Source organism: Cupriavidus sp. 86D6, assembly GCF_057815095.1.
The window spans coordinates 1-55,199 of sequence record NZ_JBYPSB010000009.1; the positions used below are offsets into that span (position 1 = coordinate 1).

53 protein-coding genes and 1 riboswitch (1 of these 54 running past the window's edge) are annotated in these 55,199 nt (G+C 65.7%); of the genes, 25 read left to right on the plus strand and 28 right to left on the minus strand.

Going from position 1 to position 55,199, the window contains the following annotated elements:
- Both AC3G88_RS19525 and AC3G88_RS19530 read left to right on the plus strand, forming a co-directional pair.
- Window positions 1-194, plus strand: a 194-nt coding sequence (locus AC3G88_RS19525) for a hypothetical protein (protein WP_488893789.1), incomplete at its 5' end; no start/stop codon positions are given.
- Window positions 195-197: 3 nt separating this feature from the next.
- Window positions 198-1,454, plus strand: coding sequence for an SEL1-like repeat protein (locus AC3G88_RS19530; protein ID WP_488893790.1), 1,257 nt, complete (start codon window positions 198-200; stop codon window positions 1,452-1,454).
- A gap of 98 nt (window positions 1,455-1,552) precedes the next feature.
- Here the strand turns inward: AC3G88_RS19530 and AC3G88_RS19535 are convergent, their stop codons facing one another.
- The 4 genes from AC3G88_RS19535 to AC3G88_RS19550 form a co-directional block, all read right to left on the minus strand.
- Window positions 1,553-2,908 carry a GntP family permease gene (locus tag AC3G88_RS19535; protein WP_488773327.1) on the minus strand — a complete coding sequence of 452 codons (1,356 nt, stop codon included), beginning with the start codon at window positions 2,906-2,908 and terminating at the stop codon, window positions 1,553-1,555.
- A 157-nt stretch (window positions 2,909-3,065) separates the two neighbouring features.
- Window positions 3,066-3,458, minus strand: coding sequence for a RidA family protein (locus tag AC3G88_RS19540; protein ID WP_153947994.1), 393 nt, complete (start codon window positions 3,456-3,458; stop codon window positions 3,066-3,068).
- Between the two features lie 67 nt (window positions 3,459-3,525).
- Window positions 3,526-4,989 carry an N-acyl-D-amino-acid deacylase family protein gene (locus AC3G88_RS19545; RefSeq protein ID WP_488773326.1) on the minus strand — a complete coding sequence of 488 codons (1,464 nt, stop codon included), beginning with the start codon at window positions 4,987-4,989 and terminating at the stop codon, window positions 3,526-3,528.
- Between the two features lie 2 nt (window positions 4,990-4,991).
- Window positions 4,992-5,897, minus strand: coding sequence for a MurR/RpiR family transcriptional regulator (locus AC3G88_RS19550; RefSeq protein ID WP_488893791.1), 906 nt, complete (start codon window positions 5,895-5,897; stop codon window positions 4,992-4,994).
- Between the two features lie 124 nt (window positions 5,898-6,021).
- Here AC3G88_RS19550 and AC3G88_RS19555 point away from each other — a divergent pair, with 124 nt between their 5' ends.
- Genes AC3G88_RS19555 through AC3G88_RS19565 form a run of 3 tightly spaced genes read left to right on the plus strand, consistent with a single transcriptional unit; the run spans window position 6,022 to window position 8,943 of the window.
- Window positions 6,022-7,290 (plus strand): amino acid deaminase, encoded by a 1,269-nt coding sequence (locus tag AC3G88_RS19555; protein WP_488773324.1) that lies wholly within the window; start codon window positions 6,022-6,024, stop codon window positions 7,288-7,290.
- Window positions 7,291-7,307: 17 nt separating this feature from the next.
- Window positions 7,308-8,243 (plus strand): sugar kinase, encoded by a 936-nt coding sequence (locus AC3G88_RS19560; RefSeq protein ID WP_488773323.1) that lies wholly within the window; start codon window positions 7,308-7,310, stop codon window positions 8,241-8,243.
- Window positions 8,244-8,301: 58 nt separating this feature from the next.
- Window positions 8,302-8,943 (plus strand): bifunctional 4-hydroxy-2-oxoglutarate aldolase/2-dehydro-3-deoxy-phosphogluconate aldolase, encoded by a 642-nt coding sequence (locus tag AC3G88_RS19565; RefSeq protein WP_488773322.1) that lies wholly within the window; start codon window positions 8,302-8,304, stop codon window positions 8,941-8,943.
- 138 nt (window positions 8,944-9,081) lie between these two features.
- Here AC3G88_RS19565 and AC3G88_RS19570 read toward each other — a convergent pair whose 3' ends face one another.
- The 5 genes from AC3G88_RS19570 to AC3G88_RS19590 all read right to left on the minus strand — a co-directional run bounded on the left by AC3G88_RS19570 (window position 9,082) and on the right by AC3G88_RS19590 (window position 13,213).
- Window positions 9,082-9,213, minus strand: coding sequence for an entericidin A/B family lipoprotein (locus AC3G88_RS19570; protein ID WP_066740471.1), 132 nt, complete (start codon window positions 9,211-9,213; stop codon window positions 9,082-9,084).
- A gap of 143 nt (window positions 9,214-9,356) precedes the next feature.
- Complete coding sequence (locus AC3G88_RS19575) at window positions 9,357-10,691, minus strand: GGDEF domain-containing phosphodiesterase (protein ID WP_488773321.1); 1,335 nt, start codon at window positions 10,689-10,691, stop codon at window positions 9,357-9,359.
- A gap of 454 nt (window positions 10,692-11,145) precedes the next feature.
- Window positions 11,146-12,459 (minus strand): hemolysin family protein, encoded by a 1,314-nt coding sequence (locus AC3G88_RS19580; protein WP_488773320.1) that lies wholly within the window; start codon window positions 12,457-12,459, stop codon window positions 11,146-11,148.
- Between the two features lie 110 nt (window positions 12,460-12,569).
- Window positions 12,570-12,917: a HigA family addiction module antitoxin gene (locus tag AC3G88_RS19585; RefSeq protein WP_488773319.1), complete on the minus strand. Its 348-nt coding sequence runs from the start codon at window positions 12,915-12,917 to the stop codon at window positions 12,570-12,572.
- Complete coding sequence (locus tag AC3G88_RS19590) at window positions 12,914-13,213, minus strand: type II toxin-antitoxin system RelE/ParE family toxin (RefSeq protein WP_488773318.1); 300 nt, start codon at window positions 13,211-13,213, stop codon at window positions 12,914-12,916. The genes AC3G88_RS19585 and AC3G88_RS19590 overlap by 4 nt, the downstream gene beginning before the upstream one ends.
- Before the next feature lie 189 nt (window positions 13,214-13,402).
- Between AC3G88_RS19590 and AC3G88_RS19595 the strand changes: the two genes are divergently transcribed.
- From AC3G88_RS19595 to AC3G88_RS19605, 3 genes are all read left to right on the plus strand, one after another.
- Window positions 13,403-14,272 (plus strand): helix-turn-helix domain-containing protein, encoded by an 870-nt coding sequence (locus AC3G88_RS19595; RefSeq protein ID WP_488773317.1) that lies wholly within the window; start codon window positions 13,403-13,405, stop codon window positions 14,270-14,272.
- A 106-nt stretch (window positions 14,273-14,378) separates the two neighbouring features.
- A riboswitch (FMN riboswitch) is annotated at window positions 14,379-14,541 on the plus strand.
- A gap of 126 nt (window positions 14,542-14,667) precedes the next feature.
- The gene (gene ribB, locus AC3G88_RS19600) at window positions 14,668-15,354 is read left to right on the plus strand and encodes a 3,4-dihydroxy-2-butanone-4-phosphate synthase (RefSeq protein WP_488773316.1); all 687 of its coding nucleotides are present in this window, start codon (window positions 14,668-14,670) and stop codon (window positions 15,352-15,354) included.
- Window positions 15,355-15,542: 188 nt separating this feature from the next.
- The gene (locus AC3G88_RS19605; protein WP_488773315.1) at window positions 15,543-16,112 is read left to right on the plus strand and encodes a surface-adhesin E family protein; all 570 of its coding nucleotides are present in this window, start codon (window positions 15,543-15,545) and stop codon (window positions 16,110-16,112) included.
- A gap of 59 nt (window positions 16,113-16,171) precedes the next feature.
- Here the strand turns inward: AC3G88_RS19605 and AC3G88_RS19610 are convergent, their stop codons facing one another.
- Window positions 16,172-16,573, minus strand: a complete 402-nt coding sequence (locus AC3G88_RS19610; RefSeq protein ID WP_153947981.1) for an RT0821/Lpp0805 family surface protein — start codon at window positions 16,571-16,573, stop codon at window positions 16,172-16,174.
- A 569-nt stretch (window positions 16,574-17,142) separates the two neighbouring features.
- Here AC3G88_RS19610 and AC3G88_RS19615 point away from each other — a divergent pair.
- Together AC3G88_RS19615 and mdoH are read left to right on the plus strand one after the other, a co-directional pair.
- On the plus strand, window positions 17,143-18,660 hold the full coding sequence (locus tag AC3G88_RS19615; RefSeq protein ID WP_488773334.1) for a glucan biosynthesis protein G: 1,518 nt from the start codon (window positions 17,143-17,145) through the stop codon (window positions 18,658-18,660).
- A complete protein-coding gene (mdoH, locus tag AC3G88_RS19620; RefSeq protein ID WP_488893792.1) occupies window positions 18,633-21,239 on the plus strand; it encodes a glucans biosynthesis glucosyltransferase MdoH in 2,607 nt (868 codons plus the stop codon). The genes AC3G88_RS19615 and mdoH overlap by 28 nt, the downstream gene beginning before the upstream one ends.
- Window positions 21,240-21,327: 88 nt before the next feature.
- Here mdoH and AC3G88_RS19625 read toward each other — a convergent pair whose 3' ends face one another.
- On the minus strand, window positions 21,328-21,909 hold the full coding sequence (locus AC3G88_RS19625) for a hypothetical protein (RefSeq protein ID WP_487522136.1): 582 nt from the start codon (window positions 21,907-21,909) through the stop codon (window positions 21,328-21,330).
- Between the two features lie 260 nt (window positions 21,910-22,169).
- On the opposite strand from AC3G88_RS19625, the gene AC3G88_RS19630 reads away from it, so the two are divergent.
- Entirely contained in the window at window positions 22,170-23,384 is a 1,215-nt protein-coding gene (locus AC3G88_RS19630; protein ID WP_488773313.1) for a Bcr/CflA family multidrug efflux MFS transporter, read from the plus strand.
- A gap of 40 nt (window positions 23,385-23,424) precedes the next feature.
- Here the strand turns inward: AC3G88_RS19630 and AC3G88_RS19635 are convergent, their stop codons facing one another.
- Both AC3G88_RS19635 and AC3G88_RS19640 read right to left on the minus strand, forming a co-directional pair.
- Window positions 23,425-24,285, minus strand: a complete 861-nt coding sequence (locus tag AC3G88_RS19635) for a mechanosensitive ion channel family protein (RefSeq protein ID WP_153947977.1) — start codon at window positions 24,283-24,285, stop codon at window positions 23,425-23,427.
- 233 nt (window positions 24,286-24,518) lie between these two features.
- Entirely contained in the window at window positions 24,519-25,721 is a 1,203-nt protein-coding gene (locus AC3G88_RS19640; protein ID WP_488773312.1) for an ammonium transporter, read from the minus strand.
- Window positions 25,722-26,285: 564 nt separating this feature from the next.
- Between AC3G88_RS19640 and AC3G88_RS19645 the strand changes: the two genes are divergently transcribed.
- The 3 genes from AC3G88_RS19645 (at window position 26,286) to AC3G88_RS19655 (ending at window position 27,746) form a co-directional block, all read left to right on the plus strand.
- Window positions 26,286-26,567 (plus strand): HU family DNA-binding protein, encoded by a 282-nt coding sequence (locus tag AC3G88_RS19645; RefSeq protein ID WP_008651272.1) that lies wholly within the window; start codon window positions 26,286-26,288, stop codon window positions 26,565-26,567.
- Window positions 26,568-26,772: 205 nt separating this feature from the next.
- Window positions 26,773-27,261, plus strand: coding sequence for an acyl-CoA thioesterase (locus AC3G88_RS19650; RefSeq protein ID WP_124686467.1), 489 nt, complete (start codon window positions 26,773-26,775; stop codon window positions 27,259-27,261).
- Window positions 27,258-27,746, plus strand: a complete 489-nt coding sequence (locus tag AC3G88_RS19655; protein WP_488773311.1) for a CreA family protein — start codon at window positions 27,258-27,260, stop codon at window positions 27,744-27,746. Before AC3G88_RS19650 ends, AC3G88_RS19655 begins: the two co-directional genes overlap by 4 nt.
- 40 nt (window positions 27,747-27,786) lie before the next feature.
- Here AC3G88_RS19655 and AC3G88_RS19660 read toward each other — a convergent pair whose 3' ends face one another.
- The 3 genes from AC3G88_RS19660 to AC3G88_RS19670 form a co-directional block, all read right to left on the minus strand.
- Window positions 27,787-29,553, minus strand: a complete 1,767-nt coding sequence (locus AC3G88_RS19660; RefSeq protein ID WP_488773310.1) for a class I adenylate-forming enzyme family protein — start codon at window positions 29,551-29,553, stop codon at window positions 27,787-27,789.
- 24 nt (window positions 29,554-29,577) lie between these two features.
- Window positions 29,578-30,342: an SDR family oxidoreductase gene (locus AC3G88_RS19665; RefSeq protein WP_488773309.1), complete on the minus strand. Its 765-nt coding sequence runs from the start codon at window positions 30,340-30,342 to the stop codon at window positions 29,578-29,580.
- 180 nt (window positions 30,343-30,522) lie between these two features.
- A complete protein-coding gene (locus AC3G88_RS19670) occupies window positions 30,523-31,419 on the minus strand; it encodes an arylamine N-acetyltransferase family protein (protein ID WP_488773308.1) in 897 nt (298 codons plus the stop codon).
- 203 nt (window positions 31,420-31,622) lie between these two features.
- Here AC3G88_RS19670 and AC3G88_RS19675 point away from each other — a divergent pair, with 203 nt between their 5' ends.
- The gene (locus AC3G88_RS19675) at window positions 31,623-32,120 is read left to right on the plus strand and encodes an Mpo1 family 2-hydroxy fatty acid dioxygenase (RefSeq protein WP_488773307.1); all 498 of its coding nucleotides are present in this window, start codon (window positions 31,623-31,625) and stop codon (window positions 32,118-32,120) included.
- 274 nt (window positions 32,121-32,394) lie between these two features.
- Window positions 32,395-32,853, plus strand: a complete 459-nt coding sequence (locus tag AC3G88_RS19680) for an HU family DNA-binding protein (RefSeq protein WP_153947970.1) — start codon at window positions 32,395-32,397, stop codon at window positions 32,851-32,853.
- Window positions 32,854-32,981: 128 nt separating this feature from the next.
- Here the strand turns inward: AC3G88_RS19680 and AC3G88_RS19685 are convergent, their stop codons facing one another.
- The 3 genes from AC3G88_RS19685 to kdgD form a co-directional block, all read right to left on the minus strand.
- Complete coding sequence (locus tag AC3G88_RS19685) at window positions 32,982-33,977, minus strand: isopenicillin N synthase family dioxygenase (RefSeq protein ID WP_488773306.1); 996 nt, start codon at window positions 33,975-33,977, stop codon at window positions 32,982-32,984.
- Window positions 33,978-34,312: 335 nt separating this feature from the next.
- Complete coding sequence (locus tag AC3G88_RS19690; RefSeq protein ID WP_488773305.1) at window positions 34,313-35,116, minus strand: enoyl-CoA hydratase; 804 nt, start codon at window positions 35,114-35,116, stop codon at window positions 34,313-34,315.
- Between the two features lie 216 nt (window positions 35,117-35,332).
- Window positions 35,333-36,247 carry a 5-dehydro-4-deoxyglucarate dehydratase gene (gene kdgD, locus AC3G88_RS19695; protein WP_153947967.1) on the minus strand — a complete coding sequence of 305 codons (915 nt, stop codon included), beginning with the start codon at window positions 36,245-36,247 and terminating at the stop codon, window positions 35,333-35,335.
- A gap of 431 nt (window positions 36,248-36,678) precedes the next feature.
- Here kdgD and AC3G88_RS19700 point away from each other — a divergent pair, with 431 nt between their 5' ends.
- Window positions 36,679-38,046, plus strand: a complete 1,368-nt coding sequence (locus AC3G88_RS19700) for an MFS transporter (protein ID WP_488773304.1) — start codon at window positions 36,679-36,681, stop codon at window positions 38,044-38,046.
- A gap of 16 nt (window positions 38,047-38,062) precedes the next feature.
- The gene (garD, locus tag AC3G88_RS19705) at window positions 38,063-39,652 is read left to right on the plus strand and encodes a galactarate dehydratase (protein ID WP_488773303.1); all 1,590 of its coding nucleotides are present in this window, start codon (window positions 38,063-38,065) and stop codon (window positions 39,650-39,652) included.
- 92 nt (window positions 39,653-39,744) lie between these two features.
- Here the strand turns inward: garD and AC3G88_RS19710 are convergent, their stop codons facing one another.
- The 3 genes from AC3G88_RS19710 to AC3G88_RS19720 all read right to left on the minus strand — a co-directional run bounded on the left by AC3G88_RS19710 (window position 39,745) and on the right by AC3G88_RS19720 (window position 40,991).
- Window positions 39,745-40,122, minus strand: a complete 378-nt coding sequence (locus tag AC3G88_RS19710; RefSeq protein ID WP_488773302.1) for a hypothetical protein — start codon at window positions 40,120-40,122, stop codon at window positions 39,745-39,747.
- 155 nt (window positions 40,123-40,277) lie between these two features.
- Window positions 40,278-40,517 (minus strand): DUF2789 domain-containing protein, encoded by a 240-nt coding sequence (locus AC3G88_RS19715; protein ID WP_153947963.1) that lies wholly within the window; start codon window positions 40,515-40,517, stop codon window positions 40,278-40,280.
- A 105-nt stretch (window positions 40,518-40,622) separates the two neighbouring features.
- Entirely contained in the window at window positions 40,623-40,991 is a 369-nt protein-coding gene (locus AC3G88_RS19720) for a 5-carboxymethyl-2-hydroxymuconate Delta-isomerase (protein ID WP_487522131.1), read from the minus strand.
- 91 nt (window positions 40,992-41,082) lie between these two features.
- On the opposite strand from AC3G88_RS19720, the gene AC3G88_RS19725 reads away from it, so the two are divergent.
- Window positions 41,083-41,586 (plus strand): MgtC/SapB family protein, encoded by a 504-nt coding sequence (locus tag AC3G88_RS19725; RefSeq protein WP_488773301.1) that lies wholly within the window; start codon window positions 41,083-41,085, stop codon window positions 41,584-41,586.
- A gap of 32 nt (window positions 41,587-41,618) precedes the next feature.
- Here the strand turns inward: AC3G88_RS19725 and AC3G88_RS19730 are convergent, their stop codons facing one another.
- On the minus strand, window positions 41,619-42,491 hold the full coding sequence (locus AC3G88_RS19730) for an IclR family transcriptional regulator (protein ID WP_488773300.1): 873 nt from the start codon (window positions 42,489-42,491) through the stop codon (window positions 41,619-41,621).
- Between the two features lie 8 nt (window positions 42,492-42,499).
- Complete coding sequence (locus AC3G88_RS19735; RefSeq protein ID WP_488773299.1) at window positions 42,500-44,101, minus strand: class I adenylate-forming enzyme family protein; 1,602 nt, start codon at window positions 44,099-44,101, stop codon at window positions 42,500-42,502.
- A gap of 308 nt (window positions 44,102-44,409) precedes the next feature.
- Here AC3G88_RS19735 and AC3G88_RS19740 point away from each other — a divergent pair, with 308 nt between their 5' ends.
- The 4 genes from AC3G88_RS19740 to AC3G88_RS19755 all read left to right on the plus strand — a co-directional run bounded on the left by AC3G88_RS19740 (window position 44,410) and on the right by AC3G88_RS19755 (window position 49,077).
- Window positions 44,410-44,709 (plus strand): DUF3649 domain-containing protein, encoded by a 300-nt coding sequence (locus tag AC3G88_RS19740; RefSeq protein WP_488773298.1) that lies wholly within the window; start codon window positions 44,410-44,412, stop codon window positions 44,707-44,709.
- Complete coding sequence (locus AC3G88_RS19745; protein ID WP_488773297.1) at window positions 44,709-46,355, plus strand: PepSY-associated TM helix domain-containing protein; 1,647 nt, start codon at window positions 44,709-44,711, stop codon at window positions 46,353-46,355. Before AC3G88_RS19740 ends, AC3G88_RS19745 begins: the two co-directional genes overlap by 1 nt.
- Window positions 46,352-46,732, plus strand: coding sequence for a DUF3325 domain-containing protein (locus AC3G88_RS19750; RefSeq protein WP_488773296.1), 381 nt, complete (start codon window positions 46,352-46,354; stop codon window positions 46,730-46,732). Before AC3G88_RS19745 ends, AC3G88_RS19750 begins: the two co-directional genes overlap by 4 nt.
- Window positions 46,733-46,869: 137 nt before the next feature.
- On the plus strand, window positions 46,870-49,077 hold the full coding sequence (locus AC3G88_RS19755) for a TonB-dependent receptor (protein WP_488893793.1): 2,208 nt from the start codon (window positions 46,870-46,872) through the stop codon (window positions 49,075-49,077).
- Here the strand turns inward: AC3G88_RS19755 and AC3G88_RS19760 are convergent.
- Window positions 49,071-49,961: an AraC family transcriptional regulator gene (locus tag AC3G88_RS19760; protein ID WP_488893794.1), complete on the minus strand. Its 891-nt coding sequence runs from the start codon at window positions 49,959-49,961 to the stop codon at window positions 49,071-49,073. The genes AC3G88_RS19755 and AC3G88_RS19760 overlap by 7 nt on opposite strands.
- 133 nt (window positions 49,962-50,094) lie before the next feature.
- Here AC3G88_RS19760 and AC3G88_RS19765 point away from each other — a divergent pair, with 133 nt between their 5' ends.
- Complete coding sequence (locus tag AC3G88_RS19765; RefSeq protein WP_488773293.1) at window positions 50,095-50,640, plus strand: carboxymuconolactone decarboxylase family protein; 546 nt, start codon at window positions 50,095-50,097, stop codon at window positions 50,638-50,640.
- Between the two features lie 103 nt (window positions 50,641-50,743).
- Here AC3G88_RS19765 and AC3G88_RS19770 read toward each other — a convergent pair whose 3' ends face one another.
- From AC3G88_RS19770 to AC3G88_RS19780, 3 genes are all read right to left on the minus strand, one after another.
- Window positions 50,744-51,394 carry an HAD domain-containing protein gene (locus tag AC3G88_RS19770; RefSeq protein ID WP_488773292.1) on the minus strand — a complete coding sequence of 217 codons (651 nt, stop codon included), beginning with the start codon at window positions 51,392-51,394 and terminating at the stop codon, window positions 50,744-50,746.
- A gap of 370 nt (window positions 51,395-51,764) precedes the next feature.
- Entirely contained in the window at window positions 51,765-51,965 is a 201-nt protein-coding gene (locus AC3G88_RS19775) for a hypothetical protein (protein WP_153947955.1), read from the minus strand.
- Between the two features lie 215 nt (window positions 51,966-52,180).
- Window positions 52,181-53,785, minus strand: a complete 1,605-nt coding sequence (locus AC3G88_RS19780) for a methyl-accepting chemotaxis protein (RefSeq protein WP_488773291.1) — start codon at window positions 53,783-53,785, stop codon at window positions 52,181-52,183.
- 307 nt (window positions 53,786-54,092) lie between these two features.
- Between AC3G88_RS19780 and AC3G88_RS19785 the strand changes: the two genes are divergently transcribed.
- Window positions 54,093-55,199, plus strand: partial view of an EAL domain-containing protein gene (locus AC3G88_RS19785; protein WP_488773290.1) — the 5' portion only. 726 nt of this gene lie beyond the right edge of the window; only the first 1,107 of its 1,833 coding nucleotides appear in the window; the start codon lies at window positions 54,093-54,095; the stop codon falls past the right edge of the window.

The window sequence follows — 55,199 nt, forward strand, 5'->3', positions numbered from 1 at the left end:
CGCCATTACGCAGACGGTTATGGGAGATTCATACGAAGGGGATGGGGGCGCAGGAGGATGTGGGGAAGGCGTTTAAGGATTGGGCGCACATCCTCGAAGAAAATACGTTACGGCAGGAAGACGGTGAAGCAAGTCCGTACGCCTCGCTCATTGCATTCTTTCGAGATTCGCCAAAGCGCACAAACTTGGATTGATCGATGAAAGTCTTACACGCCATTTTGCCTTTTATTTTCTTGTCCGCATGTTCCAGCAGGGATCCCGCCATGTCGTCATTGCCAAACTTGGAGTCCGTTCGCGTCAATCTGTCGTTCACCTGTTCGCAAGAGGAAACGATGTTGCCTGCACTGGACGCCAATGCTGACGCGCTCTTTCTTTATGCCCGCCATCTGCAGAAGCTGGAAGGCCCAAAGGATTACGATGAGATGGCACGGTATTACCGCATTGCTGCCGCTCACGGACACTACAAGGCCAACCGGAATCTACAGAACCTTTTGGTTTATGGGCAGGCATCGTCGCCAGGCCGATCGAAGGAAGTCATCGAGCTAGCTGGACGTTTGATAGACGAAGGAGTGCCAGGCGGCTATTACGACATTGGCCATTATTTGCAAATCGGTTATGGCCTGAAACAAGATGCCGAGATGTCGTTGAAGTTCTTTAGAAAAGCTGCAGATTTTGGAAGTCCGGACGCACAATACTACGTTGCCCGGCTGCTCGCCCCTCGTAATATGGCACCGGATGTGGCTTTTCAAATGCTTACATGTGCAGTAGCACAAGGTCACGGTAAAGCGGCGGCAAAGCTGGGTTTGCGTCTGAGGAGAATGCATCGCTATGCGGATGCGGTCGACATTTTCCAGAATGGCGTCAGCGCGGGCAACTCACTCTCGGCGCTAATGCTGGAACGTGGGTTTAGCGTACAGCCTTCTTCTGATGGATTGAACAATCTCTCTCTTCCAGCAGACTCCGAGCGTTCTCTCCGGTACGAGCAGATCGGGAATTTTCTTGATCGTTACGAACACCTCAACCCCAAAGTCCCCGACATCGACCAGATCGTCCCGTTGCCGCCGGCCAAGCTGCCGCCGTGGGACGGCACATTCCAGTGGGTACGGGAGCATGACGCTGCAGTGCCGCCCGAGAAGCCGTCCGAGGAACTGGTCAATCGTCTGAGCCAGGCAAGGAATCTCGACCCGGCCACTGGTTTGCCGCTGCCGCCGCCACCGAAACTGCCGTTGGGGACCCGCGCCAAAACCGGTCAGCCTTGTCCGGAAAGCGGTATCTGGTGCGTGCCGGAGGCTGCAACTGTATTTGCCGGGGCAACTCGGCATTTCCGCAAGGGTGACGTCCTGCCGGAATTCGAGATGCCCAAGCCTCGCCGGCTGTCATGGCTGGACGACCTGCTGGGGGAGCGGGCTGTGTACTGGAACGTGTCGTGGAAGCTGATTTCGTACGACGAGTAGGGTTGAAACTTTCGCAGTCTGACTGTCTCGGGTGGTACGGTCAGCCGGCCACGACAGGCGTGGTGAAAGCCACACCTGTTCGATGGCCGGCAACCACCTTACACCACCGTTGCCAGCGCCAGCGTGAACAGCAGGGCCACCACCGAGATGATCGTTTCGGCCACCGACCAGGTCTTGAAGGTCTGGGCCACGGTCATGTTGAAGTATTCCTTGACCAGCCAGAAGCCGCCGTCGTTCACGTGCGACAGGATCAGCGAGCCGGCGCCCGTGGTCAGCACCAGCAGTTCGGGGCGGGTGCCCGGCACGCTGGCCGCGATCGGGGCCACGATGCCGGCTGCCGTGGTCATGGCCACCGTGGCGGAGCCCGTGGCGATACGGATCATCACGGCGACGAGCCAGCCCAGCACCAGCACCGACACATTGGCGTGCGTGGCCACGTCGACGATGGCCGTCGAGATGCCCGAATCGCGCAGCACGCGGCCAAAGCCGCCGCCGGCGCCCACCACCAGCGTGATGATGGCCGTGGGGGCCACGCACTCGTTGGTGAACTTCAGGATCATTTCACGCGTGAAGCCGCGCGCCTTGCCGAACGTATAGAAGCTGAACAGCGTGGCGATCAGCAGGGCCATCACCGAGTTGCCGATCAGCTTCAGGACGTCGTTGGCAAACGTCTTCGGCGTGGCGATCAAGTCGGCCCAGCTGCCGATCAGCATCAGGAACACCGGCAGCAGGATGGTCAGCACCGTGATGCCGAAGCCGGGCAGGTTGCCCTTGGCCGTGGCCGCTTCCTCGGTCAGTTGCTCGGCCAGCGGGTTCACTTCGGGCAGCTTCACGTGCTTGTCGATCAGCTTGGCGAACAGCGGGCCGGCGATGATGGCGGTGGGCACACCGACGATCAGCGCGTACAGGATGGTGTGGCCCATGTCGGCGCCGTAGGCCTGCACGGCCAGCAGCGCGGCCGGGTGCGGCGGGATCAGGCCATGCACCACGGACAGGCCGCAGACCATCGGAATGCCGACCAGGATCATCGACGTGTTCGTGCGCTTGGCCACGTTGAACGCGATCGGAATCAGCAGCACGAAGCCTACTTCGAAGAACACCGGCAGGCCGACGATGAAGGCGATGACCACCATGGCCCAGTGCACGTTCTTCTCGCCGAAGAAGTTGATGAGCGTCAGGGCGATGCGCTCGGCGCCGCCCGATTCGGCCATCATCTTGCCCAGCATGGTGCCAAGCCCGATCACCAGCGCGATATGGCCGAGCGTGCCGCCCACGCCGGCTTCGAACGACTTGACGATGTCACCCATCGGCATGCCCACGGCAAAGCCCAGGGCCACCGATACCACCACCAGCGTGATGAACGGGTTCAGTTTGAACTTGGCGATCAGAATCACCAGCGCGATCACGGCGATCAGCGCGTAAATCAAGAGCGTGGTTCCGGTAACGGCACCCATGTCTCGTCTCCTTGTGGCGGTTGCCGCCCGGCCGGACGGTCCGCTTCCGCTATGAAAATGCCGCGCGTGTCCGGGGTGTCCGGTATCTGGCGGCGGGTTGATGAAGCCGGCCGGCCATCGGTTGGCTCACCGATGCCGGCAGGCGGGGGGTGCGGCTTTAGGCCGCGGGTTTCTTGTAGGCGATGCAGTCCACTTCGACCTTGCAGTCCACCACCATGCTCGACTGCACGCAGGCGCGCGCGGGCGGATTGGCGCCGAAGTATTCCTTGAAGATCTTGTTGAACGACGGGAAGTCGCGCGCATCGTCCAGCCAGACGCCGCAGCGCACCACGTGCTCGGGGCCGTAGCCGGCCTCGGCCAGGATGGCCAGCACGTTCTTGATGGCCTGGTGGGTCTGCGTGACGATATTGCCTTCGACCACCTCGCCATCGACCATCGGCACCTGGCCGGACACGTACAGCCAGCCGTCGGCCTGCACCGCGCGCGCGAAGGGCATGTGCGAGCCGCCCTGGCCCGTGCCGCCTTCGACGCCGAATCGTTTGATATCCATGGGAACTCCTGTTGTGCCTGGTATGGGATTGATGCGGTTGATGCGGTTGATGCGGTTGTTCGGGGATTCAGGGCTGCGGCCGCGTGTGGCGCGGCAGGAAGCGGCCGGCGCGCACGCCGGTGGCCGCACGGTGCTGCCAGGTCAGCTCGCCGTTGACCCAGACCGCCGCAATGCCTTCGGCCGGCTGCATCGGGTCGGTGAAGCTGGCGGCGTCGCGGATGGTCGCCGCATAGAACAGCACCAGGTCGGCCCAGTAGCCTTCGCGCACGAAGCCGCGATCCTGCAGGCCGAAGCGTTCGGCGGACAGGCCGGTCATCTTGTTGACGGCCACGGCCAGCGGAAACAGTTCGCGGTCGCGCGCGTAATGGCCCAGCACGCGCGGGAACGCGCCCCACAGGCGCGGATGGGGCAGCGGATCGTTGGGCAGGCCGTCGGAACCGACCACCGTGGCCGGATGGCTGAGGATGCGGTCCACATCGGCGTCTTCCATGCAGTGGTAGACGGCGCCGGCCGGCTGCAGACGGCGCGCGGCCTCCATCATGTCCACCTGCCATTCGGTGGCGATATCGGCCAGCAGGCGGCCACCCATGTCGGGGTGCGGCTCGGACCACGTCACCTGGATGTCGAAATCGCTGGTCACCTGCTTGAGGTCCAGCGTGGAGGAACTGGCCGTGTACGGATAGCAGTCGCAGCCCACCGGCTGCCAACGCTGCGCGGCTTCCAGCGACTGCAGCACCTCGCCGCTGCGGCCCCAGTTCGGCACCCCTGCGCATTTCAGGTGCGAGATCACCACCGGCACGCGCGCATGGCGGCCGATGCGGTACGCCTCGTCCATGGCATCGAGGATTTCGGCGAATTCGCTGCGCAGGTGCGTGGCGTATAGCGCGCCGGCATCGGCCAGCGGTTCGGCCAGCGACAGGACTTCGTCCGTTGGGGCACTGAATGCGTTGGCATAGGCCAGGCCGGTGGACAGACCCAGCGCGCCGTGTGCCAGGGCGTCTTCGAGTTGCGCGCGCATGGCCGCGATCTCGTCGGCCGTGGCGGCGCGGTCGAAGCGGTCCATATGGTTGCTGCGCAGCGCCGTGTGGCCCACCAGGGCGGCCACGTTGACCGATGGCCGCGCCGCGTTGACGGCATCGACGTAGGTCTTGAAATCGGGATAGCGGAACGCGTCGGCGCGGCCCAGCAGGTTCATCGGGTCGGGCGGGTCGCCGGCCAGCGTCACCGGCGCCGCGCTGATGCCGCAGTTGCCGACGATGACCGTGGTCACGCCCTGCGAGATCTTCGGCGTCATCGCCGGATCGCGCACGACATTGGTGTCGTCGTGCGTATGCACGTCGATGAAGCCCGGCGCCAGGGCCAGGCCGTGGCCTTCCACGACACGCGAGGCGGTGTCGGGATCGATGGTGCCGGCTTCATCGATGCGGGCGATGCGCCCGTCGCGGATGCCGATGTCGGCCATGCGCGCCGCGCTGCCCGAGCCGTCCAGCAGCATGACGCAGCGAATCAGGGTATCGAACAGGTGTGGCATGGTCAGTCTCCCAGCGGCTGGCGGCTGTCCGGGCCGTCGCTGTCATGGCTGACGCCGCGATGGGCGTCGAGCACGTATTTCAGGCGGCGCAGCTTTTCCTTGCTCTGGTCTTGCTGCAGCATCGCGCACTGGGTTGCCAGCACGTCCACCACCATCAGCATCGCGTAGCGCGACGCCGATGGCTTGAAGATGAAGTCGGTCTCCAGCGTCCGCACGGGCAGCAGCACGTCGGCGCGCGCCGCCAGCGGCGACCCCAGCGCCGTCACGGCGATCAGCCGGGCACCGTACTCGCGCGCGATATCGCAACTGGCGAGCATCTCGGGCACGTTGCCGCTGGCGGAAAACGCCAGTACTACGTCGTCCCGCGACAACGTGGCCGCCACCATCTTCTGCAGCAGCGCGTCTTGATACGTCGCCACGGGCTGGCCCAGCCGCGCCAGCCGATAGCGCGCCTCGTCGGCCATGAACGTGGAGCCGCCACCCATGCCGAAAGCGTAGACCATGCGTGCACCAAGCAACAGCCGCGCGGCTTCGGCAATCCGTTCGGGGTCGATCAGCTTGCGATTGACTTCCAGCGTCGTCAGCACGTCGGTGTGGATGCGCTCGGCCATGGTGGCCGGCGAGGCGTCGTCGGCCAGCGCCGGGGCGGGCTGCAAAAACCGTGTGCCAACCGCCGTGGCCTGGGCCAGGCGCAGCTTCAGGTCGCGCACGTCGCGGCAGCCGATAGCCTTGGCAAAGCGCGTCACGCTGGCTTCACTGACGGCGGCCTTGCGCGCCAGTTCGTTGATGCTGGTGGCCGCCGCGCCGGCAAGGTCCTCCAGAAGCACTTGCGCCACCTTTTGCTCGGCCAGCCGCAGTGACGGGCCACGCTCGGCAATGCGGGTCAGGATGTCGAACGGTGCGGTCATGGCGGATGGCGAGGGCTGGCAGGCCGCTGGGCCGACACAGCATGTTACTTTATAACAAGGATGAAATATCGTAGTTTCAAGGCTATGATTACGTCAATTGAATTTTTACAAGGTGATGCCAGCCATGCGTGAAATAAAGTACCAGACCGGCATGATCGATCCGCTGAACAAGGCACTGGGCCGTCTGGACGCACCGCTGACACCGGCCGAAGCGGGTCAGCCGGGCTGGCATCTGCTGCGCGAGGAACTGAGCCTGCCGGCCGCCGTGCTCTACGAAGACAAGCTCGTTCACAACCTTCAGTGGATGAGGAAGTTCATGGGTGCCTATGGTGTGCAGTTGGCGCCGCATGGCAAGACGACGATGGCGCCGAAGCTGTTTGCGCGGCAGCTTGCCGAGGGCGCGTGGGGCATCACGCTCGCCACGGCGCAACAGACCGCGGCCGCCGCCGCGCACGGCGTGAAGCGCGTGCTGATGGCCAACCAGCTGGTCGGTCTCCGCAATATGGAAATCGTGGCCGATCTGCTACGCGATCCTGGCTTCGAATTCTTCACGCTGGTGGATTCGGCGGCCCTGGTCGACCAGCTTGGCGCGTACTTCCAGGCCCGGGGGCAGACGCTGCAGGTGCTGCTGGAACTGGGCGTGGAAGGCGGCCGCACCGGCGTACGCGACGCCGCGCAGCAGGCCGAGGTGTTGCAGGCACTGTCGCGCTGGCCTGACGCGCTGTCGCTGGCCGGCGTCGAGGTCTATGAGGGTGTGCTGCAGCAGGAGGCCGATATCCGGCGGTTCCTGCAGCGCACCGTGGCCGTCACGCGCGAACTGGCCGCCGCCGGCCGCTTCGGCCGCAGTCCCGTGGTGATGTCGGGCGCGGGCTCGGCATGGTACGACGTGGTGGCTGAAGAATTCGCCCGGACCGATATTGGCGCGCCGATCGACATCGTGCTGCGTCCCGGTTGCTACCTGACCCACGACGTGGGCGTCTACCGGGCGGCACAGGAACGTATCCTGGCCAGCAACCCGGTGGCGCAAAAGATGCGCGAGGGCCTGTTGCCGGCGCTGCAGCTGTGGGCCTATGTGCAGTCGATTCCCGAGCCCCGGCGCGCGATCATCGGCATGGGCAAGCGCGACGCCGCGTTCGACGCCGGCATGCCGATTCCGGCGCAGATCTATCGCCCCGGCGCCGCCGCGCCCGTGGCGGCGCCGGCCGAATGGAAGGTGACCGGCATGATGGACCAGCATGCCTACCTGGAAATCGCCGCTGGCGACGACATTCGTGTCGGCGATATGATTGCCTTTGATATCTCGCATCCCTGCCTGACGTTCGACAAGTGGCGCCACATCCCCGTGCTGGATGGCCAGTTGCGCGTTATCGACATCGTGCAGACGTTCTTCTGAAAGAGAGGCACGCGTTCATGAGTATCGACATCCTTGCCTACGGCGAACCGCTGGTCGAGTTCAACCAGCAGCCCGATGATCCGACCCGCTACCTGCAGGGTTTTGGCGGCGACACCTCCAACTTTGCGATTGCCGCCGCGCGCCAGGGCGCGAGCACCGGCTACATCAGCGCCGTGGGTGCCGACAGCTTTGGCGAGCGGCTGCTGGCGTTGTGGACGCACGAGCGGGTGGACACGCGGCACGTCAGCATCAATGCCGCGGCCCCCACCGGGGTCTATTTCGTTTCCCACGACAATCACGGCCATCGCTTCGACTACCTGCGCGAAGGGTCGGCGGCCAGCCGGTATCACCATGAACAGCTGCCGTTGGCGGCCATTGCGCAGGCGCGCTATCTGCATCTGTCGGGTATCAGCCTGGCCATCAGCACGTCGGCCTGCGACGCCGGCCTGGCGGCGATGGAGCATGCGCGCAAGGCGGGCGTGCAGGTGTCGCTGGACACCAACCTGCGGCTGCGCCTGTGGTCGCTGGCGCGGGCGCGCGGCATCATGCGCGAGGCGTTCTCGATGACCGATATCTGCCTGCCGAGCTGGGACGACATCACCGTGCTGACGGGCCTGGATGACCGCGACGCGATCGTCGACCACCTGCTCGCCTGCGGTGTAAAGGTGGTGGCGCTGAAGCTGGGCGAGGAGGGCAGCTACGTGGCCACGCCCGAGTCGCGCACGCTGGTGGCGCCGTATCCGGTCCGGCCGCTCGATGCCACGGGCGCGGGCGACTGCTTCGGTGGCAGCTTCGTGGCGCGACTGGCCGCGGGCGCCGATCCATTCGAGGCCGCGCGCTATGCCAACGTGGCGGCGGCGTTGTCGACCACCGGCTACGGCGCGGTGGCGCCGATCCCCACGGCCGAAACGGTGCTGGCCCGCCTGGAGCGGGGCGTTTCCGTCATCGCCTGAACCGGCCCGGGCATACCGGGTCTGACGGCTCAGGACAATGAATATTATGAATACTGTCATGCAAATCCAACCTTCTCCGCTGATCGAACGCCTGACCAACGTGCCGGTGATTCCGGTGCTCGAATACCACTCGGTGGACGACGCGCTGCGCATCAGCGAAGCCCTGGTCGAGGGCGGCCTGCCGATGCTGGAAATCACGCTGCGCACGCCGGTGGCGCTGCAGGCCATGGAGGCGGTGGCCAAGGCGTTGCCGCAGGCTGTGGTGGGTGCCGGCACGGTGCTCACTATCGATCAATTGCGCGCGGTGCGTGACGTCGGCGCGCAGTTCGCCGTGTCGCCGGGGCTTACGCAGAAGCTGGCCGATGGCGCGCAGGGCGCCGGCATCGCGCTGCTGCCGGGCGTGGCCACGGCCAGCGAGGCGATGTTTGCGCTGGAGTGCGGGTTTTCGTTCCTGAAGTTCTTCCCGGCGGAGGCTGCCGGTGGCGTGCCGATGCTGAAATCGCTGCATGGCCCGTTGTCGCAACTGAAGTTCTGTCCGACGGGTGGCATCGACCTGGCCAAGGCATCGACCTACCTGGCGCTGCCCAACGTGGTGTGCGTGGGTGGTTCGTGGGTGGTGCCGAAGGACGCCGTGGCAGCGAAGGACTGGGCGCGCATTCGCAAGCTGGCCGAAGAGGCCGCGCAACTACGCAAGCCCTGAGTCAAGGCGATGAGACAGCGCTGGCGGTAAGAATTACAAAGCCGGCGCGATGGCGGGCGAGATCCCTGCAAAGCAACAAGGGCGCCACTGGCGCCCTTGCATGCATCGCGGGGTGGTGGCGATGACGAAAATTGGAGATTACTTCGATTTCTCGGCCGAATTCTCAAGCTTCTGTCCACCCTTCTGGACATCCTGCCCCAGACCGGACATCGTGTTGCAGCCTGCGAGCAGCGTGGCAACCAGCACGCACCAGATCCATCCTTTTTTCATCAGAGGCTCCTTTCGGGGGATAGTGAGAAGTGGGCACAGTGTATCGTCGCCCCGATCCCCGCCGATGCAGGATGTGTGCCTATTTGGCGCTACGAAGATGTCTGACAGACAAAGACCGACACCGGCACCTGGGGCTTCGCGGCTCAGGGCTTGAGCAGCAGGCGGGCACGTTCGGTGACGGCGGCGTGCGTCTGCATGAGCCACGGTGCCGGAAACGGTTGCGCCAGCAAAAAGCCCTGCATGGTGTCGCAACCCCAGCTGCGGATCACATCGAGCTGCGCCTGGGTTTCCACGCCCTTGGCACAGACCGCCACCCCGCGCGCCTTGGCCCACTCGCAGGCACGGCGCAGGCTTGCCGCCATGTCGGGCTTCTGGCTGGCATGGCCGAGATGGCGCGCGTCGAGCGTCACGATATCGGGCTGCACCAGTGAAAGCGCCCGCAGGCTGGCCGCCGAGTCGGTAAAGTCCGCCAGCGCGATAACCACGCCGCCATCGCGCAGGCGCTGCGCCTTGTCGGTTGCCTCGGCGGGGGGCACGATATCGACCGGCACCTCGACGCAGATCTGTCCAGGCCTGACGTGATGGGCGTCGATGGCCCGACGCAGCATGCAGATCGTGTCATCGGCCTGAAGCTGGGAGCTGGTGGCCAGCAGCGTGAACTGCAAGGGCCCGAGCGTTGCCGTATCGCGCAACAGCTGCAGCAGCTGCTGGAGCGTCCAGCCGCCAATCACATTCATCAGGCCCAGGGCTTCGGCGGCCGGCAGGAAGTCTTGCGGCGCCACGCGACCCAGAACCGGGTGCTGCCAACGCAGACGCACCGTATAGGCGGTGATCGCGGCGGTGGCCAGCGACGCACGCGGCTGCAGTTGCAGGCTCAGTTCGCCACGTTCGATGGCGCTGGGCAATGCCGCCAGCAGCGTCGCCATGCGCGGCGTGGCGGGGCGGCTGGCCGTGCCGATGCCGGCGCCACCCCGACGGTTGACCTGCAGCATGGCGTCGAAGGCCTGCTGCAACAGCCGTTCGGTGCCGGTGTCGGGCTCGTCCACGGCACTGCCGATGCTGCACGATAGATACGCTTCGAAGCCGCCCACCTGGAAGGGCCGGCCAAGTTGGCAGGCCACTGCCTCGCTCAGCGAATGGGCGCTTTCGGCGCTGTCGGGCAACACGCAGGCCACGCCAAGATCGGCCGGCCCCAGCCATTGCATGGCCACCGGCATGCTGGTCACCGAGGTGACGCGGGACTTCACCTGGGCGCGGAGGTCGTGCGCGCGCTGCGGCCCGATGCTTTCACAGGCGTGGGCGAAGCGGTCGAGCCGGATCACCATCACGGCCAGCAGGTGGGCCGGGCCGAAGTGCGTGCGGTGTTCCTCCAGCGCGGCCAGAAAGGACACCGGCTGGATGGCCTTGGAGGGTGGGTCGGCAGGTGACCCGCTAGCACCGACGCCGGGCGTCGGCGTGTCTTTGGTGTCAGGATCCATCTATTACCCGTGCTGGCAGCGAGTTCATTTGTGCATTGGCCGCCCGCGATACATCGGACTGCATTCCCGTTCATGCGTGAAGGCGCGCGTTCCACATCCGACAAGCGCGCTCGTTTTCATTATTTTTATGATGACGCGGCCCGTCATCTAAGTGGTACTACTTAGTTGTTGGGCCGCATAGCTGAGATCATACGGCAGTGACGAAGAATTTCGGCGAACGCCGATGTTGGCGTGGCGCGTGCGGCGCACACGTTTTGATTTCAAACAACGATCTCAATTGTCGCTACCTTTGTTATCTTGACCATCGAGGGGGATTGGCGATAAAGGGCGGCCGCGCAATGGAGCCCGAAGTCGGCCGTGATGGCCGTCCCGCCGAGGAAAAACGGCAAAGAAAAAGGGCAAACAACAACGGGCGCATGGTGCGCCCGTTGTTGTTTCATTTTGTCGGCCGGTCTCAGCCGGTGGTCTCGGACTCCGGGCCGTCTTCCGGCGGTACCCTGGAGGCCAGCACCTTGTCGATGCGTTTGCCGTCCATGTCGATGATCTCGAACTTCCAGTCGTGCCACTGGACCGTATCTGCCGTTTGCGGCAAGCGGCCCAGCAACAGCAGCAGCATGCCCGACAGCGTGTGATAGCGCTCCTTGTCTTCCTCAGGGACGGCGCGCAGGCCCGTGCGGTCCTTGAGTTCCGGGATCGGGATCAGGCCGTCCAGCAGCCATGAGCCATCGTCGCGCTGGATGGCCCATTCCTCGCCAGCCGTTTCCGTCTTGAACTCGCCCGTGATGGCCTCGATCAGGTCCTGCAGCGTGACCAGGCCCAAAACCTCGCCGTACTCGTCGATCACGAACGCGATCTGGCCGCCCGAAGACCGGAAGTTCTCCAGCAGTTCCATGCCGGTCACGCTTTCCGGCACGAACACGGCGGCCTGCAGCACGGCGGTCAGGTCGGCCTTTTCCCCGCGCAGGCGTCGGGCCAGCAGCTGGCGCGCGCTTACCACGCCAAGGATGTCATGCATGCCGCCGCGCACCACGGGAAAGCGCGAATGATCCGATTCCTCGATGCGGCGCAGGTTTTCGTCCTCGGAGGACTCCACGTCGAGGTAGACCACGTCGCCCCGGGGCACCATCAGCGAGGCCAGCTGGCGGTCGTCCAGCCGGAATACGTTACGCACCATCGTGTGCTCGTGGCGTTCGATCACGCCCGCTTCGGAGCCCTCCACCAGCAGCGCGTGGATCTCTTCCTCGGTCACGGCCGGGCCGCGATCGGACTTCACGCCCAGCATGCGCAGCACCAGTTGCGTGGAGCCGGACAGCAGCTTGACGAACGGCGTGGACGCCACGGCCAGGATCGAAATCGGGCGCGCGGCCAGGCGGGCGATTGTTTCGGGTGCCATCTGGCCCAGGCGCTTCGGCACCAGTTCGCCCAGCACGATGGAGAAATAGGTCAGGCCCGCGACGACGATGGCGGTGGCCATGTAGCCCGCCGTGGTGGACGAGATACCGAAGCCTTGCAGCCATATGGCGAGCGGGGCGGCCAGTGTCGATTCGCCGACCACGCCGTTGAGCACGCCGATCGACGTGATGCCGATCTGCACCGTGGACAGGAAGCGGGTCGGGTCCTCGCCCAGTTTGACCGCCTCGATGGCACCGCGGTCGCCCGCTTCGATCTGGCGCTGCAAACGGGCCTTGCGGGCTGTCACCAGCGCGATTTCGGACATGGCGAACAGGCCGTTCAGCAATATCAGCGCCAGCAGTATGGCTATTTCCATCAGGATGCGCGCCCTGTGCGCGCGGGAATTGAAAAGTCAGAGCATACCATCCGCATGTGACGCCGCATCGCTGCAGTGACGCGGACGTCACCCGAATGGGTGTGCAGGAATCATGCCGTGATCGGCTGGACGTCCCGTTCGATCGCCGCTCCGGCATAGGCCTGGGCCATGCGTAGCGCATGGTTCGCTTCCAGCCGCACCCAGAACTCGGCCGACGTACCGAAAAAGCGGGCCAGCCGCAACGCGGTTTCAGGCGAAATGGCGCGTTCGCGCCAGAGAATGCCCTCGATCCTGGTCACCGGCACGCGCAGCGCCACGGCCAGCGCGCCCGCCGACAACGCGTTGGGCACCATGAACTCATGCAACAGGATATCGCCGGGCGGGGTAGGCGGCACGGGGTCGCCGGTAACGTAGCTGCTGAAGTCGCTGCGCGACAGGTCGTCTCGCTTGAGGCTCATGCGTCCTCCTCGTCGGCCGGGCACTGCGCCACCTCGACATCCCAGGCTTCGCCGTTCAGGAAGCGGAAGCAGAGGTGCCAATCCCCCTCGATACGGACGCGCCACAGGCCGCGGCGGCGGCCGCGCATCGGCTCCAGTTCGTTGGCCGGCGCGGCGGCCAGGTCAGGCGGGCACACGGCGGCATCCAGCATGGCCAGCTTGCGCATGGCGCCGGCCTGGATGGCGAGCGGCAGGGTGTGTACGGCATGGCCACAGAACAGCGCGGCCGTGGACTTGTTGGCAAGGGAACGGATCATGGTCGGCCCGCATCGGGGTAGCGGGAGGCAAAGGGAAAGTGGTCATGCTAGGCGGGACGGGGCGGAATCGAAATGCGACGAATCTGAAAGAGGTTCGATCGATGTCTGAATGGCGTGAGGGCGGATGAATGGCGGCGATTACCTGGCAGGTAGTCGTGCAACGTCCGGCCATGTGCTGTAATGCGGCACATGGAAACGCTCACGCCTGGCTCCGAAGCCGCCATCGACTTTCCCGGACTCCTGCGCTACTGGCGCAGCAAGCGCGGCTACAGCCAGCTGGCGCTGTCGCTGGCGGCCGGGGTATCCCAGCGCCATATCAGTTTTCTCGAATCGGGCCGCGCCCGGCCCAGCCGCGAGATGGTGCTGGCGCTGGCAGACCGGCTCGGCGTGCCGCTGCGCCAGCGCAACCGGCTGCTATTGGCCAGCGGCTATGCGCCGGCCTACAGCGAAAACGCGCTGGGCGCGCCCGCGATGCAGATGGTGCGGCACGCCATCTCGCTGATCCTTGCCAAGCAGGAACCGTATCCGGCCGTGGTGCTGGACCGCTTCTGGCATCTGGTCGATGCCAACCAGGCGTACCGGCGCATGCTCGAACAGCTGCTGGGCAGCCGCCAGCCGGCCACGCTGGACGGTGACGGCGGACGCGTCAACCTGATGCTGGCGGTGTTCGACCCGAACGGGCTGTGGCCGGTGCTGGAAAACGCGCGCCAGGTGGGCCGCTACCTGCTGCGCCGCGTCTGGCAGGAGCTGCAGGTGCAGGCGCATGACCAGACCGCGCGTGAGATCTTTCGTCGCATTGCCGAATGGCATCCGGATCTGGTGGGGCCGGGCGGCGTGCTGCTGGTGGAGGACGACCCGGCAGACGGGCCGCTGCCGCCCGTGCTGCCGGTCGTGGTGCATGCGGGACGCTTCCGCGCGTCGCTGTTTTCCACGCTCACCACGCTGGGCAATCCGCAGGACGTTACGCTGCAGGAGCTGAGAATCGAGTGCTTCTATCCGGCCGACGATGCGACCCGTGACCTGTTCGAAGCGTTGGCGGCGGCGCCAGGCCGTCCGTAGCCGGCAGGATCGCCGCCGAGATCCTTCGACATCGCAGTTCAGCCAGAAAAGCACAGTCGTGCTAACATCGCCCGGCCGTCGTGGCTTGCAGGCTGCGGCGGCATCGTTACGTCTTCAGGGCGGGGTGCAAGTCCCCACCGGCGGTATGTGGCCACTGTCGAAAGACAGCGGCGCCACGAGCCCGCGAGCGCCCGCATTCCCGTGCGGGGTCAGCAGACCTGGTGAGAAGCCAGGGCCGACGGTCATAGTCCGGATGAAAGAAGATGGGCGGAATCCGCATGGCACGCCCACGCGCGAACGGCGCTGTCCGTCCGCGCGGGCGGAGCGTTGTGCGGACGTTCGCTGATCGTTCCCCTGAAACGCCCATGAACTTCATTGCACGGAGCGTTTCACCCATGCTGGCTCTCAATCAAGACCCTCTTTCCGACCTGCCATCTGGCGATATTGCCATGGCTGAAGCCGACCCGCGTCCGCTTGCCGAGCGCATCGCACAGGCGCTGGACGCCATGCGCGAGGGGCGTCCCGTCGTGCTGCTCGACGATGACGACCGCGAGAACGAGGCCGATCTGATCCTGGCCGCCGAGCGCCTGACCAACGCCAACATGGCGATGATGATCCGCGAATGCAGCGGCATCGTCTGCCTGTGCCTGACCGCCGCCAAGGTGCGCAAGCTGGGTCTGCGTCCGATGGTCGAGAACAACCGCAGCCAGTACGGCACTGCGTTTACGGTGTCGATCGAGGCGCGCGAAGGCGTGACCACCGGCGTCAGCGCGGCCGATCGCATCACGACGATCCGCGCCGCCATTGCCGACGATGCCGGCACCGATGCGGTGGTCAGCCCGGGGCACGTGTTTCCGCTGGTGGCCGTGGACGGCGGCGTGCTCAAGCGCCGGGGCCATACCGAAGGCTCGGTGGAACTGGCGCGCATGGCCGGCCTGTCGCCCGCGGCGGTGCTGTGCGAGCTGATGAATCCCGATGGGACGATGGCGCGCCGTCCTGAGGCGCTGGCCTTCGCACACAAGTACCAGCTGCCGGTGCTGACCATCGCCGACCTGGTGGCGTGGCGCGAGCAGCAGGGCTGACGCGGCAACGCTGAAGGACGGCGGGACTGATCCAGCGCAAGCCAGGCGCGAATATCGCGTGAAACCGCCGTATGCCCATGGCGGTTTGGCGCGGTTTCATGCGCTTTCCTGCGCGGCGGGGTGTCTTCCGGGGCGCGTGCTGTGCGAAAATCGTGGGCTTCTTCCCGTCCTTACGAGGGTACCTCCCGATGTTTTTCCGCATGTTCGCACGCACGGCCCTGCTCGCCGGCGCGTGTTTCAGCATGGCGGCGCAGGCCGAGTCCAACGGCGCGCCGTCACTCGCCAATCCGTCTGCGCGGGCGGCCGCGGCCAGCGGCCTGTACCAGTGTCAGGGGCCCAATGGCGGCAACATCTTCCGTGGCGCGCCGCGTGAAGGATGCACGCAGGTGGTGTCTCCCGATCCGGGCGCGCCCGACCCGCAACGCTGGCTGCCACTGATGGGCGCCAATGGCGTGATTTCCTATCTGGACCAGACGTCGATTCGCCGGCGCGGATCGGAGGTGGGCGTCGCGCTGGTGCACAACGCGCCGCCGGGCGTGATCAAGACCGCCAGCGGCGACAACATCCGCTCGTCGCTCAAGCGCATGGTGCTCAACTGCGCCACATCCATGTATGCCGTGATCGAGCAGACGCTATATGCCAAACGCTATGCCCGAGGCGACTCGCTGTATACGATCCGCGGGCCTCAGGCAGGCATGCCGCAGCAAGCGGTATCCGGCACGCTGGCCGGCGACCTGATGACGCGCCTCTGCCACTGAGCAGGCCGCTCAGGCAGTGATGCCCGAGCGCGGGCGGACAGCGGCGGTTTGTCGCGGCTTCAGTCTTCGACGTGCCGCGCTTTCCAGGTGCCGTTCGACTGCTGGCAGAACCATCCCGACCAGGCCTCGGTGGCGCTGCCACGCTTGAGGTCGGATTTGAGCCGGCGGCACTTCTGGCCCTGGTCGGTCTTGGTGGCGATCGGGCTGATCGTGCCATCGACGGCCTGGCGGCGGTTCTCGGCCGGGTAGTGCCATTCCACCACCTGGTTGTCCTCGGTGCTATTGAGCGCCTTTCCAACGGACTGCTGCAGCGAGGCCGCTTCCTTCTTGGTCAGCGTGCCAATGATGCTGCCGGACAGATACGTCTGGAAATAGGCGAACGCGGGTTGCGCGGTGCCCAGGAGCAGGGCGCAGCCCAGGCTGGCGGCCAGGGCCGGACGGGTTAGGCGCCGAACGTGCATGACGATTCCTTTTGGCTGAAACAGCGGATGGATAACGTTGGCGATTGTAAGCGCAGTGCATCGGAATGCACAGCCGGCGGTCGTGCGGCAACCCGCTCAGTCGCCGGCCCGGCATCGGGTGAGCTCCTTTTTCACCCTCGCGGCACCATCGTGGCGCCGTCCGATGGATGACCTATGCTTGACATCAGCCTCGTAGCCCGCGCGCGAGGCGCCTTCGAGCCGACAGGTGAGACATTTTGTTGCAAACGTTGCCGTGACGAAACGTGACTTTTAAGTCTCGAATTGTTAAGGTTTCGCCTCGCATTGCAACAATCTCGACATGCGTACGTTGCGTTGGGCGCGACTGCACCGATGTTTGATATCGGTGCCGCGCCTGGTGCGCCGCACGCTGGTCCGTCTTTTGCTGTAGCCAATCGTTGAAGTTTCCTGACGTATTCCGGGGCGGCCGCTTCGTCCGGCTGCCTGCTTCCCCGCCAAACCTGTCCACGGCCTTCATGTCCGCATATCCGACGTCGTTCCTGCCGATCCAACGCCCGACCGCCGCGCCAGCGCGCCGCATATCCGGCCGGATGTCAGGGATGGGGCGCTGGATTGGCGGCGGCATGCTGGCCTTGCTGGCGCTGACCGCCCACGCCTTCGATTTCGAAACCGTGGCCGCGCGTGCGCGCCAGCTCTCGGCCTCGCCGTACAAGCCGCCCAAGGCGCAGGAACTGCCGCGCGAGCTGAAGGAACTGACCTACGAACGCTATCGCGAGATCGAATACAAGCCCGAGCGATTTGCCTGGCGCGGCGCGCGCCTGCCGTTCGAGATATCGTTCTTCCACGAGGGTATGGTGTTCGACCAGCCCGTGCGGATCAACGAGTTGGTCAGCAACAGCGTGCGCGAATTCCGCTTCGATCCCGCGGCGTTCAACTATGGCTCGCACAAGGTGGACCCCGCCAAGCTCAAGGGCCTCGGGTTTGCCGGCTTTCGGCTGATGTATCCGCTGAACCAGCAGGGCAAGCGCAAGGACGAACTGGCGTCGTTCCTGGGGGCCAGCTACTTCCGCGCGTTGGGCAAGGACCAATGGTACGGTCTGTCGGCGCGCGGCCTGGCCGTGGATACGGCGTTGAACTCCGGCGAGGAGTTTCCGCGCTTCACCGAATTCTGGATCGAACGGCCGTCGGCCAACGACAAGCAGCTGACGATTTACGCGCTGATGGATTCGCGCCGCATGAGCGGTGCGTACCGCTTCGTCATCAAGCCCGGCAACGAGACGGTGATGGAGGTCAAGTCGCGTCTGTTTCTGCGCGAGCACGTGACCAAGCTTGGCCTGGCGCCGCTGACGAGCATGTATCTGTTCGGCGAAAACCAGCCGTCGGCCACCACCGATTTCCGCCCCGAGGTGCATGACTCCGACGGACTGTCGGTGCAGCTCGGCACCGGCGAGTGGATCTGGCGTCCGCTGGTCAATCCCAAACGCCTGCTCGTGACGTCGTTCGCCGCGAACAATCCGCAGGGCTACGGCCTGATGCAGCGCGACCGCAGCTTCGACAACTACCAGGAAATCGGTTCCTGGTACGAGCGCCGCCCGAGCGGCTGGGTGGAGCCCCGGGGCAACTGGGGGTCGGGTCGCGTGGAGCTGGTGCAGATCCCGACGCCGGACGAGACCAACGACAACATCGTGGCGTTCTGGGTGCCGGACAACCCGCCCAAGCCGAAGCAGGCTTTCGACTACGAGTACCGGCTCAAGTGGCAGAAGGACGGCGAGAACCTGCCGCCGATGTCCTGGGTCACGCAGACGCGTCGCGGCCAGGGCCTGACGCGCAAGGCCGACGACACCAGTTTCTCGCTGGTGGTGGATTTCGAGGGACCGGCGTTCAAGAGGCTGCCCGAAGAGGCGCGCCTGGACCCCGTGGTATCGGCGGACGCCAATGGCGAACTGCTCAAGACAACAGTCCAGCGCAACGAGGCCACTGGTGGCTGGCGCATGACGATGTTCATGCGGCGCAAGGACGAGAACAAGCCGGTTGAGTTGCGCGGCTACCTTCGCAACGGCAATACAACCCAATCCGAAACATGGAGCTACATCTTACCCCCCGGCTAAAGCAGCGCCCGGCCCAGGCGGCGGCAGCATGCGAGCGCTATGTCGACCGCCTGCCGGCTTCGCCCGAACTGCGTAGCGAGCTGCTGGCCGATACCCCCAAATCGCTGATGTCCAGCGTGCCGGCCGAGGGTATCGAAGTGCCGTCGGCCATGATTGAACTGCAAACGCGCCTGGCCGGTCGCGACCCGAAGGACAAGGAAGCTCCCGATTTGAATCACGGCAACGCCCCGGGCGGGGCCACCTACGCTTCGGTGGGCCGTCGCTTCGCGATGGCCTATGGCAACCCGCAGGTGGACGGCCAGCCGCTGCTGCAGCGCAACGACGATGGCACCGTGCGCGTGCATACGGGGCCGGAGCCCGAGCGCGCCTCGATGGTGCCGCGCCAGTGGCCGCCGCATATCGTCTGGGGCGGCATCCGCAATGCCTGGCGCAAGATGCTGGGCCGCCCGCCCGTGCCCGAGACCTGGGACACGCTGCACGACGGCCCCGACGCCGAAGGCAAGTGGCACCCGGCCGGTTCGCACCGTCGCTGGTTCCTGCTGGCGCTGGTGGTGGGCCAGACCGTCATGGCCACGTACTTCATGTCGCGTGTGCTGCCGTACCACGGCGCCGATCCGCTCGAAGTGGCCATCCTGACGCTGTTCGCGATCCTGTTCTCGTGGGTCTCGGCCGGTTTCTGGACGGCGATGATGGGCTTCCTGGTCCTGTTCAAGGGCGGTGACAAGCACCTGATCTCGCGCAGTGCCGCCAGCGACGCGCCGATCGACCCGTCCGCGCGGACGGCGATCATCATGCCAATCTGCAATGAAGACGTGACGCGCGTCTTCGCGGGCTTGCGCGCAACCTACGAGTCGCTGGAACGCACGGGCGAGCTGCAGCATTTCGATTTCTTCGTGCTGTCCGACAGTGGCAATCCCGACCTGCGCACCGCCGAGCACGACGCCTGGATCGAACTGTGCCGTGCCGTGGGCGGCTTTGGCCGCATCTTCTATCGCTGGCGCCGTCACCGCGTAAAGCGCAAGACCGGCAATGTGGCCGACTTCTGCCGCCGTTGGGGCAGCAAGTACCGCTACATGATCGTGCTGGACGCCGACAGCGTGATGAGCGGCGACTGCCTTGCCACGCTGGCCAGGCTGATGGAAGCCAACCCGGGCGCCGGCATTATCCAGACCGCGCCGCTGGCCGTGGGCCGCGACACGCTCTATGCCCGCGTGCAGCAGTTCTCCACGCGCGTCTATGGTCCGCTGTTCACGGCCGGGCTGCACTACTGGCAGCTTGGCGAATCGCACTACTGGGGCCACAACGCCATCATCCGGATCAAGCCCTTCATGGAGCATTGCGGCCTGGCGCCGCTGCCCGGCAAGGGGCCGCTGTCCGGCGAAATCCTGTCGCACGACTTTGTCGAGGCCGCCATGATGCGGCGCGCGGGATGGGGCGTGTGGATTGCCTATGACCTGCCCGGTTCGTTCGAGGAATTGCCGCCGAACCTGCTGGACGAGGTCAAGCGCGACCGCCGCTGGTGCCAGGGCAACCTGATGAACTTCCGGCTGTGGATGAAGCAGGGCTTTCATGCCGTGCACCGGGCCGTGTTCCTGACCGGCATCATGGCCTATGTGTCGGCGCCGCTGTGGCTGCTGTTCCTGCTGCTGTCCACCGCCGCGCTGGCCAAGCATGCGCTGGTGCCGCCCGAGTATTTCACCAAGCCATACCAGCTGTTCCCGACCTGGCCCGAATGGCATCCGGAAAAGGCGCTGATGCTGTTTTCGGCCACGGCGACACTGTTGTTCCTGCCGAAGCTGGCCAGCGTGATCCTGCTGCTCAAGGATGCAAAGCAGTACGGCGGCGTGGTGCGCCTGTTCCTGAGCATGCTGATCGAGATGACGCTCTCGGCGCTGCTGGCACCGACGCGCATGCTGTTCCATACCAAGTTCGTGATCGCCGCGTACAGCGGCTGGGGCATTTCGTGGAAGTCGCCCCCGCGCGAGGATGCCGAAACCACCTGGGGCGAAGCGTTCCGCCGCCACGGCTGGCACACGGTGCTGGGCCTGGTGTGGGGCGCCGGCGTGTACTGGCTGAGCCCGGGCTTCATCTGGTGGCTGCTGCCGATCGTGGGCTCGCTGGCGATGTCGATTCCGCTGTCGGTGATGCTGTCGCGCGTATCGCTGGGCCGTGCCGCGCGTCGCGCGGGCCTGTTCATGATCCCCGAGGAAACCTATGTGCCGCGCGAGATCGTCGAAACGCAGCAGCATGTGGAAAACGCCCAGGAAACGCCGCGCTTCGTCGATGCCGTGGTCGATCCGGTGACCAATGCGCTGATGTGCGCCACGGCCACGCCGCGTACGGTACAGCCGGAGCCGGCCAGGCTGCAGCATGCGTCGCTGGTGCAGCACGCGCTGACCCATGGCCCCGGTTCGCTGTCGGCGGCACAGAAACATGTGCTGCTGGGCGACCCGTTCGCCCTGTCGAAGCTGCACGAACTGGTCTGGGGGTCGCCGCTGGCCGATGCCGCCTGGAAGGAAACGCGGGTGCTGCTGCGCCGCGCCCCCAACGTGCTGCCATTGCGGCCAAGGGTGGCGTGACCGTCGGTCCGCACCATAAAGAACGGCAGGCGCCAGGGCCTGCCGTTTTTTTTGCCCGTTTCAAACGGGAGCGTTTCAGCGGCGCGTTTCAGCGCAGCGCCGACACGCAGATCGGCGCGTTGATATAGACGTCGCCCACGCGGCGTTCGCCGCGGTCGTTACGCGTCATGTAGCGGAACATCATGCTGACGCCGAGCTTGGTCAGGATTTCCACGTCGCGGTTGGCGCAGATGTTGCGCTGGAGCGGCGCGGCGTAATTCACCTCGAAGCTGGCCAGGTCGAGCATCGGGCCGCGGAAGTTGGTCAGTTCCAGCTGGAAGAGCACGTGCTTGCCGGGGATCGACTGGCAGCGGCGCAGGCGCGTCTCGCCGTCGATCTCGATGGGCAGGATGTCGTTGAGCTGGCGGCAGGCGCGTGCCAGCACGCTGTCCGGGCGATTGGTGTTGCGCAGCAGTTCGGGAACGCCGGCCGCGCCGGTGTTCTGTCCGGTGGCCGCGCCCTTGAGCATGCGTGACAGGGCCTCGGCTTCGTCGATCGCCACGGGCGCGGGCGACGAAGCCGGTGCCATGGCGGGCGGCTTGCCAGGCGCGGCCCATGCGGGCAACGACGGCAAGGCTGCGAGTGCAACCAGGCTCAGCGAAGCAATAAACGGCGTATGTCGTATGGTCATGCAGGATAACGTTGCCGGGGACGGGTCCCGTGATCCGTCTCCCGCGATGCGTCTGACTGCGTGGTCTGGGGACATCCGTCCCGACAGGCACGCATTGTACCCTCCACGCCGCCACACGTGAAAGCAGCGCCACCCGTGATGCCGCACGGGCAGCCGGTTTGCGGCGGATTTTCCACGGTACGTCTGGTGACTTGACGCGCGCGCCGCCAGGGGCTTGCCCGCTATGCAACAATTGCGGCTTGTCTTACCGGATCCCTTTCATGACGTCCTCCGCAAGCGCGCGCACCGACGCGCGCTTTCCGCTCTGGCTGCTGATCTGCGCGTCGCTCACCGCCATCGCACCGCTTTCCATTGACATGTACCTGCCCAGCTTCCCCGCGCTGGCAGCCGACCTTCATACCGACATCGGCAAGGTGCAACTGACGCTGGGCACGTTCCTGGTGGGGCTGGCCATCGGCCAGGCGTTTTACGGCCCGGTCAGCGACCGTTTCGGGCGCAAGGCGCCGCTCTATGCGGGCCTGACGATCTATGGCGTGGCCGCCGCCGGCTGTGCGCTGGCGTCGAGCGTGGAGTCGCTGATGGTCTGGCGCTTCCTGCAGGCGCTGGGCGGCTGCACCGGGCTGGTGGTCTCGCGGGCGGTGATTCGCGACCGGCTCGAGGCACGCGAATCCGCGCGGGCTTTTTCGTCGCTGATGCTGGTGATGGGGCTGGCGCCGATCCTGGCGCCGCTGATCGGTGGGGCCGTCCTGGCGGCCACGGGGTGGCGCGCGATCTTCTGGATTCACTGCGGCGCGGCCGTGCTGCTGCTGTGGCTGATCCATACGCGCATGGAAGAATCGCTGGATCCGCAGCGCCGCCGCACGCTGCATCCCGGCACGGTGCTGCGCGGCTACTGGGAGCTGTTGCGCGACCGTGAATTCCTGGGGTACTCGCTGTCCGCCGGATGCGTGCAGGGGGGGATGTTCGCCTATATCGCGGGCTCGCCGTTCGTGCTGATCGAACTGCATGGCATCGATCCCTCCCACTACGGCTTTGTTTTCGGGGCCAACGCATTTGGCCTGATCGCGATGTCGCAGGTCAACGCCAAGCTGGTGCGCGCTCGCGCGCTGGACGATGTGCTGCGCGTCGCGCTGATCGCGCCATGCGTGGCGGGCCTGACGCTGGCTGCGGCCACGCTGCTGGGCGTGGCGTCGCTGCCGGTGCTGCTGTGCTGTTTCTTCGTGTTCCTGGCCGGGCTGGGATGCATCACGCCGAACGCTTCGGCGCTGGCCCTGGCCCATCAAAGCCATCGGGCCGGCACGGCGTCTGCGCTGATGGGCACGCTCCAGTTCGGTTTCGGCACGCTGGCCGGTGCCGCGGTCAGTGTCTGGCACGACGGCACGGCGCTGCCGCTGGCCGTGGTGATGGCGGTCTGCGGCAGCGGCGCCGTGCTGCTGCGTCTGTACGGGCGGGCCGGCATGCGCCAGCCCGGGTGAGCGGTCAAGCAGATGGGCCCGGGCGCGCCGGGCTCACTGCTCAGGCGGCCTGGTTGGCCGGCTGGGTCAACGGCACGGCCGGGGCGTTCTGCATGACCACCATCTGCGCCGGCATCGGGGCCGCAAAACCGGCCGCACCGAAGCTGTCGCGGATGGTCCGATTGGTGTCGAAGTACACCTGCCAGTAGTGGTCGTTGTGGCAGTACGGGCGTACCGCCAGCACCGGCCCCACCAGCGTGAATTCCAGGATCTCCACATCGACCGCCGGTTCGGCCAGTACGTTCGGGATGGCGGCCAGTTTTTCCTTGAGCAGCGCGATGGCTGCCACGGCGTCGGTGGTGCCGGCCAGTTGCGCCTTCAGTTCCACGCGCCGGTACGGGTTGGCCGTGAAATTCTGGATCGTGTCGCTGAAGATCTTGTTGTTGCCGACCACGGTCAGGACGTTGTCCGGGGTATCGAGCGACGTGGCGAACAGGCCAATTTCGCGCACCGTGCCGGTCACGCCGCCCACGGTCACGAAGTCGCCGACCTTGAACGGACGCAGGACCACCAGGAACGCGCCAGCAGCGAAATTGGACATCAGTCCGGACCACGCCATGCCGATGGCCACGCCGGCCGCCGCGATCAGCGCCGCGAACGTGGTGGTCTGGATGCCGAAGTATCCCAGGATGCCGATCACCAGCACGACATTCAGCGTGACGGTGACGATCGATCCGACATAGCGCAGCAGGGTGGGGTCGACGCTTTGCCTGGCAAGCGAATTCTGTACGAGCCGCACCACGAAATGAATCAGCCAGCGGCCCACCACCCAGAACGCCAGCGCGGCCAGGATTTTCACGCCGAATATGGTGGCGTAGCTGTAAATGACGTCGCGGATGCTTTGCAGCGAGGTGGTATCCATGAACATACTCCTGTGATTTACGGGCAGGAAAAACAGGGACAGCGAAAACGAAAGCATGCTGTCGATAATGTCAGGATCACAAGGCACGCCTGTGTCGGCGTTTGAGGAAACCGCAAGGGCATTATTGGGCGCTCGCGCGCGAAAGTTCAAGTCAATCTTTTTTGCGCGCCAAGTAAAAACGGCCGGGTTAATGCCCGGCCGCTTTTTTCCACAATGCCCTGCAAATACGTGGTTTACCAGTTGGTTTCACGCTCCGGCGTGGCCGAGATGCGGTGCAGCGTCAGGTCGGCGCCGTTGAACTCCTCTTCCGGGTCCAGGCGGATGCCTACCAGCTTTTTCAGCGTGCCATAGACCACCGTGCCGCCAACCAGCGCGACCACGATCCCCATCAGCGTGCCGGCCACTTGCGACACCAGCGACACGCCGCCCATCCCGCCCAGCAGGCGGCTGCCGAAAACGCCCGCTGCAATGCCGCCCCAGGCGCCGCAGAGGCCGTGCAGCGGCCAGACACCCAGCACATCGTCGATATGCCATTTGTTCTGGGCCAGCGTAAACAGATAGACGAACAGCACGCCAGCCACGGCGCCAGTCACCAGCGCGCCCAGCGGATGCATGATGTCGGAGCCTGCGCAGACCGCCACCAGCCCGGCCAGCGGGCCGTTGTACGAGAAGCCCGGGTCGTTGCGGCCCGCCGCCCAGGCCGCCAGCGTGCCGCCGACCATCGCCATCAGCGAATTGATGGCCACCAGGCCGCTAATCTTGTCGATGGTCTGCGCGCTCATCACGTTGAAGCCGAACCAGCCCACCGCCAGCACCCAGGCGCCCAGCGCCAGGAAGGGGATGTTCGACGGCGGATGCGCGCTGATGCGGCCATCCTTCTGATAACGGCCGCGGCGGGCACCGAGCAGCAGCACGGCGGGCAGGGCGATCCAGCCGCCCACCGCGTGCACGACCACCGAACCGGCAAAGTCGTGGAACGGTGCGCCCGTGACCGAAGCCAGCCAGTCCTGCACGCCCAGGCGGTTGTTCCAGACGATGCCTTCGAAGAACGGATAGACAAAGCCCACCAGGACGAAGGTCGCCATCAGTTGCGGATTGAAGCGCGAGCGTTCCGCGATGCCGCCCGAGATAATCGCCGGAATGGCGGCGGCAAACGTCGCCAGGAAGAAGAACTTCACCAGTTCGTGGCCATTTTTCTCGGCCAGTGTCTCCGCGCCGGCAAAGAACTGGACCCCATAGGCGATGGTGTATCCGATGAAGAAGTAGGCCAGCGTCGACACCGCGAAATCGACCAGTATCTTTACCAGTGCATTGACCTGATTCTTCTTGCGAACCGTGCCAAGTTCCAGGAATGCGAACCCCGCGTGCATTGCCAGCACCATGATCGCGCCCAGCAGGATGAACAAGGCATCCGTGCCTGTCTTCAGGTTCTCCATCGTTACCTCATGCTCAAAATGGGAGCACGGATAAGCAATTAGCGTTCCAGTTTTTGGCGCAAAACGGGGAATGCCGCGCCAAATCTGGGCGCGCCGCACCGGGCGCGCTGTCGGTGCATCCCCCCACGCGGCACGGAGCAGGGCGAGGGTGGAGCGATCATGGGGCATGCGTGCGCCAAAAAGACGCATGTCAGCGCGCGAGCGGACCCTGATTGGTGCATGGCGCCGCGCTGCGCCGAAAATGCGCGCCGTGGGCTGGCAATCCGACCTCGGCAAACCGGAAGGCGGAAATTGCGCCGTACGGTGAATAATCGGCAATAATCTGCCGGTTTCATAAAGTGCGCCGTCCGATACGTCTTGATCCTCAAATGTGATGTGCCGATTCGAAAAACAGAGGGGTAAAAACCCCGCTAAGTCTTGTCGGAGAACGATTTCCGGCAGTTTTCGTTGCATCGGTGCCACTGGGGATTGCTCAAGCCGTAAAGGGCAGATTAGACTGCGCCGATCGGACTTTTGCCACTTGGCAAAAGTCCGGTGACGACGACCAAACAAGGGAAATCAGCCATGAATAAAGGTGAACTGGTATCGGCCATCGCCGCGGAAGCAGAACTCAGCAACGCCGCCGCCGAGCGCGCGCTGAACGCTGCGCTGGACAGTATCAAGAAGGCAGTTGCGAAGGGTGACTCGGTTACGCTGGTAGGTTTTGGCAGCTTCAGCTCGGGCAAGCGTGCTGCACGTACCGGTCGCAATCCGCGCACCGGCGAAACGATCAAGATCCCGGCCGCCAAGACGGTGAAGTTCTCGGCCGGCCAGGGTTTCAAGGACGCCGTGAACAAGAAGAAGTAAGCGCATCGCGTCCGGAGCGTTACAGAAGTACAGAAGTACGGAAGTACAGAAAGCGGCCTGCGGGGCCGCTTTTTTTATTTGTCCCGCAGGGTATTCAGACTGTTTTGCTGCTTCGCAGCGGAAATCGCGCACATCCGATATGCCATGACCCGGCCGAGCGGGTTACACTGCCCGCGCCTCATGCTCGATTTCTGGATTTTCTGCGATGAATGATCTGTCCCACCAGCTGTCCATGACCGTGCTGATGACGCCGGACATGGCCAATTTTTCCGGCAATGTCCACGGCGGCACCATCCTCAAGTACCTGGATATGGTGGCCTACGCGTGCGCGAGCCGCTACGCCGGACGGTATGTCGTGACGCTGTCGGTTGACCAGGTGGTGTTTCGCCAGCCGATTCACGTCGGCGAACTGGTGACGTTCCTGGCGGCGGTGAACTTCACGGGCCGCAGCTCGATGGAAATCGGCATCAAGGTGGTGACCGAGAACATCCGCAGCAAGGTGGTTCGCCATACCAACAGCTGCTATTTCACGATGGTGGCCGTGGACGACAACGGCACGCCGGCCGAAGTGCCGCCGCTGCAGCCGCGCGACGAGGTGGAGCGCCAGCGTTTCGAAGCCGCCCGGCAACGCCGTGCGCTGCGCCAGGAAATGGAGCGCCGCCACGACGAGATCAAGGGGGCGACCGCCGAATGACGCCGAGGCCATTGCGTATTGTGCTGGCGGCTGGGCTGGCATGTGGCCTGGCCACGCTGCTGGCTGCCGCCCATGCCGAGGAAATCGGTAGCGTTTCGACCAATTTCCGGGTGACGGGGTCGGACAAGGTTGTGATCGAGGCCTACGACGATCCGCAGGTGGAAGGCGTGACGTGCTACGTGTCGCGTGCCCGCACCGGTGGCATCAAAGGCACGTTCGGCATGGCCGAGGACCCGCCCGAGGCGTCGATTGCCTGCCGGCAGGTGGGGACGATCGCGTTCAAGGGCCCGCTCAAGGCGCAGGAAGACGTGTTCTCGGAACGCATGTCGATCCTGTTCAAGACGCTGCACGTGGTGCGCGCGGTGGATCGCAAGCGCAATACGCTGGTCTACCTGACCTATTCGGACCGCATCGTCAGCGGCAGCCCGCAGAACGCGGTGACGGCCGTCCCGGTGCCGGCCGGGACGCCGATTCCTGTGAAGTGACGGCCTCGCGGCGTCGCAGGGCCTTGCGACGCCGGCCTTCCTATTCGAACAGCTTGCGCAGGTTCGATTTCAGGATCTTGCCATTCGGATTGCGGGGCAGCATGTCGTCCCGGACGATGATCCGCACCGGCACCTTGAACGCGGCCAGCTGCTGGCGCACGAAATCCTGCAGCTCCGCTTCGGTGGCCCGGGCGCCCGGCTTCAGGCTGACCACGGCCCCCGGTTCCTCGCCCAGCGTCCGGTGCGCAATGCCGACCACGGCCGCATCCATGACGGCCGGATGGGCATACAACGCGCTTTCCACCTCGATGCAGTAGATGTTCTCGCCGCCACGGATCAGCATGTCCTTCATGCGGTCGACGATGTAGAGAAAGCCTTCCTCGTCCAGCCGCGCCACGTCGCCGGTGTGCAGCCATCCATCGACAAAGGTCTTTGCCGTGGCCTCAGGCTTGTTCCAGTAGCCACGCACGACGTTGGCGCCGCGCACCATCAATTCGCCGATCTCGCCGGGCGGCAGCGCATTGCCGAAGCCATCGTCGATCTTCATCTCGCCGATTGGCAGCGCAGGGCCGCTGGCGTCCGGCCGGTGAATGTACTCGTCGGCGCTGTGGCTGGTGAACGTGGCGGACGTTTCCGTCATGCCCCAGCCGATGCCGGGCGCGGCGTTCGGAAAGGCCGTCTGGATCCGGCGCACCAGTTCGGGCGATGCCGGCGCGCCGCCGTAGTGGATGTTTTCGAGCGATGACAGGTCGAATTCGTCGCGCCGCGGATGTTCGATGATCTGCCAGGCGATCGTGGGTACGCCGCCGGCCGACGTGCATCGCTCGCGTTCGATCAGTTCCATTGCGCGCAGCGTGTCCCAGCGATACATCAGCACGATCTTGCCGCCGCTGGCCAGCGCCCCGTTCAGCACCGACATGCATCCGGTGACGTGGAAGAACGGCACGGCCAGCAGCGCGGCCTTCTGCGGGGCATCGCGATTCGGCTCTGGCACCGGCTCGCCGCGCCGCAGCAGGTTGCGCAGCGGGCTGAACTGGGCGCAGACGGCCACCGAGCAGGCGTTGCGGTGGGTGCCGACGGCGCCCTTGGGTTTGCCCGTGGTGCCCGACGTATAGAAGATCGTGGCGTCGTCTTCGGGGTCGAGCGGCACCAGCGGCAGCGATTGCGACGGCAGCGACGGCCAGGCGCCGGATTCGCCGATCACCGACGCCAGCGGCACGATGCGCGGGTCGTCGAACGTGGCGTCGGCCGGCGCACGGGACACGTAGATGCGTTCCAGCGCGGGGCAGTCCGGCAGGTGCTCCAGGATGCGGTCAAGGCGCTCGTGATCGACGATGGCGATCCGGCTGCCCGAATCCGACAGGCCATATTCGAGTTCGGGACCGGTCCACCAGGCATTGAGCGGCGTGACGATGGCGCCCGCCAGCAGCCCGGCATAGAGCGCCACGGGCCACTCGGGCAGGTTGCGCATGGCCACGGCCACGCGGTCGCCCTTGCGCACGCCGTCGCCCACCAGCTGGTGGGCAAGCGCGGTGGCGGCCAGCGCAAATGCGCGATAGCTGACCCGTTCGTCCTCGTAGACGACGAACGTCTTTTCGCCCCAGCCCGCGGCGACCAGGAACAGGTCGCGCAGCGTGGGCGGGGCATTCTTCCAGACCGTGGTGGGGATGCCCCGGATCACACGCGTCTCGGTTTCGAACGGCGCCCCGGAGGCGGTCAGCCGGGCGTGCGCCTCGGCAATCGACATGACCGGCCACTGTGGGCCGGCCGGCGAGGGTTGCTGCGGATGTTGCGGATGTTGCGACATGCGTTGCCTCCCGCGCAAGACAGATCAGATCGTGACGCCCCCGTCCACCACCAAGGCCTGGCCGGTCATGAAGGTACTGGCCGCCGATGCCAGGAAGCAGGCCGCGCCGGCGATTTCCACCGGCTCGCCGATGCGGCGCAGCGGCGCATTCTCGGTGGACTGCTTGTAGCGCACGGGATCGTCCCACAGCGCCTTGGCGAAATCGGTCTTGATCAGGCCCGGGGCGATGCAGTTCACGCGCACGTTGTGCGGCCCGAACTCCACGGCCAGGTTGCGCGCCAGCTGGAAGTCGGCTGCCTTCGAGACGTTGTAGACGCCAATCGTGGGCGATCCGCGCAGGCCGCCGATCGACGACACGATGATGATCGAGCCTTCCTTGCGTTCGATCATCTGCGGCGCCACCATCTGGATCAGCCAGTGGTTCGAGATCACGTTGTTGTCCAGCACCTTGCGGAACTGGTCGTCCGACACACCGCTCATCGGCCCGTAGTAGGGATTCGACGCGGCGTTGCAGACCAGGATGTCGACCTTGCCGAAAGTGCGGTTGGTTTCGTCGACCAGGTTTTGCAGGGCTTCCTTGGACGAGATGTTGGCGGCCACGGCCAGCGCGGTGCCGGCGCCGTGTTGCGCATTGATGGCATCGGCCACCTCCTGGCAGGCCTCGGCCTTGCGCGACGAGATGACGACCTTGGCGCCCTGGATGGCCATTTGCTCGGCAATGGCCCGGCCGATACCGCGCGAGGACCCGGTGATGATGGCAACCTTGCCCGACAGATCGAACAATGACATGGTGTCTCCTGATAGGGATGGGCAGCGGTCTTGGCCGCCGCCTGAATCGTGAATGGGCCGGGACATTATGGGCAGGCGTCGTTTCCCAGTCCACAGCCCGACTGGCGCGGCAGGGCCGATATCAGCAAACTTTCTGCGGGCAATTCATGCGATGCATGGACCGTGCCGCAGCGCGGCATATCAGGGCGCTGCCAGCACGGCCGGCAGCCGTGCCGCCAGCGCGGCGCGCAGGTCGTCGTCGATACGGATGCCGAAGCGGCCGGCCAGGACGTCGATGACGTGGCCGGCCGTCGGCAGGTCGGTCTTTTGCACGCTGCCGTCCGGCATGCGCGCGGTCAGGCTGCCGTTGCCGAGCGACAGCCGCGTGCCGTCGGCTTCCGTGCGGGCGGCGATCAACTTCTGCGTGAAGTGGCTGTCGGGATGCGTCGAGACGTACCAGTTGCGCGCCACGTAGTCGATTTGCGGCTGCGGGGTCAAGTCGAAGCGGTACAGCACGCGCCAGGCCTCTGCATCGTCAGCATTCGCCTCGGGATCACGTACGGCCAGATCATACGAATGGAAGCCCGTGCCGGCCACGGCGGGCGGCGTGGGCAGCAGCCGGTACGGTGAGGCGGCAGCCGCCGGCAGTGACAGCGCCAGCGCGCGGTCCGGCGTGGGTCCGCCAAAGCCGACATCGGCGACATGGCTTTCGTGCGCCACTTCCACGCGCAGCAGCATGTGCGACAGCCCCGTGGGGCGCTCGTCGGGCACGTTCCAGCGCACGCGGGCGGCCAGTGGCGTCACCGCGAATCCCAGCGCCTTGAGGCCCGCGCAAAACAGCGTATTGAGCTCGAAACAGTAGCCACCGCGCCGCTGCGCGACGAGCTTGTCGAATACCGCCGGCAGATCGATATTCACGCGCCAGCCCACCAGCGGGGTCAGGTTTTCGAACGCGATATGCCGCAGGTGGGCGCCGATCAGGATATTCAGCGTGTCCAGGGTGGGCGACAGATCGGCCTCGTTGCCGATGCCGATCCGTTCGAGCCAGGCATCGCGCTGGCCGATGGTGAGGGCGGGGATCTCGTCTTCGTGGCGCATATCGAGGGGACTGGAAGAATTAGTAGGGCGGCTCGAACGGCGGGTTGACCCTCTTCCGGAGCACGCGGTGCGTCACTAATATAAATCCACAGCAAAACCCGGCGCGCAACGTGGTCTGGCGGTGCCGGCGGCCTGCGGGTGCGACCGCGCACGACCAGAGACCAGACAGCGCCTGAAAACAGCCAGAAGAGAGGAGACGCCCCGTGAAAACCCTGATCGATCATCTGTCCAGCTACGCAGCCTACCACCGCGACAGCCGTAACGTCGTCACGCATTTCGTCGGCATTCCGATGATCGTGCTGGCCGTTACCGCGCTGCTGGGCCGCCCCGCCATGCCGCTGGGGGACGGCGTGCTGTTCCTGACGCCGGCCATCGTCGTCTATGTGCTGGCCTGCCTGTTCTACCTGCGCCTGTCGTTCGGCTTTGGCGTGGCGATGGCCGCGATCCTGGCGGTATTCGTGTGGGCGGGGGCCTGGATTGCCGCGCTTTCCACCGTGGCGTGGCTGACCACGGGGATCGGCCTGTTCGTGGCAGGGTGGGTCATCCAGTTTGTCGGCCACTACTTCGAGGGTCGCAAGCCGGCCTTTGTCGACGACCTCGTCGGCCTGCTGGTGGGCCCGCTGTTTCTGGTGGCCGAAGCCGCCTTTGCCATGGGGCTGGCGCGCGAAACGCGCGATGCGGTGGCCGCGCACGCGCACTGATTCGCGGAAACTTTTGCGCGTTCGCGGCGTCTGTCACGTGCGAAAGTGGGGGGACGTACCGCTCCGCAGCGCATCTGCTGACGCAAACCAGCGACAAAACCCGGGTTTTTCCCTTGGTTTGACCTGTCGCATGTGAGAAAACCCCTTTACTTCTGGCTGTTTCCGCTATGATTCAGTGCGTGCCGGCCAGCACGATTCGCAAGCGATGACAGGTGCTACGCTGCGATGGATGGCAAATGGCCGGGACATCAATCTTCAACTCTCGTATATCGATATGGCGACCAAAGCGAAACCGACCGCGAAGACTGCAACCAAGCCTGCTGCCAAGAAGGCCGCAGCAACCAAGGCACCCGTGAAGGCTGCCGCAAAGAAGGCCGCACCGGCCAAGAAGGCTGCTCCCGCTGCTGCTCCGACCGTGAAGCCGCTGAAGGACACCTTCAACAAGTCGAGCCTGGTCGCTCACCTGGTGGCACAAACCCAGCTCGAAGCCAAGGCTGTGAAGACGGTGCTGGCTCACCTCGAAAACACCATCGTCAGCGCGCTGAACAAGAAGGGCGCTGGCGAATTCACGCTGCCGGGCCTGCTGAAGGTGACCGCGCAGCAAGTGCCGGCCAAGAAGAAGCGTTTCGGCAAGGACCCGTTCACGGGTGAAGAGCGTTGGTTCCCGGCCAAGCCGGCCAGCGTCAAGGTCAAGGTCCGTCCGCTGAAGAAGCTGAAGGACGCTGCGGCCTGATCGCCGACCCACTTTGGTAGTCGCCCGCCCGCTGCCTGCCCCGTGCAGGCGCCGGACGGCTAAAGACCCCGTGTCTCGCAAGAGCACGGGGTCTTTTGGTTTATGGGCGCCCGGCCGGCGCCCGGGCGTCAGTACGCCTTGAAGTTAGCCGCCACGCGCTGGCGCAGGAAATCGCCGGCGGTGATCGCCGGATACTGCTTCGCCGGCCCCTCGATCACGGCATTGCGGTTGGCCTGGCAAAAGAACGCCAGGCTGTAGCGCGGGCCCATGTATTCGCCCGGCAGCGGGTTGCGTACGCGGTGAAAGTTCGACGGCAGGCGGTCGTCGCTCCAGCGCATCAGCATGTCGCCGATGTTGCAGGTGATCACGTCCTCGTCCGGTGGAATCGGCGTCCATGCCTGGGCTTCCATCTCCTTGCCGGGGCAAACCTGCAAACCGCCTTGTCCCTGGCGCTGGAACAGCAGCGTCAGGCAGTCGAAATCGGTGTGCGCGCCGGCGCGCCACAGGTCGAGTTTGTCCTGCGCCTCAGGCGGAATCGCGTAGTAGTGGAGCAGGCGCAGCGTGCTCTGATAGTCGGGCGCTACGGGGTCGTGCGCGCGCCTGAAGAAATCCGCGTCAAATCCCAGCTTGTCGGCAAAGCAGGACAGCACCTTCATGCCGACGTCCCAGCATTGCCGTTCGAACGCAAGCATGGTGGCCTGGAAACCGGGCAGCTCGGTGTCGGTGGGCCACAGCGCGGCCATATGCGGGCGCGTGATCTGGTACGACTCCTTCTGATCGGGGGTGCCGGTGGACGGGCGCACCTGGGCGCGGGTTTCCCAGCCGGCGTTGTTGGCCTTCTGCAGCGGATACTGGCCCTTGATCGCCTCAGGCAGCGCGAAGAACTGTTCGGTCATGGCAAACGCTTCGCGCACGGCTGTCAGGTCGATGCCGTGGTTTTCCAGCTGGAAGAAGCCAATTTCGACGGCAGCCTGCCAGAGCTGGTCGGCAATCTCGGCTTTGCGTTGGTCAAAATCCGACAGGTCGATGCGGCGGATGTCCCGCGCATCGGTCTCGGTGCCGTGGGCGCCCATGCGCGACTCGCGCGCCAGTTCGTGCAGGGGGAGGGTGGTTGTCCTGGTCATGTCGTTCCGGGTTCAGGAAAAGTTGAACGGGTCCGGCCGACCGGGAAAGCGGGATACCTGGAATACCTGGGATGCAGGAAGTCTCTGGCTCTCGAGTTCCGCAGCGGCGCGGACATCAAGAGCAATTTCCTGCCGCCCGCCTGCGCCAATAGGGGCGTCAGGAAACGGGCGGTTGAACGCTTCTACTCTTCAATCATCACCATCGCAGGTTTTGGGCCAGCGCAAAACGGACGAAATCCGGCTGTTTTTCACCTTCCTGGCGCATGGCGGGGCGGTTGTGGTGCGTGGATGGGCTGGCGACGGTGCATCGTCCGCGCGGGGCGATGCATCCGGTGCTACCGCTGGGTCCAGCGCGGATCGCGCTTCTGCAGGAACGCGTCGATCCCTTCGCCCGCATCCTCTTCCATCATGTTGCGGGCCATCACGTCGCCAGCGAAGGCGTAGGCGTCGGCCAGCTGCATCGACTGCTGCCTGTAGAACATGGCCTTGCCATAGCGGATGGCCGTCGGGCTTTTTGCGCAGATCTGGGCGACCTTGCGTGCGACGGCGGCATCGAGATCATCGTCGGCCACGGCTTCGTTGATCAGGCCCCAATCGGCCGCTGTCTGGGCGTCGATGAAGCGCCCGGTCACCAGCAGGTCGAAGGCCCGTTTCGTTGCCACGTTGCGCGACAGCGCCACCGACGGCGTGGAGCAAAAGAGCCCGACGTTGATGCCGGACACGGCAAACTGCGCCTGCATGGACGCGACCGCCAGGTCGCAACTGGCGACCAGCTGGCAGCCGGCGGCGGTGGCAATGCCATGGACGCGCGCAATGACAGGCACCGGCAGCGCCTGGATGGCCTGCATCACGACGCTGCACCGGGCGAACAGGCCCTGGTAGTACGAAAGCGCGGGCTGGCCGCGCATTTCCCGCAGATCGTGGCCCGCGCAGAATGCCTTGCCCTGGGCTGCCAGAATCACGCAACGCACGCTGTCATCGCTGGCGATGCCGTGGAGGGCGCCGTGCAGCGCGGCCAGCATGGCTTCCGAGAGCGCATTGAACTGCAGCGGCCGGTTCAGCCGCAGTGTCACCACGCCATCGCGGCTGTCATGCAGCACCAGCGGCTCGGTTGCCTTGTCGTCTGACTGCGCTGCCATATCGGGCTCCGTCATCGGTCAATGGCGCAATGATCGCGCGATTTGCTCGCAATGGGTGCGGAATCAGGGTGAATCCGGATGCCGGGATCGCGGACGATTGGCGTACCGGTGGGTTGCCAGTGGCCTGCCGGCGTCCACCGCTGGCACCGGCGGCGGCTCAAAAAAAAAGAGCCGACTTGTGTCGGCTCGCAATGCTTCAACTCGATACGGTATGGCTTATTGCGGACCCAGCTTCTTGATCAGGGCGTCCAGCTTGGCCACTTCTTCCTCGGTCAGGTCGGTCAGCGGCGCGCGCACCGGGCCGGCGTCGTGGCCAACCAGCCTGGCGCCGGCCTTCACGATCGACACGGCGTAGCCATGCTTGCGGTTTCGGATGTCCAGGTACGGCAGGAAGAAGTCGTCGATCAGGCGGCCGATCGTGGCGTGGTCGTCGGCGGCCACGGCACGGTAGAAGTCCATCGCGGTCTTCGGGATGAAGTTGAACACGGCCGACGAGTACACCGGCACGCCCAGCGCCTTGTAGGCAGCGGCATAGACTTCGGCGGTGGGCAGGCCACCCAGGTAGGCCAGGCGGTCGCCCAGCTTGCGGCGCACGCGAACCATGGCTTCGATGTCACCCACGCCGTCCTTGAAACCGATCAGGTTCGGGCACTTGTCCACCACCTTGGCCAGCAGGTCGGCGCCGATGCGCGAATTGGCGCGGTTGTAGACGATCACGCCGCACCGGGTCGCCTTGCAAACCTCTTCGATATGGTTGGCGATGCCGTCTTCGCTGGCTTCGGTCAGGTAGTGCGGCATCAGCAGGATGCCGTGGGCGCCCAGGCGCTCGGCTTCCCTGGCGTACTCGATGGCCACGCGGGTCGGGCCGCCAGCGCCAGCCAGGATGGGCACCTTGCCACGGCACGTTTCCACGGCGGTGCGGATCACATTCGAGTAGTCCTGCTGCGTCAGCGAGAAGAACTCACCGGTGCCGCCCGCGGCGAACAGGGCCGAGGCACCGTACGGCGCCAGCCATTCCAGGCGCTCGGTATAGGTGTCGGCGCGGAAGTTGCCCTGTGCGTCGAAATCGGTAACGGGGAACGAGAGCAGGCCTTCGGAAATAATCTGCTTCAGTTCTTGCGGTGTAGTCATGTCGCTCTTCCTGATCGCCACATGGCGAATGGTGGGTGAAGTGTGAATCAAGGCCGGTGGGTGCCCGATCCATCGTTGTTAAATTCGAGATAAGTCATCGTACAACTAACAACTTGACCGTGCAAGTGGGACGGCGCAAACCAAGGGAAAACCCCGGTGAAAAAGGTGGCGAAGACGGGTGCCCACGCGTTGCTGCAGCCGGGCAGGGTGGGCTGGCAAACCGGACAGAATCCGCCGCAAAGCCGCAAGCCAATTGAAAGGCAGCGATATCGGCCCACGCGCCGAAATACAGACCATTGCACCAAGGCAGGGTAAACGCGCACTGTGGCGGACGGAACCGCGTCTCTATAATTCTGGTCGTACGACGACATATCACACGCCGGTCCAGACGCATTCCCGCATCGAGGTCCACCGGCTGTGAGGAGACCCCGATGAACGCAACACCCGCTTCCAGCGCGGCCGCCGCAGCCGGCGCCCGCCGCACCAACGTCCGCTACTGGATCCTTGCCCTGATCTTTATCGTGACCACGATCAATTACGCCGATCGTGCCACGCTGTCCATCACCGGGCCCGCCATGCGCGAGGAGTTCGGCTTCTCGGCGGTGCAGATGGGCTATATCTTCTCGGCCTTCAGCTGGGCCTACGTGATGGCGCAGATCCCGGGCGGCTGGCTGCTCGACCGTTTCGGCGCGCGCCGCATCTATGCCTTCAGCATTTTCCTGTGGTCGTTCTTCACGCTGCTGCAAGGCTGGATTGGCGTTTTCGCTACGATCGGCCAGGCCATCAGCATTCTTTTCGCGCTGCGCTTTGCCGTGGGGCTGGCGGAGTCGCCGGCTTTCCCGGCCAACGCCAAGGTGGTGGCCAGCTGGTTCCCGACCGCCGAGCGCGGTACCGCGTCGGCCATCTTCAATGCCGCGCAGTATTTTGCGGCCGTGGTGTTCACGCCGCTGATGGCGTGGATCGTCCATAGCTGGGGCTGGCACCATGTGTACCTGTGGATGGGCATCATGGGCATGCTGCTGGCGCTGGTGTGGCTCAAGGTCATGCGCAGCCCGGCCACGCACACCGGCGTGAACCAGGCCGAGCTCGACCATATCGCGCAGGGCGGCGGCCTGATCCACATGGGCGAAGGCGAAGACGCCAGAAACGGCGGCCCCGTGGCCAATCCGGCCGGCTGGTTCTACGCCAGGCAGCTGCTGACCAACCGCATGCTGGCCGGCGTCTACCTGGGCCAGTACTGCATCAACGTGCTGACGTACTTCTTCCTGACGTGGTTCCCGGTGTACCTGGTGCAGGCGCGCGGCATGTCGATCCTGAAGGCCGGTTTCGTGGCCTCGCTGCCGGCCATCTGCGGTTTCCTGGGCGGCGTGCTGGGCGGCGTGATCTCCGACACGCTGCTGCGCCGTGGCCATTCGCTGACGCTGGCCCGCAAGGTACCCATCGTGGCCGGCATGCTGCTGTCGGTGTCGATGATCGCGTGCAACTACGTCGATGCCGAATGGCTGGTCGTGGGCATCATGGCGCTGGCGTTCTTCGGCAAGGGTATTGGCGCGCTGGGCTGGGCCGTGGTGGCCGATACGGCGCCCAAGGAAGTGATCGGCCTGGCCGGCAGCATTTTCAACACGTTTGGCAATATCGCGGGCATCGTGACGCCGATTGTGATCGGCTATATCCTGAGCGCCACGGGCTCGTTCAACGGCGCGCTGGTCTTCGTGGGCATCAACGCCCTGGTGACCGTGCTGAGCTACCTGGTGATCGTCAAGGACATTCGCCGCGTCGAACTGAAGCACCCCCAATAGAGAAGGAATCCCCACCATGTCGGACCTGTCGGTACAGAACGCCCAGGCCGCGGAGCAACGTCCGCCGCTGTACATCCGCATCCACGCCAATGACAACGTGGCCATCGTCGCCAATGACGGCGGCCTGCCTGCCGGCACGGTGTTCCCGTGCGGCCTGACTCTGGTGGAACGCGTGCCGCAGGGCCACAAGGTGGCGCTGGCGGACCTGAAAAAGGGCGACGCGGTCACGCGCTACAACGTGACCATCGGCTATGCGCTGCAGGACCTGCCGCGCGGCAGCTGGGTCAACGAACGCGTGATCGAGATGCCCGTGGCTCCGGGGCTGACCGACCTGCCGATCGGCACGCGCCTGCCCGAGCCGCTGCCGCCGCTGGAAGGCTACACGTTCGAAGGCTTCCGCAATCCAGACGGCTCGGTGGGCACCCGCAACATCCTCGCCATTACCCAGACCGTGCAGTGCGTGGCTGGCGTGGTCGACCACGCGGTCAAGCGCATCAAGGCCGAACTGCTGCCGAAGTATCCGAACGTGGACGACGTGATCGGGCTGGAGCACACCTACGGTTGCGGCGTGGCCATCGATGCGCCCGATGCCGTGGTGCCGATCCGCACGCTGCGCAATATCGCGCTGAACCCGAATTTTGGCGGAACCGCCATGATGGTGAGCCTGGGCTGCGAGAAGCTGCAACCCGAGCGCCTGATGCCGCCAGGCACGATCCCGATCCAGACCGGCGCCGGCGAAGTGCAGGTGGGCGTGGTCTGCCTGCAGGACGACAAGCATGTGGGCTTCGGCTCGATGATCGATTCGATCGTGCAGATGGCCATTCCGCACCTCGAGGCGCTCAATGCGCGCAAGCGCGAGACGGTGCCTGTTTCCGAGCTGGTGGTAGGCGTGCAGTGCGGCGGCAGCGATGCGTTCTCGGGCGTCACCGCCAACCCGGCCGTCGGTTTTGCCACCGACCTGCTGGTGCGTGCCGGCGCCACGGTGATGTTCTCCGAAGTGACCGAAGTGCGCGACGGCATCGACCAGCTGACCTCGCGCGCCGCCACGCCCGAAGTGGCCGAGGCGATGATTCGCGAGATGGACTGGTATGACAAATACCTGGACCGCGGCCGTGTAGACCGCAGCGCGAACACCACGCCGGGCAACAAGAAGGGCGGCCTGTCGAACATCGTCGAAAAGGCCATGGGGTCGATCGTGAAATCGGGCAGCGCGCCGATCTCGGGCGTGGTGTCGCCCGGGGACAAGGTCCGCACCAAGGGCCTGATCTACGCCGCCACGCCGGCCAGCGACTTTATCTGCGGCACGCTGCAACTGGCGGCCGGCATGAATCTGCACGTGTTCACCACGGGCCGGGGTACGCCTTACGGCCTGGCCGAGGTGCCGGTCATCAAGGTGGCCACCCGCAGCGACCTGGCGCGACGCTGGCACGACCTGATGGATGTCAACGCCGGCCGCATCGCCACGGGCGAAGCCACTATCGAGGATGTGGGCTGGGAACTGTTCCGCCTGATGATCGACGTGGCCAGCGGCCGCAAGAAGACCTGGGCCGAGCACCATGGCCTGCACAATTCGCTGGCACTGTTCAACCCGGCGCCGGTGACCTGAGCGGAAGTGCTGAATACGTCGCCTTGTGCCGTGACCCCCGTTATCCGATCACGGCAGGGCCGCCGTCCCGGCCGTCGCGGCGCGATGGTCCGCTACTGCATGCATTTTTCCTGATAAACCTTCTGCAGTTGCCGCCGGGTGCGGTCGCGCTCGACCGTCGAGATTTCATTGCCCTGGCTGTTTTCTACCGGCGCGTTCGAGGGCCGGTAGCTGCGGCGCGGGGTTTCGCCGATCTGCAAGGCAAGCTGGTCGCATTGCTCTTCGAGCGTGGGCGCATGCGACGGTGTGGGCTGGAAGCGGATCGAGCCCTGACGGACCGCATCGGAAATGGCGTCGTTGATGGCGGCGTCGCCCGGGGACGGCTGCGGTGTCTGGGCATGCCCATGGAAAACGGGCGTCAGACCGGCGAACAGGATGGCGAACGACGCGGCGAACAATGCGAGTCGGTTTGCATGACGGCGCAGCAGCATGGATATCTCCGTGGCGGACTGGCACGCCCGCCGCAGGGCGGCGGGTGGCGGGTCGCAACCACCCTGGAGGGTGGATCAGCCGATGGTAGCGCCGATCCCGCGCCCGCGTCCATCGGCCCAAGGTGCTACGCGCCAGCAGCGACGCGCGGCGCGGATCAGGCCGGCGCGCGCAGGGCCAGGTTCAGCTGATCGACGGCCTCGGCCCAGTCGGCATCCTCGATGATCTCGTCGCGCAGCAGCGCGGCCTGTGCCGGTGTCCAGAAGGGGGCGTCCCAGAGATCGACATCCTGCGGAACCGGCGAATGCCTGGCGATAAAGGCGCGGATGCTGGCCTCGTCCGACGGCAGGCCAAGCTGTGCGAAGAGGTCGGAGAACGGGTGGAAGGGGGTGTCCATGGCGATGTCTCCCGGTAACTGGCGGCCGGCGTGGCCAGCCGGAGGTTCCAGCTTAGGTCAGGATTGGCGCTGCCGAGATCGCGCCGTCCCGATCCAGCCGGCCATTCAGCCGGCAATGATCTGCTTGGAAAACGTGGCGCGCTCCATTTCCACGACGTTCACCGTGACTTGCACGGTCTGTCCTGGCGCGCCGGGGCGCACCATTTCCGAAATCGCATTCACCACCAGTTCGCCAAGCTGCTTGCGCACGCCCTGGTCGCGGCCGTCCAGGATCTGCAGCGTGGCATGGACGAAGGCGCGGTCGGCCGGCTCCGTGCCCTGGCGGAACGTGGACAGCGTGACGCAACGCGACTTGATATCGGGTTCCTGGAACTGGCCGCTCGACAGCAGCGCGGCATTCGCTTCGTCCAGAAGTTCCTCGAAGGAGCAGGTCAGGCGCGTGTTTTCGGTGATTTCGACAATCAGATGGGGCATGGAATCGGTTCCGTGGGGCGAAGGCAGGGAATCCGCATCGTACGGCAATCCCGGCTGTCATGTCGACGCTTCACGCGCTAAGCTTGCCGACATGGACCAATTCTCTCTGGAACTCTTCTGGCGGCTGCTTGGCGGGCTTGCCGCGGGAGCCATCATCGGCCTGGACCGCAATCTGCACGGCAAGGCGGCCGGCATGCGCACGCTGGGACTGGTGGCGCTGGGGGCGGCCACGGCCGTGTGCGTGGTGACGCTCAACGGACACCCTGCCGATGCCATGTCGCGCGTGCTGCAGGGCTTGCTGACCGGGGTGGGCTTCCTGGGGGTGGGCGTGATTGCGCGGCACGGCGTGCATGACCGTCCGCAGGGGCTGACCACGGCGGCGGGCATCTGGCTGGCGGCCATCCTGGGTGCGGCGTCGGGCGCCGGCTATTACGCGATCGTGGTGATGGCGCTCGCGCTGGGCATGCTGCTGCTGCGGCTGGGCGGCAAGTTCGAGAACAGCCTGCATGCCCGCTTCGACGGCAGGCTGACCAAGAAGCTGCCCCCGGAATACCGCGACGGCGACGACGATGGGGCCGACACGCCGCCGCGCTGAGCGCGAGGCGGCGTGTCCGGCAGGCTGCCGGCTCAGGCGCTCACGCCCAGTGCCGCCTCGATGCCCCGGATGTGCTGCTGCAGCAGCGGCCGGACTTTTTCCAGCAGGTGGGCGGGCGGCACCAGCGCGTTGGGGCCGCTGCAGCTCAACGTCATCGGCGGCAGCGACGACCCCGGCCGGAACGCCAGCGCAATCGAGTTGATGTCGGGCAGCCATTCCCCGAACGACGTCGTGCAGCCCAGCCGGCGCTGTTCGTCGCGGCAGTTCGACAGGATGCCTTCGGCCTGCGCGGCGCTGACCTTGTCGTCGGCGCGGAATGCGCTCAGCGCCTGGCGCTGCTCGGCCGGCGGCAGGGCCAGCAGGTACGCGCGGCCCGCCGCAGTGGTCAGGCCCGAAACGCGGCTGCCGACCGGCACCCGCAGCGTCAGGTAGCTTTCGGACTGGCAGTTTTCATAGATCAGCATGCGGCCGCGGTCGCGCACGATCAGCGACGCCACGCCTTGCGACAGTTCGGCCAGTTCGCGCATGAAGGGCTTGGCCACCGACAGCACGTCGGCGCCTTGCTGACCGGCCGGCGCCAGCGCCAGCGCGGAACTGCCCAGGCGGTAACGAACGGGGTCGGACAGTGCCTGCAGGTAGCCGAGTTCGGTCAGCGTGTGGGTCAGCCGCGAGATCGTCGATTTCGGCAGGCCGCAGCGTTGTGCCAGTTCGGCATTGCCGAGTTCCGCGTCGAACCCGCGAAAGCACGCCAGCACGTCGAGCCCGCGCGCCAGCGCCGTCACGAAGTGGCGGTCTTCCTTGCGGTTGTCCTTGCGTGCCGGGGTGGTGTCGGACGGCATGTCGATGGCGTCGTCGCGGTCGCCAAGGTCGGCGGCGTCCGGCCGTTCGGTCAGGGTGTCTTCCATGAGGCTGCTCACACGTTGCCGGCCGCCAGCTGCTCGCGCAGGCGGGCCTTGAGGATCTTGCCCGACGGTGCGGCAGGCAGTTGCTGCACCGTGCGGATTTCGGCGGGAATCTTGTAGGGCGACAGGCGCTCGCGCAGGAAGGCCCGCAAGGCGGCTTCGTCCAGCGCCATGCCACTGCGTACCTCGACAAACGCAATCACTTCCTCGTTGCCTTCGACGGCGCGGCCCACCACGGCCGACTGCAGCACGGCGGGGAAGGCATTGAGCGACTGCTCCACTTCCTCCGGATACACGTTGAAGCCCGAATGGATGATGATTTCCTTCGAGCGGCCGACGATCGACACGGCGCCGTCGGCATCGATGCGCGCGAGGTCGCCGGTATGCAGCCAGCCATCGCTGTCGATGGTCTGCGCGGTCAGGTCGGGCCTGCGGTAGTAGCCCTTCATCACATTGGGCCCGCGCACCAGCAGTTCGCCACTGCCGTCGGGCAGCGGGTTGCCCAGGCGGATTTCCACGTCGGGCACGGCCGGGCCCACGGAGCAGTCATTGCGTGGCTGTTCCACCCGGGTCTGGCAGACCGTGGGAGATGTCTCGGTCATGCCGTAGCCATTGTTCAGCACGATACCGAAGGCGTCTTCAAAGGCGGCCTTCAGCGTTGCCGTGAGCGGTGCGCCGCCCGACTGGGCAATGCGCAGCGACGGCGTGCGCAGCGACTGGTTGTTGGCGCGGGCCCATTCGATGATCTTGGCGTACATGGCCGGCACACCGTGCAGCACCGTCAGTTGATCGTCGATCAGCGTACGCACCAGCTTGTCGGGCCGGAAACGCGGTTCGTAGAACACTGTCGCACCGTTCGATACCGGGCCCACCAGCAGCACCGACAGGCCGTACACGTGCGAGATCGGCAGCACGCCGTAGATGCGGTCGCCAGGCTTCACGCGTGACTGCATCCGGTTGGAATGGCCGATGAACATCAGGTTGGCGTGCGTCAGCATCACGGCTTTCGACGCGCCGGTGGTGCCTGTCGTGTAGATCATCGCCGCCACCTGCTGGCGCGGGTCGGCTTCGACGGGTTCGGGCTCGACGCCGTCGTCGATGACGCTGACCAGCAGCTTGCCCACGTGCGGCCATTCGGCCCACTGCGCGCCACGCGCCAGGCCGTGCTCGCGCGCCTCGGGAAAATCGTTGTCGAGATACAGCGTCACGCGCGCGCCGGCGTGCTCGACGATATTGGCGATCTCGCGCTGCGACAGCCGCGCATTGACCGGCACCGACCAGGCGTCGATGGCGCTCAGCGCCAGCAGCAGCACCGCGCAGCCCACGCTGTTTTCGGTCACCAGCACCACGCGGTCGCCGCCGCGCACACCGAGTTCGGACAGCGTCGTCGCCGTTTCACGAACCGCCACGTCGAGTTCGGCGTAGCGCAAGGCCCGGTGCGCGTCCATGATCGCGATCCGCTCGGGCGTGCTGGCCACCCACGGAGCCATGGTCTGGTGCAGGCGGGCGAACGCGGGTTCGAACGGGGGCGGCGAATCGGTGGGGGGTGCGGCGGATGGCGGCTGAGCGGGTGCGGACGCGGAATGGGTCGCGGGTGCAGCGGTACTGCGCATGATGTCTCCGGGTAAGGCTCCGGCGTTGACCCTTGGGATCGCCGGTATTCGATGTGGGCCATCGTCCCATCGTTTTTCAACGAGTGCAACCGCACCGTGGAATAGTGGTTCTGCATAGCGGAATCATACGCGAATCTCTGTGCGAATATCGGAGCGCCACGCTCGCCGCTCGTGCCCCGGATTTGTCGTGTTTGCGACATGTATGCCAATGTCTTGTGCCAGTCATGGAACTTGTCATACGTCCCCAAAGACAATGGAGATGAGAACGCTTATCATGTGCGTTCCATTTTTTCCGGGCTAGTACAAACATGAAGCAGGGCGTTCCGATGGGCTATCGCATGGCGATTGCTTCGCGCGCAGTGGCCGCCATCCTGGGCGGCTACGCCGTTGCAGCCCTGGCGACGGGATGCCTGGCGCTGGTGCTTGCCAACTGGGCGGGCATGGCGCGCGTCGAGGCGGTCATCACGTCCACGCTGCTGTCGTTCCTGTGGTTTGCGCTGGCGGTGATCTGGGTGTTTGCCGCCGATACGGCCCGGCGTGCCTGGATCGGCCTGGCCGTGCCCGCCGCCGTGCTGGCGGCGGGCTGGCTCGCTTTGCGGAGCGCGTGATGGCCGAACTCAAGAAAGGCCAGGGCCTGCGGCAGTCGATGGCGTGGCTGCATACGTGGTCGGGCCTGCTGGTGTGCTGGGTGCTGTTCCTGGTGTTCTGCGGCGGCACCGCCAGCTATGTCAAGGACGAGATCACCGTCTGGATGAAGCCGGAGTTCCACGCTTCGCTGAACCGGAACGTGCCGGCCGCCGATGCCGTCGGGCGCGCCGTTGCCTTCCTGCAGCGCGAGGCACCGGACGCGGAACGCTGGTTCATCACCCTGCCGGACGACCGCAATCCGGCCATCTCGATGTTCTGGCTGCGTCCGGCCAAGCCCGAGGACGCTGGCAAGCCCAATCGCGCGCGGCTGGAAACGCGTACGCTCGACGCCGTATCCGGCGAACCAATCCCCGGCGCCCGCCAGACGCGCGGCGGCGAATTCCTGTACCGGCTCCATTTCGACCTGCACTACATGCCCGCGATCTGGGCCCGCTGGATTATCGGCTTCTGCACCATGTTCATGCTCGTGGCCATCATCAGCGGCGTGATCACGCACCGGCGCATCTTTGCGGACTTCTTCACGTTCCGCGCCCGCAAGGGACAGCGTTCCTGGCTTGACGCCCACAACGCGGTGGCCGTGCTGGCGCTGCCGTTCCATCTGATGATCACCTACACGGGCCTGGTGACGCTTTTGTTCATGTACATGCCCTGGGGCATCCAGGCCGTGTACAAGGGCGACGAGCAGGCCTTCAACGCCGAGCTGGCCGCCCGCGCGCCCCGCGCGAAGCCAGCCACCGAAACCGCGCCGCTGGCGCCGATCGGGCCGATGCTCGCGCAGGCCACGGCGCACTGGCAGGGTGCCGCGCCGCGCCGCGTCACCGTGGAGGCGCCCAACAAGGCCAACGCCACGGTAGCCGTGGCACGCGAGCAAGGCCGGCAGTTCGGCACGACGACGCCCACCGTGGTCTTCACGGGTGCCACCGGTGAACGGAAGGCAACGCTGGGCGATGACATGGCGCCGGCGGCCACCACGCGTTCGGCCATGATCGGTCTGCACGTGGCGCACTTCGCGCCGCCGCTGCTGCGCGCGCTGTTCTTCGCGTCCGGCCTCGCTGGCTGCCTGATGGTGGCCACCGGCGCGTTGCTATGGGCGGTCAAGACGCGCCAGGGCCATGCCAAACGGATTGCCGCCACGGGCCGCACGCCGTTCGGCCTGCGGCTGGTCGAGGCGCTGAACCTCGGCGTGATTGCGGGCCTGCCGATCGCGATCGGCGCGTACTTCTGGGCCAATCGTTTGCTTCCCGTCGATCTGGCGCAACGCCAGGCCGCCGAAATCCAGACATTCTTCGGCGCCTGGGCCGTGGCGGCGCTGCTGGCGCAATGGCGCCCCACGCGCGCCATGTGGCGCGTGCAGCTGTGGGTGGCCGCGACGCTGTTTGCCGGCGTGCCCGTGCTGAACGCGCTCACCACATCGACCCATCTTGGCGTGACGCTGTTCCACGGGCCCGGCATGGTCGCCGGCTTCGATCTGACTGCGATGGCGCTGGGCATCGCCCTGGGTGCGGCGGCCTGGGGGCTTGGCAAGCGAGGCGCCGCCCCGCGCAAGGCGGCTGCCCCGCGCGCGGTAGCTGGCGTGGGCGAGATGTCGCGGGAGGTGTCGCAATGAGCGTGGCATGGATGCCGGTCGGGCCGGCCTGCGTCGCAGGCCTGGGCTTCGCGATCGGCGGCTTCATGTGGCTGGCGCAGGCCATGGATCGCCATCACGCGGACATGTTCGGGCGCGGCAGCACGCCGGCACCGGCCCTGGCCATGCGGCTGCGCTGGCAGGGATGGCTCGCGCTGGTGCTGGCCCTGGCCGCGTGCGTGCTGGCCGAAGGCTGGGCCTTCGGTGTCGTCTACTGGGCCGGACTGCTGACGCTTGGCGCGCTGGCCGTGGTCGGTGCGTTTGCCTGGGCGCCGCATGCCACGCCGCGGCTGGCGCGCGCGTCCATCGCGGTGGGCATGGCGGCGACCATGGCATCGCCATGGCTCATGCCGTCATAAGGCGCCGACGCATCACAACGATTTCCAACGAGCATCGCCGACAGAGCGATGCCGCCATTCACGGACACGGGTCATGCCTGTCCGCCGCGTCGGGAACGCGGTGCAGGCGTCATCGTTTTATTTTTGGGAGTGTCATCTTGTCTTTTGCCGTACCTCGCGCCGTTGCACATGCCGCACGCGCCGCCCGCTCTTCTCGTTCGTCCCGTAGTGCCCGCCTCAGTATCCTGGCCGCCTCGCTGGCTGCCGCGCAGCCGTCCCTGGCGTCCGCGCAGGAAGCAGCGCCGCCGCCCACGCAGCAGACGCTGCCGACGGTGACGGTCAAGGGCGAGTCGTCGCCAGACCAGTTGCCCGCGCCGTACGCCGGCGGCCAGGTGGCACGCGGCGGCCGCATCGGCATCCTGGGCAACCAGGATTTCATGGATGTGCCGTTCAGCGTCACGTCGTACACGGCCGGGCAGATCCAGAACCAGCAGGCACACACGGTGGGCCAGGTGCTGGCCGACGATCCGGCCGTCCGCGTCAGCTCGGGCTTCGGCAATTTTTCGGAAACCTTCGTCGTGCGCGGCTTCACGCTGGGTTCGGATGACCTTGGCTACAACGGGCTGTACGGCATTGCGCCGCGCCAGCTGGCATCGACCGAGGGGCTGGAGCGTGTGGAAGTGTTCCGTGGCGCCAACGCTTTCCTGACCGGCGTGTCGGCCGCCGGCACCGCCGTGGGCGGCGCGATCAACCTGGTGCCGAAGTACGCCACGGCCGCGCCGATCACGCAGGGCACGCTTGACTACACCAGCGACGGGCAGGCCGGCGGCCACATCGACGTGGGCCGCCGTTTCGGCGAAAAGAAGGAATTCGGGGTGCGCGTGAACGCCATGGCGCGCGGTGGCGGCACGGCCATCGACAACGAAAGCCGCCAGCAGCGCCTGTTCACGCTGGGCCTGGACTACCAGGGCGACAACCTGCGCGTGAACGCCGATTTCGGCTATCAGAAGCAGCGCATCTACCAGGGCCGCAGCACGGTCAACCTGACTGGCACGGCGCTGCCGCCGGTGCCGTCGGCCAGCACGAACTTCGCGCAGCCGTGGACCAATTCTTCGCTCGAAGATATCTACGGCACGATCCGCGCCGAGTACGACATCACGAAGGACTGGACGGCCTATGCCGCCTTCGGCGGACACCATACCAACGAATTCGGCAGCTATAGCGGCGCGAGCGTCGGCAACAACGGCGTGGGCACGGCAACGCGCCTGACCGTGCCGTTCGAGCAGGACACGTTCTCCGGCGAAGTCGGCGTGCGCGGCCGCTTCGTGACCGGGCCCGTCAAGCATACGGTCAACCTGAGCTGGTCGGGGCTGGAGCAGAAGCGGGCCACGGCGTTCGAATTCTCGGGCGCGTTTGCGACCAATCTCTACAACGCGCCGGTTGTTCCCTATCCGGCCGCCCCGGCCACCGGCAATATGTCCGATCCGTACGTGACGCAGCGGACCAACCTCAATGGCGTGTCGGTGTCCGATACGCTGGGCTTCCTGAATGACCGCGTGCTGCTGACCGCCGGCGTGCGCCAGCAGGTGATCAACGTGCGTGGCTACGCCACGGCGACCGGTGCCCAGACGTCGACCTATAGCGATTCTGCCACGTCGCCGATGTTCGGTCTGGTGGTCAAGCCGCTCCAGAACGTATCGGTCTACTACAACTACATCGAAGGCCTGGCGCAGGGTCCGACGGCGGGCAATACCGCCGTCAACCGCGGCGAGGTCTTCGCGCCGGTCAAGTCGAAGCAGCACGAGGCGGGCGTGAAGTACGACGCGGGCGCGTTCGGCACGACACTGGCGTTCTTCCAGATCGAACAGCCGCAGGGCACCACCATGCAGGGCAACGTGTTCGGCCTGCAGGACCTGCGCAATCGCGGCGTGGAATTGAGCGTGTTTGGCGAACCCGTGCGCGGCGTGCGCCTGCTGGGCGGCGTGTCGTATATCGATTCGCAGTACCAGGACACCGGCAACCCGCTGACGGAAGGCAAGAAGGGCGTGGGCGTTCCGAACTACACGATGACGCTGAGCGGCGAGTACGACCTGCCGTTCCTGGCGGGGGCCACCGTGTCGGGCCGCTATATCCAGACCGGCCGCCAGTACGCGAACAACACGAACACGATCGCGCTGCCGTCCTGGAACCGCTTCGACCTGGGCGCGCGTTACACCTTCAAGGCCTCGCAAATGCGCTACACGCTGCGCGCCGCCGTGGAGAACGTGGCGAACAAGGCTTACTGGGCTGGCGTGTCGACATCGGCCAGCACGCTGTACATCGGCAATCCGCGTACGTTCAAGGTGTCGATGACGGTCGACTACTGAGTCGCGGCCTCCGCCATGCCGTGACTCTCCGCGCGCAGCCAGTCGCGCGGAGACTGGCCCACCCTGGCCAGGAAGACGCGTGACAGGGCCGACGGATTGGCATAGCCGAGTTCGTCGGCCAGCAGCTTGAGTGGCGCGCCGTCGCGCAGCCGGGTCTGGGCCAGGCTGATGCGCCAGTCCGTCAGATAGTCGGCCGGGGTCTGGCCGACGATGTCGCGAAAGGCTGCTGCGAAGGCGCTGCGCGACATGCCCGCGCAGGCCGCCATCTTTTCCAGATTCCAGCTGGCGCCCGGGGCCTCGTGCATGGCGACCAGCACCCGCGCCAGGCGCGGATCGGACAGCCCCGTGATCAGCCCGGGCTGGACCCCGACCTGCCGGGGATGATCGAGCATCCAGCGCAAGAGCTGGATCACCACCACTTCGAATAGCCGATCGGCCAGTAATCGCTGGCCGCATCGCACGCGTTCGGTTTCCGCGAACAGCAGCGACAGTGCTGGGGCCAGCCCTGGCACGTCAGCCAGCGGCAGCACGATCAGCGGCGGCAGGGCACGTGCCAGCGGATTGCGGGCACCGCCGGCAAATTCCAGCGTGGCACACGAGAACTGTGACCCTTCGGCCGGTGGATTGTGAAAGGTGTGGATCGCGGGACGCGGATAAAACAGCAGCGAGGGCTCGTGAACTTCGAGCCGCCGGGGCAGCCCCCGGCTCTGATGGGTCACCGTCATGCTGCCTTCGCGCATGACGTGCAGACAGCCGCGATGGGACTCGTCGAAACGTGACACACCGCATAGCGGGCCGGTATGGAACAGGTGCGCCTGGATGCGGAACCGCTCAAGCAGCGCGGACAGGCGATCGACGGTAAGCGGTGCAGCGGTGGTGGACACGGCGGGATGAATTGATACGTTTTTGGGACGGTTGGTATCCCATCGTACGCCTTGCGCCACCATAGTGGAACCCATGGACGGCGACGTCCTGATTTCGATCACTTTCCAGATCACTTCGACAGGAGATTCCATCATGACCGCACGTATTTCCGTACCGGAACCCAAGGCCGCGCCCGCGGGCAGCCAGGCCGCGCTGGCCCAGATCCAGGCCGCTTTTGGCGGTGTACCCCAGATGTTCCGCGCCGTGTCCAATTCGCCGGCCGCCCTGCAGTCGATGTGGGCCGCGTTTGGCGCGCTCGGCGCTGGCGTGATTCCGGCCAAGCTGGGCGAGCAGATTGCCGTGGCCGTGGCCGACCGCAATCGCTGCGACTATTGCCTGGCCGCGCATACGGCGCTGGGCCGCAAAGCTGGCGCGTCGGCCGAAGAGATGGCGGCCGCCCAGGCCGGCCAATCGGATGACCCGAAGACCGCGGCGGCGCTGGCGTTTGCGCTGAAACTCGTCGAGGCACGCGGTCAGGTATCCGGTGCCGACGTGGCCGGGCTGCGCGAAGTGGGCTTCAACGACGGGGAAATCGTCGAGATCGTCGCCCATGTCGCGCTGAATCTGTTCACCAACTACATCAACGTGGCATTTGCCGTGCCCGTGGATTTCCCGGCGGTCAAGCTGACCGCCCGCTGATCTGCGCGTCGCCCGCGCATGAAAAAGGCCGCCAACGCTGGCGGCCTTCTTGTTGTTGCATCACGGCGTGATGCTTGCGGCGGTTCCTGAGACCCGGCGCGGATCAGGCGTGAATGACGGCAGGTTCCAGATGCTTGCCCGTCAGGCTGGCCACAGCCACGGCCATCGCCTGTTCGCGGGCTTCCGCCGCGGCCGGCGCCGGCATGAAACGCTCGGGTTCGTCGCGTGCCAGGCGTTGCAGGTGACGCAGCTTGGCTTTCAGACCGGGCTCCACGCGCGAATCGGGCGTCACGGTGGACGGGCAGGCCACACCGAGGATGTCCAGCGCCTGACGGAAGTTGTCGACCGTCAGACCTTCGGCCGGATTCACCTGTACCAGGCGGGCGCGTTGAGCCTCGGTGAACGACGATGCCGGCGCGCTCGACAGGATGACCCAGGCGCCCGGGGCCGGGCGTTGGCTGAACCAGGCGTCGATTTCGGCGCCATGGCCACCTGCCACGCGGGGCGTCATGCCTTCCACCTGCAGATCAAGCTGCTGGAAGATGGCCGCCGGGGTGCCACGGCGCCATGCGTCGGACACCACCACGCGCGCGCCAGCGATACCGAAAAGGCGGCGCAGGAAGCCCAGCGCGATGGGGTCGAAAAACCTGACGTCACGCAGGGTCCCCGTGTTAGGCGTGCCGCCCAGGCGGGCTGCGGAGCGGTCCGAATACAGGACGCCGGGTACGTCCAGCATGATCAGGCGTTCAGTCATGATTTCTCGCGGTCAATCAGTGATGGGATGAATCAAGCGTATCCGGCTTTCGCGTGGGAAAGGCGACACAAAGTGTGCGTAAGTGCAACAGTTGTGTAACTTTTACGCGTGACTCGTTAATGCCGGTTACTGCGTAGGTCGAAGTGTTTCTCGCGGACACACCTGCCGCGCCAGGCCTCGTTTTCCGGCCTGCTCCGCCTTGCGGATATCGCCGTAATGCACGCCTCAACGGGTGGTAGGCGAGGGTGGTTGACAGGAATTTGAAAGGAAATGTTCGTGGCTTTGACACACAGCACACTGCAACGGGAATGCCGTCCGGTGTAGGCAGAAATTTCTGGGAGCGGGCGTCGTGCCGGTTTGGCTTCCGGTTCTATTCCTTGCGCAATAAACGCATTTCGAAATGCTCGAAGGCGTACTGGCAGGTGATGCTGCAGAACAGCTCGGCCTGGCCGACCGGCTTCTCGCAGGCATGGCAGGTGCCGCACGGCCTGAGCCTGGGGGCCCAGTCGCGTCCCGCCGCCTCGAAATCCTCCTGGAACGCTGCATCGTCATCCACTGCCTTGCGTAGCATGTGTGTTCTCCGCTCTTTGTCCGCCTCGGCGATGATCCCTGTCTCGACCCGCCGCCGGAGGGCGACGGGGCTATCGCCATGCTAGCGGCGCAATGCTTGCCGTCGAATCGGATCTTCTTGAATTACGGCGGGGCGGAACGAAGCTGAAGTGGGGCCAGTGCGTCGGGGGGCCGCTTCAGGTGGCGGCGTCGAACGTGCGGCGGTGCGGTAGCCAGTCAGAACTGGAAGCGCGCGACGTCGGTCTCCAGTGCGGCCGCCTGATGGTCAAGCCGCGACGCCTGGTCGCTGACCTCGTCGACGAGCTTGGCGTTGTCGGCGCTGGTCTGCTCAAGGCGGGACAATGCATCGCCTACCGTGCGAATGCCGCTGGCCTGTTCGTCGGCCAGCATGCGCAGTTCCGCGGCCAGGGTGTGGCTGTGCTGCACTGCGGCGTCGATGCCTGACATGGCAGATTCCACGCGGCCGCTCAGGCTGGCGCCCCGGGCAATCTCGTTGGCGGCGTCGCCAATAATGCCGCCAATCTCGCGGGCGGCCGTGGCGCTGCGCTGGGCAAGGGCCCGGACTTCCTGCGCCACCACGGCAAAGCCGCGGCCCGCCTCGCCGGCCCGGGCGGCTTCCACGGCGGCGTTGAGCGCGAGGATATTGGTCTGGAAGGCGATGCTCTCGATGACGGAGACAATCTCCGAGATATTGCGCGACTGTGCGTGCACGTTGGCCATCGCGCCACTCATGTCGCGCACGGCAGCCATGCCCGTGCCCGTGGCTTCGCGCGCCCGGCTGGCCATTTCGCTCGATTCCTGCGCCTGCGCGTGGGCCTGCTGAACCAGCGCGGTAAGCCGGGCCACATTCGCAGTGGCCTCGCCCAGCGCGGCGGTCTGCAGGCCGGTGCGGGTCGCCAACGCCTGGTTGCCGCGCGCAATGCCGTCGCTGGCGGCCGAAATCTCGTGCGCGCAATGCTGGATGCGCGCCAGCACGCCTGCCAGCTGGTCGCGCATGCCCGCCAGGTTGAACAGGAGGCTGCCGCCATCACGCTCGCGCAAGGCAATGCGGGCGGTGAGGTCGCCGCCGGCAATGCGCGTGGCGATGGCCGCCGCGTCGCGCGGCTCGCCGCCCAGTTCACGCGTCAGGCTGCGCGCGGCAATCCATGCCAGCAGTCCGGCCGCGCCGAGGCTGGCCACGAGCAGCACGCTCATCCACGTTTGCGCGGTCACCTGGGCCGATGCCACGCCGGCAACGGTATCGGCGGCCTGCTGTGCCAGCGTCGTACGCGTGGACTCCATCAGGGCGCCAAGTTTTCGTAGCTGTTCTCCTAGAAAGTGGCCGTCAATCGAAACCGATGCGTCGAATTGCAGCGAATCGAGCGGCTGCTTGCGGATCAGTTCGACGTATTTCGTCACCAGTTCGCCGGCCGCGGCACGCTCGGCGAGCAAGGCGCGGGCCTGCGCCGGTGCGGCCACGCGAACGTCGTCGACCGCCGCGTCGAGCTGTTTCGATGCCTGGGCGATGTCATTCGCCGCGGTGTCGCGTTCGGCGGAACTGGTGGCCAGTGTCAACGCAAGCTGTGCGCGGCCCAGCATGGCCAGCGATGCCTGCGCGCGTTCGGCGGCGATGGCGCCGCGCATGTCGCGCTGGTACAGCCTGTCGGTATCGCGCTTGAGGTCGATCAGGTTGACGATGCCGGTGAGCCCGACAATCGCGCCGAACGCGTAGATCAGGACAAATGCTGCGGACAGCCGCACGACCAGCGGCAACCCCGCCAGTCCTTGCCATGCGGATCGGCCGCGCCGTCCCTGCAATCCCAGCTTGATGGCTTGCAACACTACGAACTCCTTCGGGGCGACGCCCCGCCATACCATGACCCTTGCGCTGCAGCAGCCCGGCCTCTTGGCGAGACATCGTCAGCGACGCGTCGCGGGGCCGGGTCTTGTTGCGGTGCGGCGTGATCGTCGGGCAAGCATGTGACGGCTGCGTGACAAACGACAGGCGGCGCGTTTGTCATACGGGTGACATATGACTGTCATGCAATGGCGCGCGCTGCATACGTGCCTGTATTGCAACGCCGTGCTCAAACTCTCTCTGGCCGGCTGTCAACAACCAGGTGGCCTGCCATCCGTCTGAACTTGTTTCATGTTTCCCGTTGCCTCCGATCTGGCTCCGGCCCGCGAGGCCGTGCGACCGCCACCCCTCCATGCGGTGTTTCAGCCTATCGTGACGCTGGCCAGCGGCGAGATCCTTGGCTACGAAGCACTGATTCGCGGCCCCGCCGGTTCGATGCATGCCGCTGCCGATGCGCTGTTCCGCATGGCCCAGGAAACCGGCACCACGATCGCGCTCGAGATGACGGCGGCGCGTACCGCGCTGGCGTCGTGGGCGGCGCTGGACCTGTCCGGCAAGCTATTCCTGAACTTCAGCCCGCTGACGCTGCGCCATCTGCTCGGCCATCGCGGCCGTGCCATGGCGGCGCTGCTGGGCCTGGATGGTGCGCAAGGCAACGGGGCGCGGATTGCACCGTCGCGCGTGGTCATCGAGGTTACGGAGCAGACCGCGGTGGGTGATGCCGCCAGCTTTGCCAACGCCGTGGCCGTGCTGGCGGAACTGGGCGTGCAGTACGCGCTCGACGACTTTGGCACGGGCCACGCCAACCTGGACCGGCTGGCGGAACTGACGCCGCAGTTCATCAAGATCGACAAATCGCTGGTGCGAGGCATCCACGCCAGTTCTCGCCGGCTGGAGGTCCTGCGTGCGGTCCTGAGCCTGATGCATGCGCTGGGCGGCCGGGTCATCGCCGAAGGCATCGAGACGGCCGAGGAACTGGCACTGGTCAGGGATCTGGGCGTGTCTGCGGGGCAGGGCTACTTCCTGGGGCGTCCCGCCGCGCAGCCACCGGCCGAGATCACGTCAGAGGCCCGTGCTTTGCTGTCGTCGCGGCAAATCGCGGTGTTTCCGCAAACGTTGCGCACGGGCTGGTCGGGCATGACCGCAGGCAGTCTGGTGCGCCCGCTGCCGGCCGTCAACGCCGAGACATCGAACAACGATGTGCTGACGCGCTTTCATGAGCAAGGGGACCTGCATGCGATGGCCGTGGTCGACGATGACCTGAGGCCGATTGGCCTGATCAGCCGCCAGACGCTGATCGATCGCTACGCCACGCCGTTCCATCGCGAGTTGTACGGCCGCAAGGCGTGCGTCACGCTGGCCAATCCGCAGCCGGTCTGCTTCGACCGGCGCGCCACG

Bases quoted from the DNA above. Each gene is read 5' to 3' on its own strand.
- AC3G88_RS19530 (WP_488893790.1), top strand. From the start codon at position 198: ATGAAAGTCTTACACGCCATTTTGCCTTTTATTTTCTTGTCCGCATGT.
- AC3G88_RS19535 (WP_488773327.1), bottom strand. From the start codon at position 2,908: ATGGGTGCCGTTACCGGAACCACGCTCTTGATTTACGCGCTGATCGCC.
- AC3G88_RS19540 (WP_153947994.1), bottom strand. From the start codon at position 3,458: ATGGATATCAAACGATTCGGCGTCGAAGGCGGCACGGGCCAGGGCGGC.
- AC3G88_RS19545 (WP_488773326.1), bottom strand. From the start codon at position 4,989: ATGCCACACCTGTTCGATACCCTGATTCGCTGCGTCATGCTGCTGGAC.
- AC3G88_RS19550 (WP_488893791.1), bottom strand. From the start codon at position 5,897: ATGACCGCACCGTTCGACATCCTGACCCGCATTGCCGAGCGTGGCCCG.
- AC3G88_RS19555 (WP_488773324.1), top strand. From the start codon at position 6,022: ATGCGTGAAATAAAGTACCAGACCGGCATGATCGATCCGCTGAACAAG.
- AC3G88_RS19560 (WP_488773323.1), top strand. From the start codon at position 7,308: ATGAGTATCGACATCCTTGCCTACGGCGAACCGCTGGTCGAGTTCAAC.
- AC3G88_RS19565 (WP_488773322.1), top strand. From the start codon at position 8,302: ATGCAAATCCAACCTTCTCCGCTGATCGAACGCCTGACCAACGTGCCG.
- AC3G88_RS19570 (WP_066740471.1), bottom strand. From the start codon at position 9,213: ATGAAAAAAGGATGGATCTGGTGCGTGCTGGTTGCCACGCTGCTCGCA.
- AC3G88_RS19575 (WP_488773321.1), bottom strand. From the start codon at position 10,691: ATGGATCCTGACACCAAAGACACGCCGACGCCCGGCGTCGGTGCTAGC.
- AC3G88_RS19580 (WP_488773320.1), bottom strand. From the start codon at position 12,459: ATGGAAATAGCCATACTGCTGGCGCTGATATTGCTGAACGGCCTGTTC.
- AC3G88_RS19585 (WP_488773319.1), bottom strand. From the start codon at position 12,917: ATGAGCCTCAAGCGAGACGACCTGTCGCGCAGCGACTTCAGCAGCTAC.
- AC3G88_RS19590 (WP_488773318.1), bottom strand. From the start codon at position 13,213: ATGATCCGTTCCCTTGCCAACAAGTCCACGGCCGCGCTGTTCTGTGGC.
- AC3G88_RS19595 (WP_488773317.1), top strand. From the start codon at position 13,403: ATGGAAACGCTCACGCCTGGCTCCGAAGCCGCCATCGACTTTCCCGGA.
- ribB (WP_488773316.1), top strand. From the start codon at position 14,668: ATGCTGGCTCTCAATCAAGACCCTCTTTCCGACCTGCCATCTGGCGAT.
- AC3G88_RS19605 (WP_488773315.1), top strand. From the start codon at position 15,543: ATGTTTTTCCGCATGTTCGCACGCACGGCCCTGCTCGCCGGCGCGTGT.
- AC3G88_RS19610 (WP_153947981.1), bottom strand. From the start codon at position 16,573: ATGCACGTTCGGCGCCTAACCCGTCCGGCCCTGGCCGCCAGCCTGGGC.
- AC3G88_RS19615 (WP_488773334.1), top strand. From the start codon at position 17,143: ATGTCAGGGATGGGGCGCTGGATTGGCGGCGGCATGCTGGCCTTGCTG.
- mdoH (WP_488893792.1), top strand. From the start codon at position 18,633: ATGGAGCTACATCTTACCCCCCGGCTAAAGCAGCGCCCGGCCCAGGCG.
- AC3G88_RS19625 (WP_487522136.1), bottom strand. From the start codon at position 21,909: ATGACCATACGACATACGCCGTTTATTGCTTCGCTGAGCCTGGTTGCA.
- AC3G88_RS19630 (WP_488773313.1), top strand. From the start codon at position 22,170: ATGACGTCCTCCGCAAGCGCGCGCACCGACGCGCGCTTTCCGCTCTGG.
- AC3G88_RS19635 (WP_153947977.1), bottom strand. From the start codon at position 24,285: ATGGATACCACCTCGCTGCAAAGCATCCGCGACGTCATTTACAGCTAC.
- AC3G88_RS19640 (WP_488773312.1), bottom strand. From the start codon at position 25,721: ATGGAGAACCTGAAGACAGGCACGGATGCCTTGTTCATCCTGCTGGGC.
- AC3G88_RS19645 (WP_008651272.1), top strand. From the start codon at position 26,286: ATGAATAAAGGTGAACTGGTATCGGCCATCGCCGCGGAAGCAGAACTC.
- AC3G88_RS19650 (WP_124686467.1), top strand. From the start codon at position 26,773: ATGAATGATCTGTCCCACCAGCTGTCCATGACCGTGCTGATGACGCCG.
- AC3G88_RS19655 (WP_488773311.1), top strand. From the start codon at position 27,258: ATGACGCCGAGGCCATTGCGTATTGTGCTGGCGGCTGGGCTGGCATGT.
- AC3G88_RS19660 (WP_488773310.1), bottom strand. From the start codon at position 29,553: ATGTCGCAACATCCGCAACATCCGCAGCAACCCTCGCCGGCCGGCCCA.
- AC3G88_RS19665 (WP_488773309.1), bottom strand. From the start codon at position 30,342: ATGTCATTGTTCGATCTGTCGGGCAAGGTTGCCATCATCACCGGGTCC.
- AC3G88_RS19670 (WP_488773308.1), bottom strand. From the start codon at position 31,419: ATGCGCCACGAAGACGAGATCCCCGCCCTCACCATCGGCCAGCGCGAT.
- AC3G88_RS19680 (WP_153947970.1), top strand. From the start codon at position 32,395: ATGGCGACCAAAGCGAAACCGACCGCGAAGACTGCAACCAAGCCTGCT.
- AC3G88_RS19685 (WP_488773306.1), bottom strand. From the start codon at position 33,977: ATGACCAGGACAACCACCCTCCCCCTGCACGAACTGGCGCGCGAGTCG.
- AC3G88_RS19690 (WP_488773305.1), bottom strand. From the start codon at position 35,116: ATGGCAGCGCAGTCAGACGACAAGGCAACCGAGCCGCTGGTGCTGCAT.
- kdgD (WP_153947967.1), bottom strand. From the start codon at position 36,247: ATGACTACACCGCAAGAACTGAAGCAGATTATTTCCGAAGGCCTGCTC.
- AC3G88_RS19700 (WP_488773304.1), top strand. From the start codon at position 36,679: ATGAACGCAACACCCGCTTCCAGCGCGGCCGCCGCAGCCGGCGCCCGC.
- garD (WP_488773303.1), top strand. From the start codon at position 38,063: ATGTCGGACCTGTCGGTACAGAACGCCCAGGCCGCGGAGCAACGTCCG.
- AC3G88_RS19710 (WP_488773302.1), bottom strand. From the start codon at position 40,122: ATGCTGCTGCGCCGTCATGCAAACCGACTCGCATTGTTCGCCGCGTCG.
- AC3G88_RS19715 (WP_153947963.1), bottom strand. From the start codon at position 40,517: ATGGACACCCCCTTCCACCCGTTCTCCGACCTCTTCGCACAGCTTGGC.
- AC3G88_RS19720 (WP_487522131.1), bottom strand. From the start codon at position 40,991: ATGCCCCATCTGATTGTCGAAATCACCGAAAACACGCGCCTGACCTGC.
- AC3G88_RS19725 (WP_488773301.1), top strand. From the start codon at position 41,083: ATGGACCAATTCTCTCTGGAACTCTTCTGGCGGCTGCTTGGCGGGCTT.
- AC3G88_RS19730 (WP_488773300.1), bottom strand. From the start codon at position 42,491: ATGGAAGACACCCTGACCGAACGGCCGGACGCCGCCGACCTTGGCGAC.
- AC3G88_RS19735 (WP_488773299.1), bottom strand. From the start codon at position 44,101: ATGCGCAGTACCGCTGCACCCGCGACCCATTCCGCGTCCGCACCCGCT.
- AC3G88_RS19740 (WP_488773298.1), top strand. From the start codon at position 44,410: ATGAAGCAGGGCGTTCCGATGGGCTATCGCATGGCGATTGCTTCGCGC.
- AC3G88_RS19745 (WP_488773297.1), top strand. From the start codon at position 44,709: ATGGCCGAACTCAAGAAAGGCCAGGGCCTGCGGCAGTCGATGGCGTGG.
- AC3G88_RS19750 (WP_488773296.1), top strand. From the start codon at position 46,352: ATGAGCGTGGCATGGATGCCGGTCGGGCCGGCCTGCGTCGCAGGCCTG.
- AC3G88_RS19765 (WP_488773293.1), top strand. From the start codon at position 50,095: ATGACCGCACGTATTTCCGTACCGGAACCCAAGGCCGCGCCCGCGGGC.
- AC3G88_RS19770 (WP_488773292.1), bottom strand. From the start codon at position 51,394: ATGACTGAACGCCTGATCATGCTGGACGTACCCGGCGTCCTGTATTCG.
- AC3G88_RS19775 (WP_153947955.1), bottom strand. From the start codon at position 51,965: ATGCTACGCAAGGCAGTGGATGACGATGCAGCGTTCCAGGAGGATTTC.